Below are 42,328 nucleotides of genomic sequence, written 5' to 3'. Positions count from 1 at the left end.
GTCGCCTCGGGGTAGAAGACATGCGCCGACCCGCCGGTGACGTCGATCGCCTGCGGGCGTGCGGGGTTCTTGTGCAACAGGACCGCCGCTAGGGAACGGCGGGCCGCACGACTCACGGCGTCATCTGGTCGGATCCGGCGTCGTAGCGGCGCAAGGCTCCGGTAACTGTCGGCCGGGGCTGGCCGTCGATGTCCGGGCTGGGGGCCGTCACGGTGTAGCTGAAGCCGGTCGTCGCGGTCCCCCACCGGACGACGGTGTTCGCGCCGCCCAGGCCCCGCGCCGACGAGGCCGGGGCGCCGGTGGCCAGATGGAAGTCGCCCATCAGGTCGGGCGGCAGCAGTTGCGCCACGATGACCGCCTGGCGGAAGGCCGGGTAGGACCGGACCGCGAGGATGTTCACCGAGACCTCGTACGGCGACACGAACCGGGGGTCCGCCGACGAGTTGGTCGCGTCCGGCGCCGTCCCGGTGGTGTCCTGCAGCACCGAGTGCGTCGGTGTCAGCAGGGCGTCGGGGACGTCGGCCACGCCCAGATCCCAGGTGTTCACGGAGTTCGCCGTACCGTCGGGCAACTGACCGCCGATCCCGTACACGTACCCGCCCGAGAACGAGCCGGCCCGGTTGTCCCAGAACACGTCGTTCAGCAGCGTCGGCTTGCTGAACGTCGTGGCCGCCAGCGTCGCCGATCCGGGGAACAACGACGTGGTGCGCAGTCTCGCCTGCAACGGGTCGCTGTTGGCCGCGGTCGACAGGCCGGCCGGAGCCGGCAGACCGTTGCTGGTCACCGCCGAGGCCGTCGTCAGGTTCTTCGTGATCGTGTTGTTGACGACGTTCACGAACACCGCGTCGTCGAGCGCCAGCCCGCCGCCCTCGTGCGCCGAGATGTTGTCGGCGATCGTGTTGTTCGTGATCGCGACGGTCTGCGGATCGGACCGGGAGATGTGCGACCCACTGACCTGGAGCAGCCGGATGCCGCCGCCGTCGTCGTTCGCGAGGTTGGCCTGGATCACGTTGGCGTCGATCGTCACCGGACCGGATCCCGGCGACAGCGCGGTCGGTGTGGCCGGCAGCTCGCCGGCGATCATCACGCCGCCGCCCTCGTCGTAGGAGGCGTTGAACCAGATCCGGTTGTTCGCGATCCGGCCGCCGGTGCTGCCGCCGGGATTCGCCATGTACCCGAAGGCGGTCAGCGCACCGCCGTACTCGGCGGAGAAGTTCCCGCACAGCGCGTTGTCGACGACCTGGTAGCCGTCGCTGCCGGTGAACAGCCCGATCCCGCCGGCCAGGTTGGTGCCGCCGTTGTCGCGGAGCTGGTTGCGCGCGATCACCGGGTCGTAGTTGCGGTTGTCGCCGAGGTACGGCGTGCCGATCCGGACACCGCCGCCGTACGAGCCGCCGTTGCCGTGGATGACGTTGTCGGTGAGCCGCAGGCCGCGGACGTTGGAGTGCACGTAGACGCCGCCACCCTGCGTGACCAGCGCGCCGTCCGCGCCGTACGGCGTGCTGATCGCACCGGTCAGCACGTTGACGTTCCCGGGGATGTCCGCCTGGGCGCCGCCGGTGATGCTCAGTCCGTCCAGCGTCACGGACCAGCTTGCCGGGACGAACCCGGCCCGCGCCGGATCGTCCAGGACGGTGACGACCGCCGAGTCCGGCACCGCCGGATCACCGGAGTACCGCAGGCCGCTGAGCAGGTTGATCCACGCGGTCCCGTTCGGGTTGTCCAGGTTGAAGCCGGAACCGTCGAGGATCGAGCCGGGGACCCAGGTGCCGGACGGGTCGAAGCCGCCCGGACCGACGCCCTGGATGCGGACCTGGTGATGCACGATCAGGTTCTCGTTGTAGTCGCCGCGCGGGTTGGCGCCGGTCTGCGCGTTCGGCCACACGACCACCAGCCAGTACGGGCGCAGCCGCGTCGGCGTCGCCGCCTCCAGGGCGGCCTGCACGGTCTTGTAGGTCTTGGTCGGTCCCACCTCGGCGATCAGCGGGCTGGCCGCCGACATCCCGGCCAGCAGCGGGATGTTCAGGCCGAGCACCTGCAGGGTGAGACCGTTGACGCTCTGCTTGCCGTTGTGCCCGGTGATCTCGAGTACGGCGGCACCGGTCGCGAAGCCGACCGGGACGGTGAAGGTGATCTTCTTGTCGGTCCAACTGGTGACCGACATCGTCGTACCGTTCAGCGTCAGCCTGTCCGGGCCGCCCGCGTCTCCGAAGCCGAAACCGGTCACGGTGATCGACCGGTTCGCGTCGCTGCGCCGGATGTACGGCCGGTCGACCGCCAGCAGTTGCGGGACGTTCGGGCCGAGGTCGCAGATCGTCGGGTTGACGGTCGTCGTGTCCGGTGCGAGCACGGTCGCGGCGACCTGCGTGGGTGCCTCGTCCGTCACGGTGAACAACCCGGGCCAGGCCTGGAAGTTCGTCGCGATCGTCCGGAACCGCGGGTTGTAGTCGGGATTCAGCGCGCCCGGCTGACCGGGATCGTTGCCGACGAACCGGTACATGTTCGGGCACGGGCCGGCCGGCAGCGGACAGTTGTACGTGCCCGTCGACGGCTCCAGCGCCTCGTACAGTCCGTTGAAGTCGGTGTGCACGGTGTCCACCAGCCGGCCGGACCAGTCGTACAGGCCGACCGGGACGAACGGCAGACCCTGCGCCTCGCCGTAGTTGACACTGCGCTTGTCGAGAGTCAGGCCGAGGTCGTTCAGCGTCAGGCCCCAGAAGTGGGTCGGGATCGGCACATCGGTGAACAGGCTGAAGTTCGGCGCGGTCGCCTGGTTGGCGCGCAACCCGACCAGCTTCGCACCGCACGACGGGCGCTCGTACCCCTGGAAGGGGCTGCCCCCGCCGGCGTTGAAGTTCGGGTTGGTCACGTTGACCGTGTGCAGCGGTCCGGCGCACGGCGAGATGATGCCGGCCTGCTGCGAGGGCGGCTCGGCGGGTGGCGTCGGCGTCGGGTCCGGCGGACCGGCCGGATCGTCGGCCTGTGCCGGGGTCGCCGGCGGGTAGTTCTCCTGCGGCAGGTAGGTGTCACCGTCGAAGACGTTCACGTCCTCCTCGCTGGTGACCTTGTACATCGGCTTGCCGTCGACCGGGTCGTTCGGGATGTCCACCGAGACGAGGTAGTCGCGGGCCGGCAGGTCCTGTTCCTGCCCGTCCGGCAGCGGCGCGTACAACTCCAGCCCGTCCGGGTTGTGCACCGTGTCCGTCGGCGGGTACAGGTTGATCTTCGACGTGGTGAAGCCGTAGTTGCCGTTCACGGTCTGACCGCCGCCGGCCCTGTCGCTGGCTCCGACCGTGACGCCCATCATCGGCGCCTCCACGCACAGGCGGTTCTCGGTCGTCCCGAACGCGGGCAGCGCCTGCTGATCGGTCAGCGGCCGCCCGTCGTACGTCCGCGCCGTACAGCCACGCGGCGGCGCCCACTCCTCCGACGTGTACGCCTCCTGAACTTCGGGTCCCTTGACGAACGCGCCGTACGCCGGGTTGTCGACCAGCCCGCCGTTGCCGTCGGAAATCTGCTTCGGCTCGGTCTCGTAGCCTTGCCGGCAGAGCTCCGCCGGGGTGCTGTCCGTGCAGGCCTTCGGCAGGTACAGGCGCACCGGGACCCCGGGGATGCCCGGCTGGTACGGCTCGGTCGCCGCCATCGCCGGGTCCAGTTCGTTGCGGGTGGTGTCGTAGGTGACCGTGCCCACGATGCCGCCGTTCGTCCCGGCGTCGTACGGCTGGACACCCCAGTCGATCCGGCCGCGCAGGCCGATGATCGGCAGGAAGTTGATGTCCACCAGGCTGCCGAGCTGCGTGGTCGGCTTGGTCTCGTTGGCGGCCTGGTAGGTGATGCCGGTCGTCTTGTACCGGGTGTTGAAGCCCTCCAGGACCAGCCACTTCCCGAGCGGGTAGGTCTCCCTGATGTCGTAATTGCCGGCCGAGTCGGTCACCACCGTGTTGGTGTACTGGTCCATCAGCGAGTTGTCGCGCTCGCGCACGGTCAGGCCGAAGCTCGGGACCGCCCGCTCGCCGGTGTCGCGCTTGCCGTTGCCGTTGGCATCGATGAACACGGTGCCGTTGATGTGCGTGAACCAGCCGACGAGCATCTTGTTGCCGACGTCGGTCACGTCGCCGTTGTGCACCTCGACGTTGAAGCTCCACAGGATGTAGTCCTGGTCGTCGTCCCACAACGTCAGCTGGTAGGTCCCGTCGGGCACACCGGTGATGTCGAAGCTGCCGTTCGCGGCGCCGCGGCCGACGTACACCGCCGCGTCGCCGGCGTCGAGGTCGGACAGCGCGACCCACGGGTACGGGATCGGGCCGTCGGACTTCGCACCGGCGAAGCCCGTCTCCGGCACGACCTGGCCGTTCTGCCCGCCGATGTACGGCAGGCCGGCGATCGCGACGCCCTTGACCTCACCGGTGGTGCCGGCGGGCGACGTCATGGCCTTCGCGCGGACGAAGCCGAACTGCACGGCGGACACCAGTTCCGCCCCGCGCACCTGCTCGGTGTCGTAGCCGGTCTCGCCCTCCTGCTGCCAGATGTCGTGGTCGTGACCGCCCTCGAGCGTGGTGGTCTGCACCCATTGGCCGGCCTGCGCCGCGGGTGGCGTCACGGTGGCGGCGTACCGGTTCGGGCCGAGGTTCGGGATCACGATCGCGCCGGTCGCGTCACTGACGCACTGACCGGTGGACCGGGCGGTGTCGATGATCGGCCGGTTGTCCGCGTCGAACAGCATCCGGCCGGAGCCGTTCGCGTTCGCGTGCTTGTAGATCGTGCACAGCGGATTGCCGTAGTAGTCGGTGCTCACCAGTCCGAGGACGTCGGTGAGGCTCGCGGTGAAGCCCGCGAGTCCCTGCTCGGCGTCCACCTCGTAGGTCCCGTCGACCGGGACGCTGTCGTTGAACACCTGCAGCCGGAGCGTGGTCAGCGGCAACGGCGTCGGGTTCATCCGGACCACGGCACGGGTGGTCTGCCCGGCGCTGATCGTGAAGTGCTGACCGTCGATCTTGAACCCGTCGGCGGTCACCGAGATCAGGTACTTGCCGGGCGGCAGTCCGGTCAGCGGCGTACTGTCCCCGAGGTCCGCCTCGGTGCCTTGGGCAACGATCGGGGCGAATCCCGACGTCGGCCTGGTCGACGGCCACGGACAGGTGTCCGCGTAGTCCGGGTCGGCGGAACCGCCCGGCGCCATCGCCGGAAGGCACCGGTCGGTCAGCTGGTTCGTCCGGGTGCCCGGGTCACCGGTGTCGTCGATGTTGATCAGCCACTTGTACCGCGGCACCGGATCGTTCTCGTGCACGAATCCGGGACCTGAGTTCACCGATCGCGCGCTGGCCACGTGCAGGGTCAGGCTCCCCGGCTCCGCGGCCCGCGCCGGCGCCGCGTTGCGGCCCAGTTGCGCCGCGGACGTCATCGCCGCGATCAGAACGAACGCGACCGCCATCCGCAGCCATCGCCGCGGCACGGATCTCCACTGCTGTGTCACGATCCCTCCCCCACTCGCGCGCCCCGTCGGGCGCCGCGCCGTCAGCGCAACAGTGGGGCAGGGCGAGCGGCGGCAGGATCGGATGACAGAGTTCTCATCGACTTCTCATCGGCCCCTCCGCCGGCAGCGGACCGCCCGACACTCATCCGTCATGGAGTTCTCAGGGGACACTCCGGCGCCGACGCCGGCGGTGAGCCACGAGCAGGGCAACGATCACGCCGAGGACGAAGGTCCCCAGCAGGAGCCCGCTCACGAGACCGAGGCGTTGTTCGAGGGCGCGGTACGAGGCTCCGGCGAGGTAGCCGCCGGCGGCGACGAGGACGGCCCAGGCGACGCCGCCGATCACGTTGGCGACGGTGAAGTGCGAGCGCCGCATGCGGCTCATGCCCGCGATCCCCGGCACGAGCGCGCGGAAGGCCGCGGTCCAGCGCCCGAGCACGACCGCGGCGGCGCCGCGGCGGGCAATCAGTGCCAGCGTCCGATCGATCTGCTCACGACGGCGAAACCTGCCCGGCAGCCGGCCGAGAAGCGCAGGGCCGTGACGTCTGCCGACGACGAATCCGATCTGGTCGCCGACGACCGCACCGACCGCGGCGGCGACCATCACCGCCCACAGCGGCAGGGCGCCGGAGTGGGCCGCGACTCCGCCGATGATGACCGCGGTCTCACCCGGGACGAGCAGGCCGAGGAAGGTCGATGCCTCGAGCGCCGGCAGCAGACCGGCCACCGTGATCACCAGCCACGGCGGAAGGCCGGCCAGCCAGTCGTACACCGCGTTCAGCGTCGGGACCGCCTCCTTCCACCCAGCTCTGAACCCGTCAGTAGAACGGTCCGGCCGCGCGGGCCGTGTCGTCGAACTCCCAGGTCAGCTCGTTGCGGACGCCGACCACGCCGTCCACGCCCGCGACCAGGCTGCCGGCCAGCGCGGCGGTGCTGCGCTGCGGGACCTGCCCGGACAGGGTCACCACACCTTCGAGTACGTCGATCTGGACAGCCAGCGGTTCGTCCCACAGTTGCCGTTCGACGACATCGCGGCGGACCCGCGCCAGGATCTCCTGATCCGGAGCGAGGAAGGCGCGCAGCAGATCGGACCGGGTCACGATGCCGGCGAGCTCGTCGCCGTCCATCACGACCAGCCGGGTGATCCGGCGTGCCGCCATCAGCCGGGCGGCCTCGTCCAGCGTGCAGCCGCCTTCGATCGTCACGGCCGGGGTGGACATCAGCAGCTGGGCCGTCGTCGCGTCCGCCTTGGTCCGCGTCCCGCCGCGCTGCCAGGGACGGCGTGGCCGGCGCTGGAACTCCTCCTTGCGCAGCAGATCGGTCTCGGAGACGATGCCGACGACCCCGCCGAACGTGCTGCGCACGGGCACCGCGCTGATGTGGTGCTCGGCCAGGACGGCGGCGACGGTCTTGAAGGGCGTGTCCTCGGCGACGGTGACGACGTCCTTGGTCATCACGTCCGAGGCCGTCAGGTAGTGCCGCATCATGACTCCTTGGCCCGGCGGACGATCGCGACCGGCGACGCCGCATGGTGGAGAAGACTCTGACTGACCGAGCCCATCAGCAGCCCGGCCACGCCGCCGCGGCCCCGGGAGCCGACCACGACGAGCGAGGCCGTGTCGGACCACGCGATCAGCTGCGCGCTCGCGCGCCCCTCGAGGACGGACGCACGGACCTTCACCCGCGGAAACTTGTCCTGGTACCCCTGCAGACTCTCGGCCAGCCAGTCCTTCAACAGCTGGTGGGTGCTCTCGATGGACGCGTGGTGATCGGCCTGTGGCTGCCAGCAGTACACGACCTCGAGTGGATGATCGGCGCGGTCCGCCTGGTCGAAGGCGAAGGACAGGGCCCCCTCCGAGTCCGGCGACCCGTCGGTGCCGACGACGACCGGACCGTCGCGCCGTTCGCCGCGGACAACGACCACCGGGCACGGTGCCTTCGCCGCCACCGCAGTCGCCACCGAGCCCAGGAACGCCGCGGACGCCTTGTTCCGCGAGCGCGTTCCGAGGACAACCATCTCAGCGTGCTCCGCCTCGATCAGCAGCGCGTCCGACGGATCGGTGTTCGCCAGCCATCCCGAGCCGCGCTCGTAGCCGAGCCGGTCCCGCGCGTACCGCACCGCGGCGTCCAGCTCGTGCTCGAACCTGTCGAGCGGCATCGGCGGCGGGAGATACCCCTCGGCCCCGACAGCCGGCCAGCGGCTGGCCTCGTCCAGGTACGCACGGACCACCCGGACCGGCAGATCGCGCTCCGCAGCGGCCTCCACGGCCCAGTGCAGCGCGGTCTGCGCCTCGGGCGAGTCGTCCACACCGACGAGGATGTACTTCGACATGACGGGAATTCCTTTCATCGACTGGGGTGCTGGACGAGGATTTCCTTGAGGCCGTCGACGAAGGCCAGCGACTCGTCGTACCCGCGCTGCCAGACGTTGCGGCCGAAAATGCAGCCGAGACCACCGGCGTCCATCGCCTGCTCGGCCTTGCGGTACATCGCGTCGTCGCCGGCCCGCTCGCCGCCGGAGACCAGCACCAGCGTGCGGTTGGCGGAGCGGACCACGCCGTCGATCGCCTGCTGCGGCGAGAAGATCTCTTCATACGGCGGTTTGACGGCGTCGCGCTTGTCCGGGTGCGGGAAGTTCACCTTCACCACGTCCGCGCCCAGCTCGCTCGCGACCCGCGCGGCGTAGTCGACGGCGTAGAACGAGTCCTTGCCGCCCTTCGCCTCGATCGCCGAGCCCCGCGGGTACGCCCAGACGACGAGCGGCATGCCGAACCGCTCGGCGTCGGCGCGGATCGTCCGGTACTGCGCGAAGTCCGCCTCCTGCGCGGGCGATCCGACGTACAGCGTGTAGCCGACCGCGTCCGCACCCAGCCGGACGGCGTCCGCGACGCTCGCATGGACCGGCGACAGCGCGGCGGCGTCCGGCGGAATGTCGGTCTTGCCGTTCAGCTTCAGGATCAGCGGGATCTCACCGGCGTAGTCCCAGAAGAACTTCTCCGCCAGCCCGATCTGCAGCGCGACCCCGTTGAATTCGCCGGCGATCGCCAGTTTCATGATGTACGCCGGGTCCGACGCGACCGGGTTCGCGAAGAAGTCGCGCGGCCCGTGCTCGAGACCCTGGTCGTACGGAAGGAACAGCGCCGTACCGTTGCGCAGGCCGTGGTCGAACAGGATTCGCCGCAACCGCGCCTTCTTGCCGGCGTTCAAGCCGAGTTCGTTCAGAGCCGGCCTGGTCTGCATGATGCTTACCTCCGCTCACTCAGCCCCACGTCCACTGTCGTCCCGCCGCATTCCGGACGGCAGAGGCGACGGGCCCGGTTCCGCCGGGACCTTGGACTGTCGGGCAGTCGACGTCGATCGAGGGCTCAGTCACGGTTGTGGCCCTTTCCCCTCTTGGCTGTGTAGACCGCGGCCGTGACGAGCAGGGCACCGACGACCAGCAGCACCAGCGGGGCCGCGAGTTCGCCCGGGAACCACTCGTTGACCACGACCGGCAGGGTGTTCAGGGCGCCGAGCGCACCCACCGCGAGCAGCAGCAGGTCGCGGACGACTACCGCCAGCACCACGACGGCCACGACGGTGCACAGCGCGAGCACCATCCCGACGTTCGTCGGCAGTGTCATCAACGCGCCGATCAGCGCGGCGGCGGCCGCCAGCGCCTGGACTTCGCGGCGCGGCTGCACCGTTCCGAACCATCCGAGCAGGAACCAGATCCCTCCGGTGGTCCAGACGGCCAGCCCGGGCAGGTGCGGGGCGGTGGTCAGCTCGGCGACGGTCGCCCCGGCCGCGAGCATCGTGGCCACGAAGAAGGCCGCCTGCTGCGCGAGGCCGGGAAGGCGCCACCAGAGCACCGCGGCGAGCACGGCAGCTCCCCCACCTGCGACCATTCCGATCGCGCTGCCGTCCAGCTCCAGGACGATATCGGCGAACAGCGCGAGGAACGCTCCGGTCCCTGCGGTGCACAGCAGCCACAGCACGGACCGCAGCCGGACACCAGGAGCGCTGTGGACCGGGACCAAGGCTCCGGCCAGCAGCAACGCGGCCGCGGCACCTCCGACGACGGCGAGTTGACCTGCGTCCCCCAGCTCGCTCCAGTACTGCGCACTGATCAAGCCGGCGGCCACCATCACGATCACGCCGCCGAGGTACGCCAGGGCTTCCACCACCAACGACGTACGGCCGCGGCCGTCGGCCGGAATGTCGTGCGCGACGGGGTGCGGGATGCCGTCGAGTTCGGCGCGCATCCGGTCGGCCTGTGCGGACGTGATGAGGCCGTCGGCCAGCCAATGGTCGACGAGATTCGACATCGACCGTCGATCGCTGGCGGATGTCCTCATGTGTCCAGCGTCTGTCGTACGGTCCGCGCTCGGCAGGGCCGAATGTCCTGTGCTGGGTAGGCCGACGGTTCAGCGCACGACAGCTACCGGGCAGGACGCGTGGTGCAGGACGGCGCGGCTGACCGAGCCGAGCAGGAAGCCGCGGATCCGTCCCCGGCCGCGCGATCCGACGATGAGCAGATCGGCGTCGCGAGACTGCTCCTCCAGCACCCTCGACGGCACCCCGTGCACGACCGTCTCGGTGACCTTCACGTCCGGATGGTCGACCGCCTGACCGGCGACCGCCTCGCTCAGCAGGACGGCGCTGTCCTCCTCCAGCGCGTTGAGGTCGTGGACCGGGAACAGCATGTCGCCGGGACCGGTGCTCTGCGGGTCGTGCCACGCGAGCACGGCCGTGACCGAGGCGTCGGTCTGCTCGGCGAACTCGAACCCGAACGCGACCGCGTTCCAGCTCTCCGCCGATCCGTCGACACCGACGACGACCTGGCGCGGGCCTTCCGGCCGCGGCTGCCAGTCCGCCGGTACGACGACGACCGGGCTGGTCGCATGGGTGGCGATATGAGCCATCACCGAGCCTCCGGCGAGCTCACGCAGTTCGCCCAGACCGCGGGAGCCGAGCACCAGCAACGAGGCGCCGGCGGCTTCCCGCAGCAGCACCGGAACCGGGTCGCCGATCACGACCTCGGCGTCGATCAGCACACCGGGGTATGCGTGACGGATGTCCCGGCAGGACTTGTCCAGCAGCCGCTCGGCCGCGCGCCCGAGGGCATCCGTGCCGAGCGCGACCGCGGCGCCGCCGCTGCCGCGCAGGGCCGGCCAGGGCATCACATGGATCATCCGCACCCGGCGCCCGACCCGCTGCGCCGCCCCCGCGGCCCAGCGCGCCGCCGCGTCGCTCGCCGCCGAGCCGTCGTAGCCGACCACGATCGGCCGCCCCTCGAACCGTCGTACCTTGCCGGACCCGTCCACGGAAGCTCCTCTCGCCGTGCCCCCGATCCTGACCGCCGGAACGCCCGCCGCGGCAGGGACCAACGGCCCTGTTTCGGGGCCCAACGGACCTGCCCGCCGGGCGGGCACGGTGCGACCGTGGGGGCTGTGGCCGAGATCAGGGGGGACGATGAGCACTGAGAGTCATGGCACAGTGCCGTTACGCGTGGTACCGCTGCGGGCGGTCGCCGCGATCTCGGTCAGTACGGCGGGGATCCTGCCGACCGACGCCGCGGCGGTGGTCCGCGAGCACCTGGCTCCGATCCTCGGGACCTGGGCGCCGCACAGCCGGGTGCGACTCACGCGCTTGACCGAGCCCGGTCTGCTCCGGCCGCTGGTCGCCCAGATCGACGTCCAGCTGAGCGGCGGTCATCGCGTCCGGGCGCAGGTCGCCGCCGCCACGATGTCCGACCTCGTCAGCCTGCTCGCGACCCGCACCATCGAGCAGTTGCACCTGTTCCCGTCCGTGCTCGCCGAGTGCCTGCGGCAACAGGTCACCACCCTGCCGCCGCCCTCGCCGCCCGAGCTCCTGCCGCCGGCCGGCCGGCGCGTGACCCGTCACAAGGGCTGCCACCCGACGGCGATGACGGCGGCCGAGGCGATCACCGTTCTGGAGGCGATGGACTACCGCTTCCACCTGTTCCGCGAGAAGTACAGCCGCCAGGACAGCATCGTGATGCGCTCCGGCCCCGGCCGCTACCGGATCTTCCAGTCCCGGCCGAACCCGCTCGGCCTCGAGGCCACCTCACCCCCGATCGCGCTCGCCGTCGCCGAGTGGAGCACCATCCCGCAGGCCGTCGCCCGGCTCGACCTCACCGGCGCGCCCGTCGACATCTTCACCGAGAAGTTCACCGGCCGCCTTCACGCCCTCTACGCCCGCTTCGACGGCCACTACGCCCTGCTCGGCTCCACCGCGCCCGTCACGAACGCTCACGGACCATGGTGATGGCTCCGCTCGGGCACTCGGCGGCACAGAGGCCGCAGCCCTTGCAGAAGTCCAGGTCGATCTCGTAGAGCTTGCCGGGCCCGAGCTTGATGACGGCGTTGTCGGGGCAGACGCCGAAGCAGTTGTCGCACTCCAGGCAGTTGCCGCACGACAGGCAGCGCCGGGCCTCGAACAGTGCGGTCTCGGCGGTCAGTCCGGCGGTCACCTCGTCGAACGTCGTGATCCGCCGCGCGACGTCCAGCTGCGGCCGTACGGTCGCCGGCGCGTCCGAGTAGTACCAGGTGTTCAGCCGCTCGTACGTCGCGAGCTCCGGCCGGTCCGGATGCGTGTACGCCGTGCCCCGCAGCCACGCGTCGATGTTCCGCGCGGCCTGCTTCCCGTGGCCGACGGCAACCGTGACGGTCCGTTCGCCGGGCACCATGTCGCCACCCGCGAACAAGCCCGCCCGGCCCGTCATCATCGCGGCATCCACCTGCACGACGCCGTCGGCGACGGTCACCTCGGGAAGGTCCGCGACGAGCGCCAGGTCGGCCTGCTGCCCGAGGGCGAGCACCACCGAGTCCGCGTCCAGCTCCTCGAACTCGCCGGTCGGCTGCGGGAACCCGGACTCGTCGAGGCGCATCTTCTCGATCCGCACCTGGTCGTCCCCGGCGTACACGATGGTCGACAGCCAGCGCATCCGGACGCCCTCCTCGAGCGCCTCCTGGACCTCGATGTCATGGGCCGGCATCCGTTCGCGGGTCCGCCGGTACACCACGACCGCGTCCGCGGCGCCGAGCCGGCGCGCGGTCCGGGCGACGTCCATCGCGGTGTTGCCGCCGCCGTACACCGCGACCCGGCGACCCAGCAACGGCCGCTCGCCCTTCTCCAGGCCGGCCAGCATCGACACCGCGTCGACGATGCGCGCGGAGTCGCCGGCCGGGATGTCGGCCCGGCGGCCGATGTGCGCGCCGACCGCCAGGAACACCGCGTCGAACGCGTCCAGTTCACTGTCCAGGTCGGTGACCGCGCGGCCGAGTTCGAGCCGGACGCCGAGGTCGGCGATCCGGCGGATCTCGGCGTCGACGACGTCCCGCGGCAGCCGGTACGACGGGATGCCGTACCGCATCATGCCGCCGCCGTCCGGTGAGTCGTCCCGCACCGTCACCTCGTGGCCGAACCGCGCCAGGTGGTACGCCGCGGACAGCCCGGACGGGCCGGCACCGACGATCAGCACCCGCTTGCCGGTCGGCGCGGCCTCGACCGCGACGGACCAGCCCTGCTTGATCGCCTCGTCGCCCAGGAACCGCTCGACCGAGTTGATCCCGACCGGTTCGTCGAGCGTCGCCCGGTTGCAGGCGGTCTCGCACGGCCGGTAGCAGATCCGGCCCATGACCGCCGGGAACGGGTTGTCCACCATGATCCGGCGCCAAGCGGCCTCGTAGTCGCCTTCCTCGGCGTGCGCCAGCCACTCCTGGATGTTCTCCCCGGCCGGGCACGCGTCGTTGCAGGGCGGCATCCGGTCCAGGTACACCGGCCGCTCGGTCCGCCACGACCCGGTCTTGTTGGCCAGGCTCGATCCGACATCCAGCGTGATCGCGTACGGGTGCACGCTGTTTGCCTCAGGCATCTACATCACCTCGTCGGGTTCGGTCAGGCCGAAGGTGCGGACGGTGCGGTCCGCCTCGGCCTGGATCCGGCTGATCAGGTCGTCGCTCGGGGTGTCGCCGAACAGGTGCGCGAACCGGCCCTGCGGCCGCAGGTAGTCGACCACCGGGCGGAGCCTGCGGATCCGCGTCACGTCGGTCACCTCACCGTCGACGGCCTCGAACACCGGGAAGATCCCGGTCTCGGTGGCCAGCCGGGCGATCCGGATCGTCTCGTCGGACGCGGTCCGCCAGCCGAGCGGGCACGGCACGAGCACGTGCAGATAGCGCGCGCCGTGGTACCCCATCGCCTTGGTCACCTTGTACTCCAGGTCGCGCAGGTCGGCGACGGTCGCGGTGGCGACGTACGGGATCCGGTGCGCCATCGCGATCAGCGGAAGGCTCTTGCCCTGGCCGAACGAATTCCCGGCCGGAGTCGTGGTGGTCACGGCCCCGTGCGGAGTGGCCCCGGACCGCTGGACACCGGTGTTCATGTAGCCGCCGTTGTCGTAGCACACGTACAGCACGTCGTCGTTGCGCTCGAACATGCCGGACAGGCACGCCATACCGATGTCGACCGTGCCGCCGTCACCGCCCTGGCCGACCACGCGGACGTCCGTGCGGCCCTTCGCCTTCAAAGCGGCGGCGACACCGGTAGCCACCGCGGGCGCGTTGCCGAACAGGGAATGCAGCCACGCGACCCGCCATGACGACTCGGGGTACGGCGTCGAGAAGACCTCCAGGCAGCCCGTGGCGTTCACCGTCACCGCTCGACTGCCGGCAGCGCGCATCACGGCGTCCAGCACGTAGCGTGCGCCGAGCGCCTCACCGCAGCCCTGACAGGCGCGGTGGCCCATGGTCAGCGAGTTGGTGCGGTCGGCGTCGGCCTGTACCGCGCGCTGGTCGGGGGCGAGCAGCCGGTTCCCGACCGCGAAGCTGCCGGTCTGGTAGAACTTGATCCGTTCCGCAGGCATGATGCCTCCTCCGATCGCTGCTCAGCCCGTACGGCGCAGTTCGCGCTTGACCACGTCGTCCTTGAGATCCAGGAAGGTCAACGGGCCGAGACGGCCGGCAGCGGCGTCGGTCAGCATCGCCCGCAGCGACGCCTTCGTCACCGGCCGCCCGCCGAGACCCGCGATCACCGTCGCGATCGACGCCTCCGGCACGCTCCCCCGGACGTCCGCGGCGACGATGCCGCCCATCCCCACCGCGAGCGCCCGCTCGAGCACGACCACCCGGCGAGCGCCGCGCAGCACGGCCCGCACGGCACTCGACGGGAACGGTCGGAACGTCGTCACACCGAGGACCCCGATGCTCAGACCTTCCGAGCGGAGCTCGTCGACGGTGTCCTTCAGCGTGCCCAGCACCGAGCCGAGCGCCACCACCACCGTCTCCGAGCCCAGACATCCGTACGGCCGGACCAGACCGCCCGAGCTCCGCCAGAACTCCTGCGCGAACTCGTCGGCGATCCTCGGAATCACCGTCAGCGCCTCCCGGTGCCGCTGGTGCGCGAGGTACCGGACCTCCATGAACGCGTCCGGCCCGACCATCGCGCCGATCGTCATCGGGGCGTCGGGATCGAGCACCTGCCGCGGCCGGTACGGCGGCAGGATCGCGTCGACCTGCTCCTGCGACGGTACGTCGACGCCCTCGACCGCGTGCGTCAGCACGAACCCGTCCATGCACACCATCACCGGAAGGGACAGCTCCTCGGCGATCCGGAACGCCTGCACGTGCAGGTCGGCCGCCTCCTGGTTGCTCTCGGCGTACAGCTGGATCCAGCCGGAGTCGCGTTGCGACATCGCGTCGCTGTGGTCGTTCCAGATGTTGATCGGGGCGCCGATCGCCCGGTTCGCCACCGTCATCACGATCGGCAGGCCGAGCCCCGACGCGTTGAACAGCGCCTCGGCCATGTACAGCAGGCCCTGACTGGCGGTCGCGGTGTACGCCCGGGCGCCGGTGGCCGACGCACCGATCGCGACCGACATCGCGGCGAACTCCGACTCGACGTTGACGAACTCGCACGGCGCGAGCCGGCCGGAGGCGACCAGCACGCTGAGCGCCTCCACGATGTGGGTCTGCGGCGAGATCGGGTACGCGCAGATCACCTCGGGCCGGCAGCGCGCGACGGTTTCCGCGACCGCGCGCGAGCCCTCAATCTGTGAGCGCATGAGCTGCCTCCCCGAGGGTCGCCCGGGCCAGGTCGTAGGCCGCGCGAACGGCCGCGACGTTGCCCTCGGCAACCTGTCCGGCGAAGCGTTCCCGGACGACGGCGACGACCGACTCCGGCCGCACCTGCCCGGTCAGCGCGGCGAACGCGCCGAGCAGGACGGCACCCGGCAGCGGACGGCCCAGATGGGTCAGGGCCAGCTCGGTGGCCGGCACCGTCAGCACCCGTCCGGGCCGGAACCGCCGGACGAAGGCATCCAGCCCGAGCTCCGCGAGCGAACAGGACGTGTTGATCAGCAGGTACCCGTCGTCGCCGAGACCGCCGAACACGTCGATGTGATGGATCAGCGTGGCGTCCTGGACGATCAGCGCGTCCGGCTCCGCGACCGGTTCGTGGGTCCGGATCGGACGGTCGCCGATCCGGCAGAACCCGACGACCGGAGCGCCCGTGCGTTCAGAGCCGAAGGTCGGGAACGCCTGCGCGTGCCGGCCCTCGGTGAACGCGGCGACCGACAACAGCTCGGCGGTCGTCACCACTCCCTGCCCGCCGCGGCCGTGGATCCGGATCTCGAACACGCCCGTCACCCGTGCCGCGGGACGGCGGCGGACCGGCCGCGCGCGGCGATGGTCACCGTGGGCACCGCCCACGGACGGACCTCTACCACGAAGAGGCTCCCGGTCACCCCGTCCTTGGCCCACTCCAGCGCCATCGGGCGCCGGAAGTGCTGGTCGGCGGCCACCGACCAGGCGGCGATCTGCTGCAGCTCGTCGTCGGTCAGCACCAGAGCCATCCGCTCGTCGTACGTCGTCGGAACGGTCCGCGTCCCGCGCGGGTCGCCGTACACGACCTTGGTCAGCTTGGCGCCGCGGTGCCGCACGATCAGCGGCCGTCCGCCGGGATGGACCGAGTACAGGTCGGCGTCACCGGCGGGCGGCTCGCCCAGACCCCAGGTCGCCCGGATCCGGACGAACGTGCTCTCGCCCCGCGCCGTCCCGGAGGCGCCGAGGTCGGCGCGCACCATGGTCTGCACGGTCACCGGCATCACAGCGTCGAGGTGGTCCAGGCCCATGGCCTCACGGTTGCCGACGGCGACCGTGCCGAACAGCGACGCGAAGCACCGCCGGCAGGCCGCGACCACGTCCGCGCCGGTGCGCAGGTGCAGGAACACCTCGTCCTGCACACCGTCCGCCCCGTCGACGGGGCTGCACCGGACCGCGACGTCGGTGCCGTCGCCGCCCAGCTCGTCGTACGCGGTCAGGATCTCCTCGGCGAGCGCCGGCGGCATCGGCGCGTCGCGGAACGCCGTGCGGATCTCCGCGGCGGCCACGACCAGATCGCAGCCGGCCCGGAAGCGGCGGATCCACTGCGCGATCAACGGGTCGAGCCGGGTCTCGCGGACGAACTCGCGGTACGCCGCCGCGGTCAGCGCGAACCCGTCGGGCACGCGGATCCCGTCGCCGGCCAGTGCGGCCAGCCGGGCTGCCTTCACCCCGACCCGCTCCGATCCGACGTCGCCGTCGAGCCGTACGACGTACTCGGTGTTCATCTCTCCTCCAGAGCTGCTGGTCAGAGCGAGGCGGCGACGAGCTCGGTCAGGTCGACCAGACGGCTCGTGTAGCCCCACTCGTTGTCGTACCAACCGAAGACCTTGACCAGGTGGTCCTGGACCTGGGTGAGCTGCGCGTCGAAGATGCACGACGCCGGGTCGCCGACGATGTCGCGCGACACGATCGGATCCGTGGTGTAGCGCAGGATCCCCTTCAGCGGACCGGCCGCGGCCTCGGCGAACGCCTGGTTCACCTGCTCGACCGTGACCGGCCGGGAGACCTCGACCGCGAGGTCGGTGAGCGAGCCGTCCTCGATCGGCACCCGGACCGCGACGCCGTCGATCTTCCCGGCCAGCTCCGGGATCACCAGCCCGACCGCGCGGGCCGCTCCGGTGCTGGTCGGGATCAGGTTGACGGCGCCGGACCGGCCGCGCCGCAGGTCCTTGTGCGGGGAGTCCAGCAGCACCTGGTCGTTGGTGTAACTGTGGATCGTCGTCATCAGCCCGCGCTCGACGCCGAACGCCCGGTGCAGCACCGACACCATCGGCGCCACGCAGTTCGTCGTGCACGAGGCGTTCGAGACGACGTCGTGCGCCGCCGGGTCGTAGTCGTCCTCGTTCACGCCGAGGACGACGGTCGCGTCGACGTCCTTGCCGGGCACCGACAGGATCACCTTGCGGGCGCCGGCGATCAGGTGCGCGCCGGCGCCGTCGCGGGTGCGGAACTTCCCGGTCGACTCGATCACGATGTCGGCGCCGACCGCGGCCCAGTCCAGCCGGGCCGGATCACGCTCGGCAGTCGCGAGCAGCCGCCGGCCGCCGACCGTGATCGTGTTCGCGGTGTGACCGACCTCCACCTTCAGGGGACCGTACGTCGAGTCGTAGCGGAGCAGGTGCGCGAGCGTCTCCGGTGCGGCGATGTCGTTGACCGCCACCACCTCGATGCCGCTGGATCCGCGCTCGAGCACACAGCGCAGGTAATCCCGCCCGATGCGCCCGAACCCGTTGATCCCCACTCGCACGCTCATGATCGGCCCCTCCGTCGGTCGGCTGTGTCCCTCCTTCTCATTGCATCGGCGAAGGCGGCGGCGCTTGCAGGGCCGAAGGTCCCGGCTGCGGCCGCCGGACGACCGCGAGCACCACCAGGGCCAGCCCCAGCAGCAGCGTCAGACCGGCGCTCACGAGCACCACGATCCAGACCCACTCCAGCGCGGGTGCGGTCGCGCCGGCATCCGCGCGGACCGTGACGTTCCCGCTGCCGTCGGCGGCCATCACGACGAGCGTCCACTCGCCGTTGTCGATCGGCCAGGTGATCGACTGCTCCCCCGGACCGGAGGCCTGGACCCGCCAGATGCCGGTCTCGGTCGGCGGCACCGGCGGCGGACCGCCGGCGTGGTCGACGTACGCCGGCCGGTTCATGCCGATCGACCGGACGGTCGCGTAGCCGACACCGTTCAGGTACGTCCGCACGTCGGCCGACCTCGCCAGGCCGACGAACACCGGAATGCCCTCGGTCGAGACCACCCGAACCCGTGCGTCACCGAACCAGTCCCGTGGGACGTTCGTCGCGCCGGCGTCGATCGTGATGTTCTCGCTGACCAGCGCGTAGCCGCTGGTGCTCAGCGTCACGTGGCCGGAGTTGACGAAGCCGGCCGAGTCCCGGCGGCCCTCGTCGAGCCAGGCCAGCGTCCCGCCGACGGTCAGGCCGAGGACCGAGGCCAGCGTCACGACAATGCCGAGGACCAGCGCGACGACCCGTCCGGCCGTCATCCGCGGCCCTGACTGCCCGGGCGGCGCCGGCGGCGGCCCTGACTGTCCCGGCGGGCCTGACGGCCCGGACTGGATCGGCCGGTCCTGCGGCCGGTCGGCGAGCGGCGGGCCGCCGGGCGGCGGCTCGTGCAGCCTCGTGGTACCGGGGTCGTCACCGCCCATGTCCAGGCGGAACGGCGGGTACTGGTCGACCATCAACCCGGCGTACGCCGCCACCCGCAACACCCAGCGGTTCATCCCGAGCACCAGATCGAAGACCGAGCGCGGGTACTGCCCGGTGAACAGCAGCACGATCGCCGCCACCAGGACGAGCAGCCCCACCAGCCCGCCGCTCCAGGCCCAGAACCGGTCGTCCGCCTGCGTCGCGAACCAGGTCCCGCTGCCGACGAAGAAAGCGACCACGATGTACTGCGGGATCGCCAGCAACCACCACTTCACCAGCACCAGACCGCGCGACAGGTGCTCGGGGTACTTCACCTCGAGGTGCGCCGGGTAGTCCGGCACGTCCTGCAGCGTGAACGGCGGGTACTTGTCCGTGCCCAGAGCGCCGTAGGCGTAGAACTGCACCCGCCACGACCAGCGCAGTACCCCGACGTTGAACTCGAAGATCCCCCGCGGGTACCGGCCGGTGAACAGGATCGCGAAGAACGCCACGAAACTCAGCAGCGCGAACGCGATCCACAACACCGCCAGCACGAACAGGTGCGGGATCACCAGCACCCACTTCACCAGCCACAACCAGCGATTCAGCCGGTCGTCGAGTGCCCCGTCCACCCGGACCGGGTACGTCGTCGTACTCATCACGTCCTCCCCTGCGTCCGTTGTCTGTGCGTCATCCGTCCCTGCCAGCGTCGAACCGGATCGGGCCGGATGAGCAGGGCCGAAGGTCCCGCCGAAGGCACGTCTTGCTCCCCTGACCGCCCACCCGGCGGCGGCGCACGGTGGAGATGATGAGCAAGGAGGCAGTGATGGACGAGAAGGTCGTCGATCGGCCGCTGCCGGCCGACGCCGACGAGAAGTTGCGCGAGCAGGCGGTCGAGGAGCTGCGCAAGCGTCGTGACCTGGCCGGTCACGTCCTCGCCTACCTGATGGTGAACACGTTCCTGGTGGTCATCTGGTACCTGACCGGCGCAGGGTTCTTCTGGCCGGCCTTCCTGCTGTTCGGCTGGGGCATCGGCCTGGTCTTCCACGCATGGGACGTGTTCTGGCCGCAGCCGAGCGAGAGCGCGGTGCGGTCCGCGATGGACCGGATCCAGCGCCGCCGCTGACGCCGCTCATTTCTGGCCGCGCAGCCAGCGTGGGGCGATCGTCCTCCACTCGGCGTCCCAGGCCCGCAGGCGGCGACGGTCCAGCGGGATCCTGGCGAGGCGGAACAGGCCCCACAGCAGCAACCACGAGCCGAGGACGGTGAACGTCCCCGCGGTGGCGCCGTACGCCGCGTCGTCCGACGTGGAGCGCGGCGCGGCGACGATGGCGCCGGACCGGTCGAGCCAGACCGTCACACCGGCGCCGGACTTGGTGCCGCGGACGACGGTCGTGTAGCCCTCGCGTTGGGCGCCTTGGGCGTCGACGTACCCGACCTTGATGACGGTCAGTACGTCCCCGGGCACACTCGGTACGTCGTGCTCGGCGCTCTCCAGGGTCTGCGCCCGCACCTCGTGCAGCGCCGCCCGCTGCCGCTGCGACGACGCGTCAAGCGTGTTCCGTACCGCGTTGCCGGTCGCCGCTCCGATCGGAAGCATCAGCAGCGCAGCGATCAGCGCGCACCACAGCAGCGTGCTCTCGAGCCTGTCGGTCCGACGCCGCATGGCGTTGCGGCCGATCCCGAGCCGACGCGTCTGCATGAGCACCCACAGTTCCCCGGACCGTTGCTTGGCGGCACTCATGAACACACCCCTCCTGGCTGCGGCTCCCCCTCCACACCACGTTCGGCCTTCCGGGGACCCCGTGGTCAGGGCCCAAGGTCCCGACCTTGGCGGACCACCGGACCCACCTCAGTCGCCGAGCAGTACGTCCTCGGCCGGGCGCCTCGGCGTCGGCCGGACCTGCGTGCCGTAGCCGAACCGGATCACCGACTGCGGACGCTGCCACGGCCCGAGGGGATCGTTGATCTCGCCGCGGAGTTCCTCGTGCTCGATCGCCTGGTTCAGCATCGAGGTCGAAACCCCGCGGGCGGTGGCCTCCAGCAGGACGTGCTCCAGCGCCTGTCCGGCGCGCAGCCACTCGATCGGCCCGTCGAACCGGGTCGCGAGCACCGCCAGCTGCGGCTCCCGCTCGAAGTCGGCCGCCGGCCGCGCCGCGTCCGCCTCGGTCGCGGCCAGGTCCCGGACGACCGGGGCGCCACCCGCGGCCCGCGAGCCCAGCGCGCTCGACGGGACGCCGTCGGCGGTCCGGTCGCCACCGACCCAGCGCCGGCGCTCGGCCGTCCGCGCCGCATCCTCGTCGTCCGCGGTCACCGCCTCGTTCGTTGCCATCTGCAACCACCAGCGCCGGGTCGGCTTGTCGATCCACTGCAGGACCGCGCCCTCGACGCGGGCGCACAGGTCGAGCTCGACCCGCAGCTGCGCCGGCAGCCGCTGCTCGGTGAACGGCTCCCGGTTCGTCCGGCGCTCGGTCAGGTACGGCGCGAGCGCCGCCATCGGATCGTTCGGCGCCGCCTCGAGCTCCACGACGGCGACCAGGTCCGGCCGCCGCTGATCGACGAGATGCCTGACCACCGACCCCATCCCCCGGGCGGCCGCGGCCACCCGGAGGTTGAAGATCGCCGCGCCGAGCGACACGAACAGCATCCGCCGCGACGGATCCTCCGCCGGCAGCTCGCGCTCCCGGTCCCGGTACACCTCGACCGCCCGGTCCGCGAACCGGAACCGCCACGGCTGCGTGTTGTGCATCGACGGCGCCAGCACCGCGGCCGCCAGCAACGCCTTCCGGTCCTGCTCGCTCAGCATCTCGTCCATCCCGACCACCTTCGTCAGCAGGTTCAGAACCGGAACACCACGCGGGCCGGGATGTCGCCGGCCAGGACGGCCTCGATCGACTGGTTGACGTCGTCGAGCGTGCGGTCGACGGCGATTACCTTGGTCCGGCCCGCCGCGTGCAGGGCGAAGACGTCGGCCAGATCGTTGCGGGTACCGACGATCGAACCGATCACGGTCTTGCCGTTCAGCACCGTGTCGAAGATCGGCAGGCTCAGTGCGCCGTCGCCCGCCGGCAGCGCGACGCAGACCAGCCGTCCGCCCCGGCGCAGCGACCGGAACGCCTGGTCGAACGACCGCGGGTCAGCCGCCAGGGCGACCGCGACGTCGGCGCCGCCGAGGGCCTGGATCGCCTCGACCGGATCGGTGGTGGCCGCGTTCACCAGGTGATCCGCACCGAGTTGCTTGGCCATCTCGAGCTTGCTGTCCTCGATGTCGACGGCGATCGTCACGCCGCCGGCGATCCGCGCGTACTGCAGCGCCAGGTGCCCCAGTCCGCCGACGCCGAAGATCGCCACGGTCTCGGCCGGCGCGACACCGGCCACCCGGATCGCCTTGTACGTCGTCACGCCGGCGCAGGTCAGCGGCGCGGCGTCCCGGGAGGAGACCTCGTCCGGCACCGGGTTCGCGAACGCGGCGGGCAGGACGGCGTACTCGGCGAAGCTGCCGTTCACGGAGTAGCCCGAGTTGCGCTGCTCGAGGCAGAGCGTCTCCCACCCGCCGATGCAGTAGCGGCACTTCCCGCACGCGTAGCCGAGCCACGCGATCGCGACCCGGTCACCGACCGCCCGCTCCGTCACGCCGTCGCCGAGCTTCTCGACGATCCCGACGCCCTCGTGTCCGGGCACGAACGGCGGGCTGGGCTTCACCGGCCAGTCACCGTGCGCGGCGTGGATGTCGGTGTGGCAGAGCCCGCTGGTCTCCATCCGTACCAGCACCTCGCCCGGCCCGGGCTCGGGAATCGGTACCTCCTGGATCTCCAGCGGTTTCGTGAAGTCGGTGACGACAGCTGCTTTCATGACAGTCCTTTCAGACCTTTCGGACGGACGGGAATCGGATGCGCGCACACGACCGGCTCGCCGGGTGACGAAGTGGCCGCCGAGCCCGGCAGGAAGCGAGAACCCCGCCGGACCGCCGGACGCGACGTCGAGCAGGACCGCGTCCTGGCCCCAGGCCTGGTCGAGCCGCCGGTCGATGTAGAACGGGCTGCCCTCGATCTCGCCGAGCAGCACGTCACCCGGACGGACCGGGAACTCGTGCTCCGGGTAACACATCGGGGTGCTCCCGGCGCCGCGGTCGGCGAACTGGACGAACATCACCGGCGCCCCGCGGGTGTCGGTCAGGTGACGGATCGCTTGGCGGGCAGCCTCGGTGGCGGTGATGCGACCGGCCGGCCTCAGGGACTCGGGGGCCTCAGAACGGTTGGGTGCGACGTACTGCATGGCCCTGCTCCTTCGGATCGGCGCGTCGTGCTCTTCGAGCGAACAGCCGCCGGGACGTCGCTCGTAGGGCCGAAAGACCTGTCCGGCGGGTGCCGGAATGCGGCATGGTTCAGGGATGGAGAAGTTGCCGAAGAAGGCCTACGAACGCGAGTTGCTGCGACTGCAGGCGGAGCTGGTGAAGTTGCAGGAGTGGGTGCGCGCGGAGCGCGCCCGGCTCGTGGTCGTCTTCGAGGGGCGCGACGCCGCCGGCAAGGGCAGCACGATCAAACGCGTCACGGAGTACCTCAACCCCCGCGTCGCGCGGATCGTCGCGCTGCCCGCCCCGACCGAGCGGCAACGCACCGAGTGGTACTTCCAGCGGTACGTCGAACACCTGCCGGCGGCCGGCGAGATCGCCCTGTTCGACCGCAGCTGGTACAACCGCGCCGGGGTCGAGCGCGTGATGGGGTTCTGCACCAACCAGGAGTACGCCCGGTTCCTGCACCAGTGCCCGATCTTCGAGCGGCAGCTGGTGGAGGACGGCGTCCTGCTGCGCAAGTACTGGTTCTCGGTCAGCGACAGCGAGCAGGAACGGCGGTTCCGCAGCCGGCTCGAGGACCCGATGCGGCGCTGGAAGCTGTCCCCGATGGACCTGGAGTCGATCACCCGCTGGGAGGACTACTCGCGCGCCAAGGACGAGATGTTCGTCCACACTGACATCCCGGAGGCGCCCTGGTACGTCGTGGAGAGCGAGGACAAACGCTCCGCGCGGATCAACATGATCGCGCACCTGCTGTCGACGGTCCCGTACCACGAGGTGCAGCGGCCGCCGCTCGCGCTGCCGCCGCGGCCGCCGTCGAAGGGGTACGAACGTACGCCGCGGGAGATGCAGACCCAGGTGCCCGACCACGCGGCCCGCCTGCGCGACTGAAGATCCGTCTGAGAGTCCAAGGTCCTGCACGGAGAGGACCGACGGCCGGTGCGGACGGCGGCGCGGGAGGCCGATGCTCGGGTCAGATCGGCTCCAGGAGGTGGACCGTGGGCGCACAGATCAGAGCTGTGCCGTGGGTACGGCAGTTGGTCATCGACACCGGGCGCGCCGCACGGCGCAGGCACGCCATCCACGGCCTGTTCGAGGTCGACGTCACGTCGGCGCGCGACGCCTTGCGCCGCGAGCAGGCCGACCAGTGGTTCACCGCCTTCGTGATCCATTGCGTCGCCGCGGCGGTCGCCGCGGATCCGGGCATTCAGGCGTACCGCAACCTGCGCGGCCGGGAGGTCGTGTTCGACCAGGTCGACGTGGGGCTGCCGATCGAGGTCGAGGTAGACGGGCAGCCGTTCGCGTTCACGCATGTGCTCCGCGACGCCGGCCGCCGCGCGATCAAGGACCTCCACCAGGAGATCCACGCGGTCAAGACCGATCCGCATCTCAGCCCGTCGGTGCACAAGGCGCCATGGGTGCACGCGTACCTGTTGCTGCCCGGCTTCGTCCGGGTTCCCCTGCTCGGAGCCCTCCACCGGCTCCCCCACCGTCAGCAGTCGCTGGCGGGCACCGTGGGTGTCACGGCGGTCGGCATGTTCGGCGCCGGAGCGGGCTGGGGCATCGGCTTCCAGCTGCACACCCTGAGCGTCGTGGTCGGCGGAATCGCCCGGCGGCCGATCGTCTTCCAGGGCACGCTGGTGGAACGCGAGTTCCTGCAGCTGACCGTCAGCGTCGACCACGACGTCGTCGACGGCGCGCCGGCCGCGCGTTTCATCGGCCGGTTGCGGGAACTGCTCCAGGCCGGCGACGGCATCCCCACCGGGCGCGCGGGCGCCGCGCCCGTCCACTCCCGGAGGATCGGATGAAGCACCTCCCGGTCGTCGTCGGCATCGACGGCTCCCCCGCTGCGGACGTCGCGATCAAATGGGGCACGCAGGAGGCCGCCGCGCTGCGGAGCCCGCTGCACCTGGTCTACGCCCTCGCCCCGGGCAGCGCGCCGGCGCAGGCCGGGGAGGTCGTCTACAAAGCGGTCGCCCAGGCCCGCGGCCTGATGCCGGGGATCGTCATCGACTCCCGGATCGAGAGCGGCTCGCCCTCGGCGGCGCTGGTCAAGGCGTCCGGCTCGGCGGCGGTCGTGGTGATCGGCAGCCGCGGCCTCGGCGTGATGATCGGCGCCCTCGTCGGCTCCACGGGGCTCGACCTGGCCGCGAACGCCCGCTGCCCGGTGGTCGTCGTACGGCCCGATCTCGGCGGCATGGCCGGCGTCCGGGTGGTCATCGGGTACGACGGTTCGCCGGCCAGCGACACTGCTCTGGACTTCGGGCTGGAGCACGCACGCCGGCACGATCTCGCCGTCCGGGTGATCGCCGCCGAGCCCGCCGGGACCGCGCTGCACCGGATCAGCGAGAACGAACTCCGCGAGGCCGTCCACGCCCGCGGCGGGCACGACGCCGAACTGGTCCACATCACCGGCCATCCCGCCGAGCACATCCTGCGCCTGTCGTCCGACGCCGCGCTGATCGTGCTGGGCGCGCGCGGCCGCGGCGGCTTCGCGGGCATGCTCATCGGCTCGGTCAGCCAGACCGTTCTGCACCACGCCGACTGCCCCGTCGCCATCATCCCGGCCGCCGCAGCCGGCGGCTGACACCTCCGGGTGCTCAGATGAAGATGATCTGGGCGCCGTCGGTCTTCTCGATGAAGTCGGCGGCACTGATGATGCCTTCGACGTCCTCGGACAGGTCCGACTCGTCGAGGTGCATCATGTCGGCCGACATCCGGCACGCCCAGAGGTGACCGCCGGAGGCGACGATCTGCTCGAGGAACTCGGGGACGTCGGGGACGCCGATCTCCTGGATCTGCTTCTTCATCTGGTGCGTCGCCATCGCGGTCATCCCGGGCAGGCCGCCGAGGCCCTGCGGCAGGTGCGTCGCGGTGTTGCCGAGCATCGTGAACTTCAGGTCGTGCATCCGCGACTTGGTGATCATGTCGAAACCCCAGAACGTGAAGAACAGATGCGTCTCCACGCCTTCGCCGAGCGCGGCGTTGGCCAGGATCAGGCCCGGGTAGGCCATGTCCAGGTTGCCCTTGGAGCAGATGATGGCCAGCTTGCGGCCCTCGGTCGCCGCGTCGCCGAAGTCCGGCGTCACCAGCGACGAGGTGTCAATGGTCGTGGTCATGGTGTCCTCCTCAGACACAACCGCGGGGTTTCGGCAGGCCGGCGACGTACGCCATCTTCTTGGCCGGCTTGCCCGGGAACAGCACGAACAGTTGCTTCACCGGGATGCCGGCCAGGGTCGACACCCGGCGCAGCGTCGCGGTCTCGCCGTGCGCCGGGTAGTCCTGACGCAGGAACCGGATCGCCTTCCAGTGCTCGTCGGTGAGCTCGATGCCGATCCGCGCGGCGAGCTGTCCGGCGAGCTCCTCGGTCCACTCGTCGTACTCGGTGAGGAAACCTTCCGCGTCGGTGTGGATCGAAGGGTGCACGGTGGTCATGGTCGGACCTCCTCGTCCGGTCGGTGTTTGCCGCTCATCGACATCCGGGTGGGGACCGGCAGCCGGTGCCCCGGGAGCAGCAGGTTCCAGTAGATCCAGCGGAACGCGAGCTTGCCCCAGTGGTTCGCCTTCGTCTCGCGGAGCAGGGACAGCGGCCCGAGTCCGCCCAGCGGGTAGCGGCCGGGCAGCGGTTCGGTGTCGTAGTCGAAGTCGATCAGCAGGCCCTTGCCGTCACCGGTCTCGACGAAGCAGTTGGCGTGCCCGTCGAAGCGGTGCGTCATCGCGCGCCCCTCGACGTACTGGCAGAAGTTCGCCACGAACACCTCGGCGGAGAAGTGCGCCACCGAGCCGGCCTTCGACGTCGGCAGGTCGTTGGCGTCGCCAATCGCGAAGATGTCCGGGTGTGCCGTGGACTGCAGGGTGCCCTTGTCCACCGGGACGTAGTTCAGCTCGTCGCCGAGCCCGGAGGCTCCGACGAAGTCCGCACCCATGTTCAGCGGCACCGTGACCAGCAGGTCGTACCCGATCTCGCGCTCGTCGTAGCTGACCAGCACCTTCCGGTCGGCGTCGACCCGTTCGACCAGGAAGTCGGTCTCGACCGCGATCTTGCGGTCGTCGAGCAGACCGCCCAGGTACCGCGCCGCGATCGGCTTGGTGAACGCGCCGTCCAGCGGTGTCACGTAGACCAGCTCGACCTGGTCGCGCATCTCCCGCCGGCGGAAGAACGCCTCGGCGAGGAAGGTGAACTCCAGCGGCGCGACTGGGCATTTGATCGGTTGCTCCACGACGTGGACGACCAGACGGCCGCCGGTGAAGCCCTGCAGGGCGTCGCGGAGCGCGAAGGCGCCGTCGTAGGTGTAGAAGTCGTGGATCGTGCGATGCCATTCGCTGCCCAGCAGGCCGGGAGTCTGGTCCGGCCGCGGGCTGGTACCGGTGGCGATGACCAGGTAGTCGTAGCAGACCACCTCACCGTCGGACAGCCGGACGGACTTCCGCTCCGGGTCGACGGCGGCGATCTCGCCGATCAGCAGCTGGATCCCGTTCCGCAGCAGCCGGCGGCGCGGTTTCAGCAGATCCTCCCGCCCGCCGAAGGGGACGAACAGCAGACCGGGCTGGTAGAGGTGATCGCGTTGGCCGTCGATCACGGTGATGCGCCAGTCGTCGAGCGGCAGGCGGCGGCGCAGCTTGTTGGCCACCATGGTGCCGGCCGTCCCGCCACCGAGGATCACCAACCGTCTCATCGTCAGATCCTTTCTGGGCCCGGCCCGGTGCACCGGGCCGGGCCGGTCGGAGGGCTTCAGTCGGTGTGCTCGATCGTGATGGTGCGGGTCTCGGCGGCCTTCGCCGAGATCGGCACGGTCACTTCGAGGATCCCGGCCCCGTACTTCGCGACGACGGCCTGCTCGTCCGCGCCCTCCGGCAGCAGCACCCGGCGGGTGAGCGTGCCGTAGTGGAACTCCGAGCGGGTACCTTCGCGCTCTTCCTGCTGACGGGTCGCGGTGACGGTCAGCATGCCGTTCGCGACCTCGACCTTGATGTCCTTGTCCGGATCCAGGCCGGGCAGCTCGGCACGGACGACGTACTTGTCGCCGTCGGCGAACTCCTCGATCCGGACGCCGCGCAGCGTCGCCGGCATCGTGAACAGGCTCGGCAGGCCCTCGGCCCAGTCGAACAGTTCCGCGAACTGCCGGCGATTGTCCCTGTGTTGCAGCGTGCTCGCCATGGTGTCTCCTTCCTGTCGCCTTCGCTTGCACTTCCACCACACCTCGCGATCCGTCACCGGAGCAGGGCCCTCCGCACCGGAACGAGCCGGACCTTCGGCCCTCCCCCCGCGGCGTTCGGAGAACGAAGCTGCGGAGAGGAAGGAGCGACGCATGCGCAGCGCGACGGCGACCCCGCCGGTCCGGTACCGCCGGGTCTGGTCCGCGGTCTCCCTCGTCCTGCTGGTCGCTCTGATCGAGTACGTCGTCCTCCCGAAGCTCGCTCCCGCGCGGGATTCCCTCGATCGGGTCACGCAGCTCGATCCGCTCTGGATCGTCGCCGCGGGCGTGCTCGAGGCCGCGAGCCTGGTCAGCTACTCGCTCGTCACTCGCGCGCTGCTGGGTGGGAGCCGGGTCCGGTTCTCGTGGATCCTGCGCTCCGACGTCACCGGGTACGGCGTGAGCCACGTCGTACCCGGCGGCGCGGCGACGGCGACCGCGCTCCGCTTCCGGCTGCTCCAGTCGGGCGGCGCGCGAACGACGGACATCACCGCGACGATCACGGCCGAGGCCGTCGGTTCGTACCTTGCGCTGCTCCTGATCGCCTGGCTGACCTCGATCCCGGCCCTGTTCCTGCGCGACGCGACGCCGGCGTACCTGGCGATGTTCCTGATCGGGCTGGTCGCGATCGCCGCCGGCGTCCTCGCCGTCCGGGAGCGTTCCGCCCTCGAACGGTTCGCGGCGCGCCTGCTGCGGGTGCTCCTGCGCCGGCTCCCCCGCCGCGTGCGGCCCTGGGTGACGTCGGTCGCGCTCCGGCTGCGTGACCTGCTCGCCGCCCGCGAGGTCCGCAAGGCCTTCCTGATCTGGGGAACGCTGAACTGGCTTCTGGACGCGGCCGTGCTCTGGACCTTCCTGCTCGCGTACGGCGAACTCGTCGGTCCGGTGCCGCTGCTGCTCGCGTACTGCGCCGCGAACCTGGCCGCCGCCGTTCCGCTCACGCCCGGCGGCATCGCGATCGTCGAGGGGATCGCGATCTCGACTCTGATCGGCTTCGGCGTCCCCGGCGAAACCGCCGTCCTCGCCGTCCTGTCCTGGCGGCTGCTCCAGTTCTGGGCGCCGGTCCCGGCGGCGGGCCTGTGCTATCTGAGCCTGCGAGCCCAGCGCGGCTTCCTGCCCAGGCGGTAGCCGACCAGCAGCCCGAGCAGCGCGATCGCTCCGCCGGCGAGGCCGTCGACGATGTAGTGGTTGGCAGTCAGCACGATCGCGCAGAACATCAGCACCGGCATCAGCCAACCGAACAAACGGATGATCCAGTGTGCGCCCAGGCTCGCGACCGCGATCCCCATCAGCAGGTTCCAGCCGAAGTGCAGGCTCGGCACGGCCGCGTACTGGTTCACGAAGGCCGGCGGCTGCAGGACCCGGTACGCCGAGGTGCGCTCGGTGACCGTGTCGACGAAGCCGTACGCCGTCAGGAACCGCGGCGGCGCGACCGGGAACGCCGCGAAGATCACCAGCCCGATCGCACCGGACAACAGGATCGCATTCCGGAACGTCCGGTACGCCTCACGCTGCCGGATCAGCAACCACAGCAGCGTGGCGACCACCACCGGCCAGTGCCCGTAGATGTAGATGTATCCGAACAGCTCGGCCAGCCAGCCGTGCTGGATCACGACCTCCTGCAGCCGCGGTTCGACGAAGATCCCGGTCGATCGCTCCAGGGCGATGACGTTCTCGGCGTTGCGGTAGGCGGTGTCGATCCGCGTCGTCATTAGTCCGCGTACCACGAAGTACAACAGGATCGCCGCCGTGATCACGAGCAGCTCGCGAGCCACCTGACGCATCCGGTGCGTCACCCGCAGTACCGCCGTCACATCTCCTGCCACCATCGGCCGCACCTCCTCCGTCCACGCTCGCAACCGGCCGGTCCGGCGACCTAGAGGCATAGCGCCCGGCCGGGCCGGGACGAAGGTCCACGACAGGCGCCGAGATGCCGGATTTGCATCGGCCGGTTATGGTCCTGGCATCGCATTGCCGGGTGGCGCGTCACCGTGCGTCGCACCGGAGGCCCCGGAAGGACCCCTCATGCAACTGGGCCGAGAACATTTCACACGTCTGGGGCGTGGCGGCCGAAAGATCATCACTCATCGCGGCGTGCGCCTCGCAGCGCTCGTCACAGCGGTCGTTGTTTCGCTGTGGAACGTCGAACGCGTCCCGCACACCGCCGTACTGCCGGCGGTGCTCGGACTGCTGCCGTTCGCGATCGGCAAGTACGTCCTGTGTCCGCTGCGGTGGCACGCGATCTCGACCAGCGGCCGGACCCGCCGCTGGCACCTGCGTGCGTACGCGGAGAGCGAGATCCTCGGGCTGATCACGCCGTGGCACGCCGGCGCCGACCTGTGGCGGGTGCATCGGCTCGAGACCGCCGGAGTACGCCGGGCCAGCGCGGCCGCCGAGGTCGCGCTGGACCGCTTCGTCGGCGCGGTCGGTCTGGTCGTCGCGGTGGCGGTCACCGGAGTGACGCTGCCGTGGACGGTGCTGGCAATCGCTCTCGGCGCCGCTGCGCTGGTCCTGGTGGCGGCCCTCGTCGTACGACACCGGCGTCCGAGCCTCACCGGCCGCTGGCCGTGGCCGTCGCCGAAGGTGTTCGCGCTCGGCGTGCTGCTGTCGATCGGCTACCAGGCGACGATCCTCGGTCTGCTCGTCGGAGCCATCGCCGCGGTCGGCGGCCCGGTGCCCGGGCTGCAACTGGTGGCGGTGTTCGGCGCGAGCCAGGTGGCCGGCGTACTGCCCGGTGTCCACGGCGCCAGTCCGCGGGACGGAGCCCTGGTGGCCGGGCTGGCCGCGATCGGCGTCTCGTGGCGCGAGGCGTTCGGCGCGGTCGCACTGACCACGTTGCTGTACTGGATCCCGGCGTTGCTGATCGGCGGCAGCCTGATGTTCCTGCGCTGGCGCGGCTGGTTCACCGAACGGCACCCCGAGACGGCATGATGCGACCACTCGCCATCGCACACCGCGCCGGCAACGACCTCGGCCTGCTGCGGTCCGCCCTCGACGGCGGCGCCGACCTCGTCGAGGCCGATATCCATGCGTATCGCGGCCGCTTGGAAGTGCGGCACCGCAAGACGCTCGGGCCGTGGTGGCTGTGGGAGCGTGGCGAGCTCGTACGGCGCCGCGACGTACGGGTGCCCGAGCTTCACGAGCTGCTGACCGCGGCCGAGGGCGATCCGCGGTTGATGCTGGATCTCAAAGGGATCCATCCGTGGCTCGCGCGGCGGCTGGCGGCCGAGCTGCCCGGGACCGCGATCACCGTCTGCACCCAGCACTGGTGGATGCTCCGCGCCTTTCGCGACCTGGCGAACGTCCGGCTCGTCCTGTCGGCCGGAAGCCGCCGCGGTCTCAGGCGGCTGCGCGCCCGGCTCCGGCGGCGGCCGGCCTACGGCGTCTGCGTCCACCGGCGGCTGCTCACACCCGAGACGGTGACCGAGCTGAGACGGACCGTCGAGGTGGTGTTCACCTGGCCGGTCGACACCGCGGCCGACCTCGCCGACGCGCAACGCCTAGGAGTCGACGGGGTGATCGGCAAGAACCTCGGCGTCCTGGCCCGCTGACCGGCCCGCTGAAACAGGTCCAACGCCCCCTGTGACGGCGCGCCCCGCGACGGATGCTCGAAGTGAGGACGGCGTCGTCCCCTGCGGCCGCCGCCCCGAGCCTGCCGAAGGGAGTCGCCATGTCCAAGCCGTCGACCGCCAACGCGACCCGCGGAGTACGGCGGGTGCCTCCGTCGTCGACCGGATGGTTCGTCTGGATGACCGGGCTGTGGATCGTCTTCTTCGTGCTGATGTCCCAGGGCCGGCTGGACGATCTGGCCGCCTGGATCCGCGACCTGCCGCTGGTGGCCGAGATCCTCGTCTGGATCGCGTTCTTCCCCCAGGTCCTCGCCACCGCCGTCTGGACCAGCGACTGGTCCGACGCCCTCCGGACCACACTGGTGGTCCTCTTCGCCGCCGCCTGGACCATCGTCTCGATCCCCAGGCCCCGGTCCGGTCGGAGGTGAAGGCGATGCGACTCCGCGTCCGCGACATCCTCGCCGTGGTGCTGCTGCTGGCCGTCCTGGTGCCGTACGTCGGCTACCTCGTCGACAGCGACGTGCCTCTGATCGACGACCCGCGTGCCATGGCGTCCACCGGTTTGTTCCTGGGTGGCCTCGCCTTCTGGGTGATCCGTGGCGGTCAGCGCACGACCCGGCTCGGACGCGTCGAGGCCGGGGCAGCTGGGCTGGCCCTGGTGCTCTACGTCCTGACCATCGCGCTCGCCGCGACGGGTGGCGTCGAGTTGCTGCTCGCCGCCTTCATGTGCAGCCTGTTGCTCGTCCTCGCACTGGACCTGCTCGACCGGGGCAGCCCGCGGCATGACGCCGTAGTTCGCCGATGACCGTTCAGCAGACCTCTCCGCGGGGCTTGTCCGCGGAGCAGGCCGCACTGCGGCTTGCCGAGCACGGACCGAACAGCATTCCTGCGCCGCGGCCGCCGTCGCCGTGGCTACGGGTCCTCGTCCAGCTGCGGGATCCGATGATCCTGCTCCTGATCGCGGCCGCGATCCTCACCGCGTGCCTGCGCGACTTCACCGACCTCACGGTCATCCTGGCCGTCGTCGTCCTCAACACCACCGTCGGCGTCGTCCAGGAGATCCGCGCCGAGCACGCGCTCGCCGCGCTCAACCGCCTGGCGGCGCCGCACGCCACCGTACGGCGCAGCGGCCATACCACCGTGGTGCCCGCCGCCGACGTCGTACCCGACGACGTGGTCCTGCTCCAGGCAGGTGACGTCGTACCGGCCGATCTCGTCCTGTTCGACGCGGTCCAGCTGCAGGCCGACGAGTCCACCCTCACCGGCGAATCCGTTCCGGTCGAGAAGGACCCGGCCGACGAGGTGTTCGCCGGAACCGTCGTCACCCGCGGCCGCGGCACCGGCACCGTCACCCGGACCGGACCCGGAAGCGCCCTCGGCCAGATCGCCGCACTGTTGTCGAACCAGCGCCCACGAGCGACGCCGTTGCAACGCAGACTCGCTGGGCTCAGCCGGACGCTGAGCATCGTCGTCGTCGCGCTCTCCGCGATCGTCGCCGTAGCCGGCCTGGTCCGCGGGCTGCCGCTCCCGAGCATGGTCGTGACCGCGGTGAGCCTGACGGTGGCCGCCGTCCCCGAATCGCTCCCCGCGGTGGTCACCCTCGCGCTCGCGATCGGCGCGCACCGCATGGCGCAACGCGCCGCGGTCGTCCGCAAACTGCCGGCCGTCGAGACGCTCGGCGCGGTGACCGTGGTCGCGACCGACAAGACCGGGACGCTCACCGAGGGCATCATGCAGGCCGAGCGGCTCTGGACCGAGTCGGGCGCGGCCACCGCGACCGGCGTCGGCTACGAACCTGCCGGCCAGCTGCGGCCGCCCGATTCCGGCGCCGTCCGGCGGCTGCTGCGTGACGTTGCCTTGTGCAACGACGCCGCGCTCCGGCCGCCGGCGGCCGACCCCGCCGACCCCGCCGACCCCGCCGACACTGCCGACACTGCCGACACCGCCGACCGTGCCGCCTGGCAGCCGATCGGCGATCCGACCGAGGCCGCGCTCCTGACCCTCGCGCATCGCGGATCGGTCGACCCCGACGAGCTGCGCGCCGCGTATCCGCGGACCCACGAGGTGCCGTTCGACAGCACCCGCAAACGCATGACCACGTTCCATGAACAGCCCGGCAGCGACGATCTCCTCGTCATCGGCAAGGGGGCACCCGAGGTCATGCTCACCGCCGACGTCACGCCGTACGGCGACATCGCGCGGGCGAAGGACGTCGCCGCGGAGCTGTCGGAGGCCGGGTACCGCGTGCTGGCGGTCGCCGACAACACCTTGCCGCCCGGTGCGCCCCGGACCGAGAACGACCTGCGGCTGGCCGGGCTGGTCGCGATCACCGATCCCGTGCGGCACAACGCCGCCGAGGTGGTCGCGTCGTTCGGCCGGGCCGGCATCGGCCTGCTGCTGATCACCGGCGACGCCCCCGGCACCGCGCTCGCGGTCGCCGAACGCGTCGGTGTCCACGACGGCCAGGTCGTCACCGGTGCCGACATCGACGCCGGCCAGGACCCGACCGCCGGCCGCGTGTTCGCACGGATCCGGCCCGAGCAGAAGCTGGGCATCGTCCGCGCCTGGCAGGCGAAGGGTCACGTCGTCGCGATGACCGGCGACGGCGTCAACGACGCGCCCGCGCTGCGGCGCGCCGACATCGGCGTCGCGATGGGCCGCGGCGGCACTGAGGTGGCCCGCCAGGCCGCGGACCTGGTGCTGACCGACGACGACCTCGGTACGGTCGAGGCCGCGATCGAGGAAGGCCGGCGGATCTACACCAACATCCGCACCTTCCTGCGGTACGCGCTCGGCGGTGGCCTCGCCGAGGTGCTCGTGATGCTAATCGGTCCGCTGCTCGGCTTCGCCGTACCGCTGCTGCCCGGGCAGATCCTGTGGATCAACATGCTCACGCACGGTCTGCCCGGCGTCGCGATCGGCGCCGAACCCGCCGATCCGCGGGCTATGCGGCAACCGCCGCGGTCGCCGCAGGAGCAGATCCTCGGTGCGGGCCTGTGGCAACGAATCGCGTGGACCGGCGCCCTGATCGCGACCGTGACGCTGACCGCGGCCCTCTGGGCCCGGAGTGCCGGTGCGCCGTGGCAGACCCTGAGCTACCTCGTCCTCGGGCTTGCCCAGCTCGGTGTCGCGCTGGCGTTGCGCCGGCCGACTCCGTCGGCCGGCCGACGCCTCCGCTTCCTCGACCTCGCGGTCGCCGGCGCCGTGGCGGCCCAGGTGCTGCCGCTGATACTCGCTCCGCTGCGCGACCTTCTCGGGCTGCAGGCAGTGACAGGCACCGAGGTCCTGTACGCGGCCGCACTGGCCTCGGTGCCTGGTCTGGTCACCGCCGTCAGCCGGCTCGGTAGAGCGAACCGCCGCCGGAGATCGCGATGGCTGCCGCCTTACCGCCCACGTTCAGCGAGACGATGAAGGTCGAACCGGACGAGCGCGCCTTGAAGGTGACCGCTCCCGACGCCCGGACCGGGACGACGAACGACAGGATCGACGCCGTCTTGCCGGAGCGAGCCATCATGATCGTCGGTGCGGACCTCCGGACGTAGCTGCTCGGGTAGGTCCAGCCCTGGATCGGGCTGCTCTGCCCCTGCTTCACCAACGTCGCTCCGGCCGGCAGTGCCTGCTTGAACGGCACCTGGAACAGGACCGTCCTGGTGCTGTCACCTGACGCGATCGCGGTTGCGGTCGTCCGCGAGTAGACGGTCGCGCGCTGATCCGACGGCAGGTGCCACAGCGTCTGGAACGACTGAGCGGTCCGCGCGGAGGCAACGTCCCACGTGACGATCAGGTCCGGGTTCTTCAGCACCAGAACCCTCCGTACCCGGCTGATCCCGCTTCCCGGTGCGTCGGTGAACACGTAGGACTCTGAGGTGGTCTTCACCGAGTACGCCGCCAGCCTGGTGGTCGGGTTCGTGTACGTCGACATCGGTGTGGTCATCACGCTGTGCGCACTGGGTCCGAGCGTCCACGTGCGCCAGACCCCCGCGTTGTACGCCGCGTACCCGCCGTTGATGACGATGTCGCGACCACGGGCGGTGTAGGTGATGCCGGTGTGGTCGAAGTGCCCGTGGAACGCCCGCGGCGGGCCGTACCTGATGCTGTACGCCGACTCGCCCTTAAAGCCCCTCGTGGGATCGGTGCCCCACCCGGTCCGGCCGAACACATAGCCCGCCGAGTAGACCCCGACCCGCCATGGCGGCGCGGTGCCCTTCGTACCCAGTGAACCGGCGTACTCCATCGGCGTACCGCTCCACGGGTACGTCGCTTGCAGCTCGGTGTCCCCGATCTGGGGCAACCGGCCGACCGAGTTCGTCGCCAGCGTCAGCCACTTGGCCAGCAGTGCTCGCCGGGTCGTGATCGTCGTCCCCGGACTCACCCCGCCGTTCTGCAACACCGCGACCGCCCTGCCCCACAAGGAGTAGTTGAACGAGGCGTAGCCGGTCGACTGCTCGTTGGTCGAGCCCTGTGCGTCGATCGAGGTCGTGATGCCGGCCGCGAGACGTTTGACGGCGAGGTTCTTGTAGTCGCTGCGATTGAGGGTGACGCCAACGCCGAAGAGCGCGATGCTCTCGTCCGTGCCGTGATTCCACGCGCCACTCCAATAGTTGGTGAGGAACCGCGCGTGACTCAGCAGGGCCGCGTCCACCCACGCGTACCGAGCCGGGACCGCGGTCACCTTCAGCCCGGACAGGATCGCCTGCCGCAGGCAGATCAGCACGTTGGTGCGGTGCATGGTGGACTCCCATGCGCCGACGTTCGCCTTCCACGAGTACGGATTGTCGCGGTACCAGTCGTAGGCGATCGTGTTCACCCGGGTCAGTGCCGTCAGGTTGCCCGTGCTCGCGGCCGCGATTCCTTGGCCGAGCCAACGAAGCGAGTGGAACCACATGTACCAGCTGGCGTTCTTGTACGGATTCAGCGACCAGTTGATGTTCCCGCCGCCGTTACCGACCTTGTACGCCGCGTACGGTCCCCAGGTGAACTTGTCGGCGTACAGATTCGCCAACGGATTCGTCTTCTCGAGTCCGCTGTAGCCGGGGCACGCGTAGAACGGTGCCGCCAGGCTCTGGACCGCCGCGGTGCCGATGTCCGTGGCCGGCGCGGCCGTCGGTGGTACCACGTTGCTCGCGCCCGGCACGAACTGGGACTCCCCCGGGTCCTGCGATGCCGGATCGATCGTGATGCCTGTGGTGGTCGCCGGTGTTGCTGTCGGTGCCCGGCTGGCACCGGCCGTCGTTCCTGCCCCCAGCAGCAGAACGGCGATCCCAACGATGACGCAGTACGCTCGTTTGAATCTCATCGTTCTTCCCCCCTTCTGCACCGCCGCCGAACGGCAGCGATGCAGATGAGGGTCGAACGGGTCACCCCACGCATCCCAGAGGCCAACGTCCCGATCGGAACGGGCCGGTCGGCGTCAGCCGTGCAGGCGAACGCGCTCGTGGGTGATCGCCTCGATGTCCGAGGCCGCGGCGTGCAGCAGCTTGTGCGCGAGGTCCGACAGCGCCCGCGCGACGGCCAGCTCGTCGCCGATCTCGGCGATCTCGGTGTCGGTCGGGTTCCGGTGCGCGGCTCCGGTCCCGACCAGATGGGTGTTGTCCGCGGTGTGCAACCTGGCCTCCGCCCGCGTGGTCCGGTCGTCGTCGTGCTCGTCGACGTAGATGTCCACCCGCCACCGCCTGCTGATGATCATGATCTCTTCCTTCCGCCCGGCAGACTTCCGCTCTCCCCGCCATCCTCGCCAGGACCGCCGGCCACCTGCCAGGGCCGTCCGGACCTGCAAGGCAGGAACTTCTGCCCTGCCGGGCGCACCCGGTCGGGAGTGTGCTGGAGGCGTACGAGAGGAGGCGCCATGAGCGACTTCGAGAAGCACCGCACCCAGGCCGACGCCCGACGCGCCGCTGCCCGCCGGCGGTCCACCTCGCCCGTGGCCGAACAAGCCGTCCTGCGGCACCTCGGCGCCGAGCTCTACAAGGAACGGCGCCAGGCCGAGGAGGGAGCCGAGCAGAGCAAGACAAGGAGCCGCTGATGTCCGAGAAGGTGCTGGTCACCTACGCGACCAAGATGGGCGCGACCGCCGGGATCGCCGCCGCGGTCGGCTCCGAACTCCGCGCGGCCGGTCTCGAAGTCGACGTCCGCGAACTCAGCGCCGTCCAGGCCGTCACGCCGTACGACGCGGTCGTCCTGGGCAGCGCGATCTATCAAGGGCATTGGCTGCCGGAGGCCGTTCGCTTCCTCCGCCGGCACGAGCGCCAGCTGCGCACCCGGCGTGTGTGGCTGTTCCACTCGGGCCCGGTGGGTGTCATCAGCCACCAGGACCAGCCCGTCCCGCCGGACGTGGCCCGCCTGGCCCGCCTGGTCGCCGCACCCCCGATCAAGACGTTCGCCGGGAATCTCCAGCCCGACGCGGTCGTCCACCACCCCGACCTCGAACGCCTCACCACCGACTCCAGGGACTGGGCCGAGATCCGCGCCTGGTCGCACGAGATCGCCGCCTCCCTACCGGCCGGCGCCGAAAACTGAGCCGTCAATCAACCCCGCCACGCCGGCCTGCCGTGCGGGCTCGATGCCTCCCGCAATCGATCCGGACCAGTTAGTCTCGATCGAAGAGGTCGCGAGCGAACCGCGGAGTTGGACAGGCGACGAGTCTCAGGGGGGAGGCGGACGGCGATGGCGCCGCAACCGGAGGTGGCCGGTCGCCGGTCGACTCACCGAACCGTGCGGCCTCCTTCGGGCCCGGCGCCCCGCCCGCCGCGAACGCTGGTGACCCGCGAGCGTCTGCACAGGGCGCTGGACCGGGGATTCCGGCAACCGCTGACGATGCTCGTCGCGCCGGCCGGAACCGGCAAGACCGTCCTGCTCGCGGACTGGGCGGCGCGGTCCGAAAGCCCCATCCGCTGGATCAGTGCGACCGGCGTCCCGGCGGCGCTCGACGAGTTGCTGATGCCCGCCGACGACTCGGAGCTCGTGATCATCGACGACGCGCACCTCCTGCCCGCCGACGCGCTCGAGCAGCTGTCCGGTCTCCTCGCGGCCCTGCTGCCGGGCGCCGCGAGTCACCTCCGGCTGCTGATCGCGAGTCGCTACGACCTTCCGCTGCCGGTCGTCGAACTCGAAGTGCACGGCATGGCGTCGATCCTGCGCGCCCGGGATCTGCTCTTCCGGGACGCCGAGGCGGCCGCCCTCGTCCGCGCCCACGCCGCGGGAGCCAGCCAGGCCGAGGTCGACCTGCTGCAGGAGAAGGCCGCGGGCTGGGCGGCGGCGCTGGTCCTCGGAGCCCGCGCGATCGGGGGTTCGGGCGACGCGCAGACGCCGGTGCTGACCGAACGGCCGGTGCTCGACCTCCTGCTCGGCGAGAGCTTCAACATGCTCGACGAGCGGACCCAGAACGTCTTGGTCTGCACCTACGGCGAACCCGACATCACCTCGCGGCTCGCCACCGTGCTGAGCGGGGACAAGGACGCCGGCGCCTTGCTCGCCGACCTGGCCGCCAGCGGTCTCCTCGTCACGGCGTACGGCGAGGAGCCCGACACGGGGACGACGTACCGCTACCACCCGCTGCTGGTCGAGTTGCTCAGACGCCTCGTCGCGGTCGGCTCCGACGACGCGAAACGCGTCCTCGCGGCGCACCGCCGGGCCGCCGTCTACTTCGAGCATCACGGCGACGCCAACCGGGCGCTCGGGCATGCGCTCGCGGCCGCCGAACCGGTTCTGATCGCCCGGACGTTGCTGGACCACGGTCCGGCGATCCTGGCGGCCGGCGACCTCGACCTGGTGGCGGCGGCATTCGACGCGCTGCCGGACGACTATGTCGACACGCACCCGCACCTCCTCGGCGTCCGCGGGATCCTTCGGCGTCTGACCGGCGATCTGACCGGGGCCGTGATGGATGCGAGCCGCGCGACCGCGCTGCTGTCCGCTGCCGGGTCAGGCCCGGAAGAGAGCGCACTCGAGGCCGACGTCCTGCTGCTGCGCCTGTGGCAGTCACGCTTCGGCTGGGACGACGTCGACGATGCGATCGAGGCGGCCAAGGGGCTGCTCGACCGCGCCTGGGGCCAGAGCGACCGGCGCGCGATCATCGGGCTGGAGCGGCTGGCCTGGCTGCTCGTCGAGCTCGCCGAAGCGGAGATGCTGGCGAATCGCGTCGACGACGCGCTCAGCCACCTCGACGACGTCCTGGTGACCGCCCGGATGGCACATCATCCCCAGCTGGTCGCTGCCGGGCTGGCGGACCGGGCGGTCCTCGAGCTGACCCGTGGCCAGGCCGGCAGCGCCGCCCGATCGGCCCAGTCGGCCCTCGACGCCGCGGCGAGCCACGGGTTGTCGGACGAGTACGTCGTCCGGGCGCAGCTCGTACTCGGGCTGGCAGCGTTCAACCGCCTCGATCTCGACGAGGCGCGGCGCTGGCACCACGCGACGACGGCGGTGGACGCGTCGAGCACCGACATCCTCGTCGCCGCGCTGCGGGAGACGCTGCGGACGATCACGGTGATCGAGGACGGCGAGCTCGACGAGGCCCGTCTGCAGCTGGCCTCCGACCCGCCGAACTCGGGGCCGATGCCGGCGTTCCTGGTGCGTGACCTGGCGCTGCTGCGCCTGTGGGTCGCGGTCCTGGTCGGTGACCGGGCCTCGGTCGCGGCGCAGATCGGCGTCCTCGAGACCTCCGGCAACGCTGCCGAGGCCGCCCTCGCGAAAGCCGTCGACTCGATCGGTGAGGGCGACGTCCGCAGCACCCTCGACGCGGTGGACGCCGCGCTGGTGCTGCCCGGGGTCCATCCGGCGCTCGCCGCGTCGGTCAAGGCCTTCCGTACGATCCTGCTGCTCCGCATCGAGGAGGACGCGGCGGCCGAGGAGGCGCTTGCGGACCTCCTCAACGACGTCGCCCCGCAACACCTGCTGCACCCGCTCGCGATGGCCGGCCTCGAACCGGGGTTCATGGACCTGCTGCAGCGACACACCGCGGCGCCGGCCGCACACCCGTTCGCGTCCACCGCGCTCGACAAGCTCTCCCATTACCAGGCGCACCGGCGCTCCCGGGGCGGATTCGTCCCGGTCATCCCGGTCGTGGACGTCGCACCGGCGCAGCCGCCGCGGCCGCTGGACGCCGTCGTCAACGGAGCGACGATCCGCTTCACCGCGCGGGAGGCCGAGGTCCTGGACGAACTGGCCCTCGGAAGCTCGTACGCCGAGATCGCCCAGTCGCTGTTCATCACGGAGAACACCGTGAAGACACATCTGCTGTCGCTGTACCGGAAACTGGGCGTCGACAAGCGGTCGGCGGCCCTGCGCACTGCTCGCTCCATCGGTCTGCTCTGACCGCTCCCCCGGCACGGGTGATGTTCTCGGGCAGTCCACGCAGCAGAGTCATGCTGTCGGACGTGGAAGAGGGCAGTGTCATGGCTCATTACGTGATTCGGGTCAAGGGCGACCTGTCGCCGGAGCTGACCGAGGTGTTTCCCTCCCTGATGGCGAATCGAGAACCCGCCCAGACGGTCCTGCACGGCGATCTCGAGGACCAGTCGGCCCTGACCGGCGTGCTCAACCACCTGGACACGCTCGGGATCACGATCATCGAGGTGGTCCAGATCCCGTCCTCCACCTGACCCGGCGGCGCGGTCACCCGGACCGGGTGAGGTGCCCCCGCGCCACGAAACTCTTCCGAGGAGGTCGAGATGGCCCAGCCAGACACCGGATCGCCGGCCCCTGGGTCCCGCGACTGGTGGAGCCGTCTCGCACACCGGCCGCTGCTCACGATCATTGCCGGTGCCGTCGCCGGCGCGCTGGTCACTGCGGTGATCTTCGTCGCTGTACGGCGGGACAGCGGCGCCGCGGCGGCGAGCGGCGGCGACACCGGTACGGCGATGTGCCGGGCCGTTCCGGTCGCCGACCAGGTCCTGCCGTCGATCGTCACGATCTCCGCCCGGGGCGGCGCCGCGGCCGGCACCGGTTCGGGGCAGATCTTCAAGGAGGGCGGCTACATCCTCACCAACGACCACGTCATCTCGGTCGCCGCGGGCGGCGGCTCCGTCGCGGTCCGGTACAGCGACGGCCACAGCTCGGACGCCACGATCGTCGGACGCGACCCGAGCACCGACCTGGCCGTGCTCAAGGCGGCCGACGAGGCCAAGAACCGTCCCGTGATCGCCACCGGATCCTCACAGGCGCTGGAGGTCGGTCAGCCCGTCGTCGCGCTCGGCGCTCCGCTCGGCCTGGCCAGTACGGTCACTTCCGGGATCGTCAGCGCGCTCGACCGCTACGTCCCGGTACCCGGCGACAACGTGACC

General features: G+C 70.9%; 40 protein-coding genes (1 of these 40 running past the window's edge). 16 read left to right on the top strand and 24 right to left on the bottom strand.

Annotated features, from left to right (window positions below; translation table 11 throughout):
* Positions 1-112: 112 nt before the first annotated feature.
* The 7 genes from ACWEOO_RS21490 to ACWEOO_RS21460 form a co-directional block, all read right to left on the bottom strand.
* On the bottom strand, positions 113-5,473 hold the full coding sequence (locus ACWEOO_RS21490) for a hypothetical protein (RefSeq protein ID WP_452144494.1): 5,361 nt from the start codon (positions 5,471-5,473) through the stop codon (positions 113-115).
* Positions 5,474-5,633: 160 nt separating this feature from the next.
* Positions 5,634-6,245: a DedA family protein gene (locus ACWEOO_RS21485; RefSeq protein WP_452144493.1), complete on the bottom strand. Its 612-nt coding sequence runs from the start codon at positions 6,243-6,245 to the stop codon at positions 5,634-5,636.
* Positions 6,246-6,291: 46 nt separating this feature from the next.
* Entirely contained in the window at positions 6,292-6,957 is a 666-nt protein-coding gene (locus tag ACWEOO_RS21480; protein ID WP_452144492.1) for a CBS domain-containing protein, read from the bottom strand.
* A complete protein-coding gene (locus tag ACWEOO_RS21475) occupies positions 6,957-7,805 on the bottom strand; it encodes a universal stress protein (protein WP_452144491.1) in 849 nt (282 codons plus the stop codon). Before ACWEOO_RS21475 ends, ACWEOO_RS21480 begins: the two co-directional genes overlap by 1 nt.
* A 14-nt stretch (positions 7,806-7,819) precedes the next feature.
* The gene (locus ACWEOO_RS21470; protein WP_355691031.1) at positions 7,820-8,713 is read right to left on the bottom strand and encodes a class I fructose-bisphosphate aldolase; all 894 of its coding nucleotides are present in this window, start codon (positions 8,711-8,713) and stop codon (positions 7,820-7,822) included.
* A gap of 125 nt (positions 8,714-8,838) precedes the next feature.
* Complete coding sequence (locus ACWEOO_RS21465) at positions 8,839-9,810, bottom strand: DUF2157 domain-containing protein (RefSeq protein WP_452144490.1); 972 nt, start codon at positions 9,808-9,810, stop codon at positions 8,839-8,841.
* Between the two features lie 69 nt (positions 9,811-9,879).
* The gene (locus tag ACWEOO_RS21460; RefSeq protein ID WP_452144489.1) at positions 9,880-10,779 is read right to left on the bottom strand and encodes a universal stress protein; all 900 of its coding nucleotides are present in this window, start codon (positions 10,777-10,779) and stop codon (positions 9,880-9,882) included.
* Positions 10,780-10,927: 148 nt separating this feature from the next.
* On the opposite strand from ACWEOO_RS21460, the gene ACWEOO_RS21455 reads away from it, so the two are divergent.
* Positions 10,928-11,743 carry a sigma 54 modulation/S30EA ribosomal C-terminal domain-containing protein gene (locus ACWEOO_RS21455; protein WP_452144488.1) on the top strand — a complete coding sequence of 272 codons (816 nt, stop codon included), beginning with the start codon at positions 10,928-10,930 and terminating at the stop codon, positions 11,741-11,743.
* On the opposite strand, the gene ACWEOO_RS21450 is transcribed toward ACWEOO_RS21455, so the two are convergent.
* Genes ACWEOO_RS21450 through ACWEOO_RS21420 form a run of 7 tightly spaced genes read right to left on the bottom strand, consistent with a single transcriptional unit; the run spans position 11,718 to position 19,655 of the window.
* Entirely contained in the window at positions 11,718-13,352 is a 1,635-nt protein-coding gene (locus ACWEOO_RS21450; RefSeq protein ID WP_452144487.1) for an NAD(P)-binding protein, read from the bottom strand. The genes ACWEOO_RS21455 and ACWEOO_RS21450 overlap by 26 nt on opposite strands.
* Positions 13,353-14,342 carry a thiamine pyrophosphate-dependent enzyme gene (locus tag ACWEOO_RS21445; protein ID WP_359928893.1) on the bottom strand — a complete coding sequence of 330 codons (990 nt, stop codon included), beginning with the start codon at positions 14,340-14,342 and terminating at the stop codon, positions 13,353-13,355.
* A 21-nt stretch (positions 14,343-14,363) separates the two neighbouring features.
* The gene (locus ACWEOO_RS21440; RefSeq protein ID WP_452144486.1) at positions 14,364-15,539 is read right to left on the bottom strand and encodes a transketolase C-terminal domain-containing protein; all 1,176 of its coding nucleotides are present in this window, start codon (positions 15,537-15,539) and stop codon (positions 14,364-14,366) included.
* Positions 15,523-16,113 carry a 2-oxoacid:acceptor oxidoreductase family protein gene (locus tag ACWEOO_RS21435; RefSeq protein WP_452144485.1) on the bottom strand — a complete coding sequence of 197 codons (591 nt, stop codon included), beginning with the start codon at positions 16,111-16,113 and terminating at the stop codon, positions 15,523-15,525. Before ACWEOO_RS21435 ends, ACWEOO_RS21440 begins: the two co-directional genes overlap by 17 nt.
* Before the next feature lie 5 nt (positions 16,114-16,118).
* Positions 16,119-17,084 carry a PEP/pyruvate-binding domain-containing protein gene (locus ACWEOO_RS21430; protein WP_452144484.1) on the bottom strand — a complete coding sequence of 322 codons (966 nt, stop codon included), beginning with the start codon at positions 17,082-17,084 and terminating at the stop codon, positions 16,119-16,121.
* Between the two features lie 20 nt (positions 17,085-17,104).
* On the bottom strand, positions 17,105-18,112 hold the full coding sequence (gene gap, locus ACWEOO_RS21425) for a type I glyceraldehyde-3-phosphate dehydrogenase (RefSeq protein ID WP_452144483.1): 1,008 nt from the start codon (positions 18,110-18,112) through the stop codon (positions 17,105-17,107).
* A 37-nt stretch (positions 18,113-18,149) separates the two neighbouring features.
* The gene (locus tag ACWEOO_RS21420) at positions 18,150-19,655 is read right to left on the bottom strand and encodes a DUF4389 domain-containing protein (protein ID WP_452144482.1); all 1,506 of its coding nucleotides are present in this window, start codon (positions 19,653-19,655) and stop codon (positions 18,150-18,152) included.
* A gap of 149 nt (positions 19,656-19,804) precedes the next feature.
* Between ACWEOO_RS21420 and ACWEOO_RS21415 the strand changes: the two genes are divergently transcribed.
* Positions 19,805-20,122 carry a 2TM domain-containing protein gene (locus ACWEOO_RS21415; RefSeq protein WP_452144481.1) on the top strand — a complete coding sequence of 106 codons (318 nt, stop codon included), beginning with the start codon at positions 19,805-19,807 and terminating at the stop codon, positions 20,120-20,122.
* A gap of 6 nt (positions 20,123-20,128) precedes the next feature.
* On the opposite strand, the gene ACWEOO_RS21410 is transcribed toward ACWEOO_RS21415, so the two are convergent.
* The 3 genes from ACWEOO_RS21410 to ACWEOO_RS21400 form a co-directional block, all read right to left on the bottom strand.
* Positions 20,129-20,740, bottom strand: coding sequence for an Rv1733c family protein (locus ACWEOO_RS21410; RefSeq protein ID WP_452144480.1), 612 nt, complete (start codon positions 20,738-20,740; stop codon positions 20,129-20,131).
* Between the two features lie 108 nt (positions 20,741-20,848).
* Positions 20,849-21,811: an Acg family FMN-binding oxidoreductase gene (locus ACWEOO_RS21405; protein WP_452144479.1), complete on the bottom strand. Its 963-nt coding sequence runs from the start codon at positions 21,809-21,811 to the stop codon at positions 20,849-20,851.
* A gap of 23 nt (positions 21,812-21,834) precedes the next feature.
* A complete protein-coding gene (locus ACWEOO_RS21400) occupies positions 21,835-23,271 on the bottom strand; it encodes a DUF779 domain-containing protein (RefSeq protein WP_452144478.1) in 1,437 nt (478 codons plus the stop codon).
* Positions 23,272-23,386: 115 nt separating this feature from the next.
* Here ACWEOO_RS21400 and ppk2 point away from each other — a divergent pair, with 115 nt between their 5' ends.
* The 3 genes from ppk2 to ACWEOO_RS21385 all read left to right on the top strand — a co-directional run bounded on the left by ppk2 (position 23,387) and on the right by ACWEOO_RS21385 (position 25,877).
* Positions 23,387-24,181: a polyphosphate kinase 2 gene (ppk2, locus tag ACWEOO_RS21395; protein WP_452144477.1), complete on the top strand. Its 795-nt coding sequence runs from the start codon at positions 23,387-23,389 to the stop codon at positions 24,179-24,181.
* A 107-nt stretch (positions 24,182-24,288) separates the two neighbouring features.
* The gene (locus ACWEOO_RS21390; protein ID WP_452144476.1) at positions 24,289-25,098 is read left to right on the top strand and encodes a 2-oxo acid dehydrogenase subunit E2; all 810 of its coding nucleotides are present in this window, start codon (positions 24,289-24,291) and stop codon (positions 25,096-25,098) included.
* A complete protein-coding gene (locus ACWEOO_RS21385; RefSeq protein ID WP_452144475.1) occupies positions 25,095-25,877 on the top strand; it encodes a universal stress protein in 783 nt (260 codons plus the stop codon). Before ACWEOO_RS21390 ends, ACWEOO_RS21385 begins: the two co-directional genes overlap by 4 nt.
* Before the next feature lie 13 nt (positions 25,878-25,890).
* Here the strand turns inward: ACWEOO_RS21385 and ACWEOO_RS21380 are convergent, their stop codons facing one another.
* Genes ACWEOO_RS21380 through ACWEOO_RS21365 form a run of 4 tightly spaced genes read right to left on the bottom strand, consistent with a single transcriptional unit; the run spans position 25,891 to position 28,448 of the window.
* Positions 25,891-26,409 carry a DsrE/DsrF/DrsH-like family protein gene (locus ACWEOO_RS21380; RefSeq protein ID WP_355691002.1) on the bottom strand — a complete coding sequence of 173 codons (519 nt, stop codon included), beginning with the start codon at positions 26,407-26,409 and terminating at the stop codon, positions 25,891-25,893.
* 10 nt (positions 26,410-26,419) lie between these two features.
* Positions 26,420-26,725, bottom strand: coding sequence for a TusE/DsrC/DsvC family sulfur relay protein (locus ACWEOO_RS21375; RefSeq protein WP_363718265.1), 306 nt, complete (start codon positions 26,723-26,725; stop codon positions 26,420-26,422).
* Positions 26,722-27,966, bottom strand: coding sequence for a type III sulfide quinone reductase, selenoprotein subtype (gene sqr, locus ACWEOO_RS21370; protein ID WP_452144474.1), 1,245 nt, complete (start codon positions 27,964-27,966; stop codon positions 26,722-26,724). The genes ACWEOO_RS21375 and sqr overlap by 4 nt, the downstream gene beginning before the upstream one ends.
* Positions 27,967-28,022: 56 nt before the next feature.
* Positions 28,023-28,448, bottom strand: coding sequence for an Hsp20/alpha crystallin family protein (locus tag ACWEOO_RS21365; RefSeq protein WP_363718263.1), 426 nt, complete (start codon positions 28,446-28,448; stop codon positions 28,023-28,025).
* Positions 28,449-28,599: 151 nt separating this feature from the next.
* Between ACWEOO_RS21365 and ACWEOO_RS21360 the strand changes: the two genes are divergently transcribed.
* Positions 28,600-29,610, top strand: a complete 1,011-nt coding sequence (locus ACWEOO_RS21360; protein ID WP_452144473.1) for a lysylphosphatidylglycerol synthase transmembrane domain-containing protein — start codon at positions 28,600-28,602, stop codon at positions 29,608-29,610.
* Here ACWEOO_RS21360 and ACWEOO_RS21355 read toward each other — a convergent pair.
* Entirely contained in the window at positions 29,565-30,311 is a 747-nt protein-coding gene (locus tag ACWEOO_RS21355) for a phosphatase PAP2 family protein (protein WP_452144472.1), read from the bottom strand. The genes ACWEOO_RS21360 and ACWEOO_RS21355 overlap by 46 nt on opposite strands.
* 265 nt (positions 30,312-30,576) lie before the next feature.
* Between ACWEOO_RS21355 and ACWEOO_RS21350 the strand changes: the two genes are divergently transcribed.
* The 5 genes from ACWEOO_RS21350 (at position 30,577) to ACWEOO_RS21330 (ending at position 35,462) form a co-directional block, all read left to right on the top strand.
* Complete coding sequence (locus ACWEOO_RS21350; protein ID WP_452144471.1) at positions 30,577-31,413, top strand: lysylphosphatidylglycerol synthase domain-containing protein; 837 nt, start codon at positions 30,577-30,579, stop codon at positions 31,411-31,413.
* On the top strand, positions 31,410-32,033 hold the full coding sequence (locus ACWEOO_RS21345; protein ID WP_452144470.1) for a glycerophosphodiester phosphodiesterase: 624 nt from the start codon (positions 31,410-31,412) through the stop codon (positions 32,031-32,033). The genes ACWEOO_RS21350 and ACWEOO_RS21345 overlap by 4 nt, the downstream gene beginning before the upstream one ends.
* Before the next feature lie 119 nt (positions 32,034-32,152).
* Positions 32,153-32,479, top strand: coding sequence for a hypothetical protein (locus tag ACWEOO_RS21340; protein WP_452144469.1), 327 nt, complete (start codon positions 32,153-32,155; stop codon positions 32,477-32,479).
* A gap of 5 nt (positions 32,480-32,484) precedes the next feature.
* Positions 32,485-32,856, top strand: coding sequence for a hypothetical protein (locus tag ACWEOO_RS21335; RefSeq protein ID WP_452144468.1), 372 nt, complete (start codon positions 32,485-32,487; stop codon positions 32,854-32,856).
* On the top strand, positions 32,853-35,462 hold the full coding sequence (locus ACWEOO_RS21330) for a cation-translocating P-type ATPase (protein ID WP_452144467.1): 2,610 nt from the start codon (positions 32,853-32,855) through the stop codon (positions 35,460-35,462). Before ACWEOO_RS21335 ends, ACWEOO_RS21330 begins: the two co-directional genes overlap by 4 nt.
* Here the strand turns inward: ACWEOO_RS21330 and ACWEOO_RS21325 are convergent.
* Together ACWEOO_RS21325 and ACWEOO_RS21320 are read right to left on the bottom strand one after the other, a co-directional pair.
* Positions 35,383-37,347 carry a heparinase II/III domain-containing protein gene (locus tag ACWEOO_RS21325; protein ID WP_452144466.1) on the bottom strand — a complete coding sequence of 655 codons (1,965 nt, stop codon included), beginning with the start codon at positions 37,345-37,347 and terminating at the stop codon, positions 35,383-35,385. The two genes, ACWEOO_RS21330 and ACWEOO_RS21325, sit on opposite strands and share 80 nt — an antisense overlap.
* A 114-nt stretch (positions 37,348-37,461) precedes the next feature.
* Positions 37,462-37,737, bottom strand: coding sequence for a DUF1876 domain-containing protein (locus ACWEOO_RS21320; protein ID WP_452144465.1), 276 nt, complete (start codon positions 37,735-37,737; stop codon positions 37,462-37,464).
* A 159-nt stretch (positions 37,738-37,896) separates the two neighbouring features.
* On the opposite strand from ACWEOO_RS21320, the gene ACWEOO_RS21315 reads away from it, so the two are divergent.
* The 5 genes from ACWEOO_RS21315 to ACWEOO_RS21295 all read left to right on the top strand — a co-directional run.
* A complete protein-coding gene (locus tag ACWEOO_RS21315; RefSeq protein WP_452144464.1) occupies positions 37,897-38,073 on the top strand; it encodes a hypothetical protein in 177 nt (58 codons plus the stop codon).
* Entirely contained in the window at positions 38,073-38,567 is a 495-nt protein-coding gene (locus tag ACWEOO_RS21310; protein WP_452144463.1) for a flavodoxin domain-containing protein, read from the top strand. The genes ACWEOO_RS21315 and ACWEOO_RS21310 overlap by 1 nt, the downstream gene beginning before the upstream one ends.
* A 240-nt stretch (positions 38,568-38,807) precedes the next feature.
* The gene (locus ACWEOO_RS21305) at positions 38,808-41,360 is read left to right on the top strand and encodes a LuxR C-terminal-related transcriptional regulator (RefSeq protein ID WP_452144462.1); all 2,553 of its coding nucleotides are present in this window, start codon (positions 38,808-38,810) and stop codon (positions 41,358-41,360) included.
* A gap of 80 nt (positions 41,361-41,440) precedes the next feature.
* Positions 41,441-41,647, top strand: a complete 207-nt coding sequence (locus ACWEOO_RS21300; protein WP_363718464.1) for a hypothetical protein — start codon at positions 41,441-41,443, stop codon at positions 41,645-41,647.
* Positions 41,648-41,716: 69 nt separating this feature from the next.
* Positions 41,717-42,328 carry the 5' portion of a S1C family serine protease gene (locus ACWEOO_RS21295; protein WP_452144461.1) on the top strand. The gene runs 489 nt beyond the window's last position, so the window shows 612 of its 1,101 coding nt (coding positions 1-612); its start codon is at positions 41,717-41,719; its stop codon lies off the right edge, out of view.

This window comes from Kribbella sp. NPDC004138 (assembly GCF_053603655.1).
This window is presented reverse-complemented; position numbering and strand designations above follow the sequence as displayed.

What these genes read in the sequence shown, in the direction of transcription:
- ACWEOO_RS21330 (WP_452144467.1), top strand. Translation starts at nt 32,853, where the DNA reads ATGACCGTTCAGCAGACCTCTCCGCGGGGCTTGTCCGCGGAGCAGGCC.
- ACWEOO_RS21400 (WP_452144478.1), bottom strand. Translation starts at nt 23,271, where the DNA reads ATGCAGTACGTCGCACCCAACCGTTCTGAGGCCCCCGAGTCCCTGAGG.
- ACWEOO_RS21465 (WP_452144490.1), bottom strand. Translation starts at nt 9,810, where the DNA reads ATGAGGACATCCGCCAGCGATCGACGGTCGATGTCGAATCTCGTCGAC.
- ACWEOO_RS21450 (WP_452144487.1), bottom strand. Translation starts at nt 13,352, where the DNA reads ATGCCTGAGGCAAACAGCGTGCACCCGTACGCGATCACGCTGGATGTC.
- ACWEOO_RS21455 (WP_452144488.1), top strand. Translation starts at nt 10,928, where the DNA reads ATGAGCACTGAGAGTCATGGCACAGTGCCGTTACGCGTGGTACCGCTG.
- sqr (WP_452144474.1), bottom strand. Translation starts at nt 27,966, where the DNA reads ATGAGACGGTTGGTGATCCTCGGTGGCGGGACGGCCGGCACCATGGTG.
- ACWEOO_RS21375 (WP_363718265.1), bottom strand. Translation starts at nt 26,725, where the DNA reads ATGACCACCGTGCACCCTTCGATCCACACCGACGCGGAAGGTTTCCTC.
- ACWEOO_RS21405 (WP_452144479.1), bottom strand. Translation starts at nt 21,811, where the DNA reads ATGGACGAGATGCTGAGCGAGCAGGACCGGAAGGCGTTGCTGGCGGCC.
- ACWEOO_RS21335 (WP_452144468.1), top strand. Translation starts at nt 32,485, where the DNA reads ATGCGACTCCGCGTCCGCGACATCCTCGCCGTGGTGCTGCTGCTGGCC.
- ACWEOO_RS21315 (WP_452144464.1), top strand. Translation starts at nt 37,897, where the DNA reads ATGAGCGACTTCGAGAAGCACCGCACCCAGGCCGACGCCCGACGCGCC.
- ACWEOO_RS21355 (WP_452144472.1), bottom strand. Translation starts at nt 30,311, where the DNA reads ATGGTGGCAGGAGATGTGACGGCGGTACTGCGGGTGACGCACCGGATG.
- ACWEOO_RS21365 (WP_363718263.1), bottom strand. Translation starts at nt 28,448, where the DNA reads ATGGCGAGCACGCTGCAACACAGGGACAATCGCCGGCAGTTCGCGGAA.
- ACWEOO_RS21300 (WP_363718464.1), top strand. Translation starts at nt 41,441, where the DNA reads ATGGCTCATTACGTGATTCGGGTCAAGGGCGACCTGTCGCCGGAGCTG.
- ACWEOO_RS21340 (WP_452144469.1), top strand. Translation starts at nt 32,153, where the DNA reads ATGTCCAAGCCGTCGACCGCCAACGCGACCCGCGGAGTACGGCGGGTG.
- ACWEOO_RS21410 (WP_452144480.1), bottom strand. Translation starts at nt 20,740, where the DNA reads ATGAGTGCCGCCAAGCAACGGTCCGGGGAACTGTGGGTGCTCATGCAG.
- ACWEOO_RS21470 (WP_355691031.1), bottom strand. Translation starts at nt 8,713, where the DNA reads ATGCAGACCAGGCCGGCTCTGAACGAACTCGGCTTGAACGCCGGCAAG.
- ACWEOO_RS21440 (WP_452144486.1), bottom strand. Translation starts at nt 15,539, where the DNA reads ATGCGCTCACAGATTGAGGGCTCGCGCGCGGTCGCGGAAACCGTCGCG.
- ppk2 (WP_452144477.1), top strand. Translation starts at nt 23,387, where the DNA reads ATGGAGAAGTTGCCGAAGAAGGCCTACGAACGCGAGTTGCTGCGACTG.
- ACWEOO_RS21325 (WP_452144466.1), bottom strand. Translation starts at nt 37,347, where the DNA reads ATGAGATTCAAACGAGCGTACTGCGTCATCGTTGGGATCGCCGTTCTG.
- ACWEOO_RS21385 (WP_452144475.1), top strand. Translation starts at nt 25,095, where the DNA reads ATGAAGCACCTCCCGGTCGTCGTCGGCATCGACGGCTCCCCCGCTGCG.
- ACWEOO_RS21345 (WP_452144470.1), top strand. Translation starts at nt 31,410, where the DNA reads ATGATGCGACCACTCGCCATCGCACACCGCGCCGGCAACGACCTCGGC.
- ACWEOO_RS21480 (WP_452144492.1), bottom strand. Translation starts at nt 6,957, where the DNA reads ATGCGGCACTACCTGACGGCCTCGGACGTGATGACCAAGGACGTCGTC.
- ACWEOO_RS21415 (WP_452144481.1), top strand. Translation starts at nt 19,805, where the DNA reads ATGAGCAAGGAGGCAGTGATGGACGAGAAGGTCGTCGATCGGCCGCTG.
- ACWEOO_RS21380 (WP_355691002.1), bottom strand. Translation starts at nt 26,409, where the DNA reads ATGACCACGACCATTGACACCTCGTCGCTGGTGACGCCGGACTTCGGC.
- gap (WP_452144483.1), bottom strand. Translation starts at nt 18,112, where the DNA reads ATGAGCGTGCGAGTGGGGATCAACGGGTTCGGGCGCATCGGGCGGGAT.
- ACWEOO_RS21320 (WP_452144465.1), bottom strand. Translation starts at nt 37,737, where the DNA reads ATGATCATCAGCAGGCGGTGGCGGGTGGACATCTACGTCGACGAGCAC.
- ACWEOO_RS21475 (WP_452144491.1), bottom strand. Translation starts at nt 7,805, where the DNA reads ATGTCGAAGTACATCCTCGTCGGTGTGGACGACTCGCCCGAGGCGCAG.
- ACWEOO_RS21445 (WP_359928893.1), bottom strand. Translation starts at nt 14,342, where the DNA reads ATGCCTGCGGAACGGATCAAGTTCTACCAGACCGGCAGCTTCGCGGTC.
- ACWEOO_RS21420 (WP_452144482.1), bottom strand. Translation starts at nt 19,655, where the DNA reads ATGAGTACGACGACGTACCCGGTCCGGGTGGACGGGGCACTCGACGAC.
- ACWEOO_RS21430 (WP_452144484.1), bottom strand. Translation starts at nt 17,084, where the DNA reads ATGAACACCGAGTACGTCGTACGGCTCGACGGCGACGTCGGATCGGAG.
- ACWEOO_RS21310 (WP_452144463.1), top strand. Translation starts at nt 38,073, where the DNA reads ATGTCCGAGAAGGTGCTGGTCACCTACGCGACCAAGATGGGCGCGACC.
- ACWEOO_RS21360 (WP_452144473.1), top strand. Translation starts at nt 28,600, where the DNA reads ATGCGCAGCGCGACGGCGACCCCGCCGGTCCGGTACCGCCGGGTCTGG.